The organism is Paenibacillus sp. MMS20-IR301, from assembly GCF_032302195.1.
Classification (GTDB): Bacteria; Bacillota; Bacilli; order Paenibacillales; family Paenibacillaceae; genus Paenibacillus_AQ.
On sequence record NZ_CP135275.1, the window covers coordinates 57,672 to 115,342 of the forward strand.

General features: G+C 54.9%; 40 protein-coding genes (1 of these 40 only partly in view). 37 read left to right on the forward strand and 3 right to left on the reverse strand.

Translation table 11 applies throughout. The annotated features are described in order from the left end of the window. Nucleotides 1–201 precede the first annotated feature (201 nt). The 3 genes from lepA to LOS79_RS00235 all read left to right on the forward strand — a co-directional run bounded on the left by lepA (nt 202) and on the right by LOS79_RS00235 (nt 3,931). The gene (gene lepA, locus LOS79_RS00225; protein WP_315415427.1) at nt 202–2,016 is read left to right on the forward strand and encodes a translation elongation factor 4; all 1,815 of its coding nucleotides are present in this window, start codon (nt 202–204) and stop codon (nt 2,014–2,016) included. 158 nt (nt 2,017–2,174) lie between these two features. After that, the gene (gene hemW / locus LOS79_RS00230; RefSeq protein ID WP_315415428.1) at nt 2,175–3,347 is read left to right on the forward strand and encodes a radical SAM family heme chaperone HemW; all 1,173 of its coding nucleotides are present in this window, start codon (nt 2,175–2,177) and stop codon (nt 3,345–3,347) included. A gap of 92 nt (nt 3,348–3,439) precedes the next feature. Next, nucleotides 3,440–3,931, forward strand: coding sequence for an N-acetyltransferase (locus LOS79_RS00235; RefSeq protein ID WP_315422581.1), 492 nt, complete (start codon nt 3,440–3,442; stop codon nt 3,929–3,931). A gap of 298 nt (nt 3,932–4,229) precedes the next feature. Here LOS79_RS00235 and LOS79_RS00240 read toward each other — a convergent pair whose 3' ends face one another. Beyond that, entirely contained in the window at nt 4,230–4,940 is a 711-nt protein-coding gene (locus LOS79_RS00240; RefSeq protein WP_315415429.1) for a hypothetical protein, read from the reverse strand. A gap of 216 nt (nt 4,941–5,156) precedes the next feature. Between LOS79_RS00240 and hrcA the strand changes: the two genes are divergently transcribed. The 4 genes from hrcA (at nt 5,157) to dnaJ (ending at nt 10,015) form a co-directional block, all read left to right on the forward strand. Next, on the forward strand, nt 5,157–6,188 hold the full coding sequence (hrcA, locus tag LOS79_RS00245) for a heat-inducible transcriptional repressor HrcA (RefSeq protein WP_315415430.1): 1,032 nt from the start codon (nt 5,157–5,159) through the stop codon (nt 6,186–6,188). Nucleotides 6,189–6,237: 49 nt separating this feature from the next. Beyond that, a complete protein-coding gene (gene grpE / locus LOS79_RS00250) occupies nt 6,238–6,822 on the forward strand; it encodes a nucleotide exchange factor GrpE (protein ID WP_315415431.1) in 585 nt (194 codons plus the stop codon). Between the two features lie 106 nt (nt 6,823–6,928). Continuing rightward, complete coding sequence (gene dnaK / locus LOS79_RS00255) at nt 6,929–8,776, forward strand: molecular chaperone DnaK (protein WP_315415432.1); 1,848 nt, start codon at nt 6,929–6,931, stop codon at nt 8,774–8,776. 114 nt (nt 8,777–8,890) lie between these two features. After that, nucleotides 8,891–10,015, forward strand: coding sequence for a molecular chaperone DnaJ (dnaJ, locus tag LOS79_RS00260; protein ID WP_315415433.1), 1,125 nt, complete (start codon nt 8,891–8,893; stop codon nt 10,013–10,015). 218 nt (nt 10,016–10,233) lie between these two features. Here dnaJ and LOS79_RS00265 read toward each other — a convergent pair whose 3' ends face one another. Beyond that, nucleotides 10,234–14,757: a S8 family serine peptidase gene (locus LOS79_RS00265; RefSeq protein WP_315415434.1), complete on the reverse strand. Its 4,524-nt coding sequence runs from the start codon at nt 14,755–14,757 to the stop codon at nt 10,234–10,236. A 298-nt stretch (nt 14,758–15,055) separates the two neighbouring features. Between LOS79_RS00265 and LOS79_RS00270 the strand changes: the two genes are divergently transcribed. The 15 genes from LOS79_RS00270 to LOS79_RS00340 all read left to right on the forward strand — a co-directional run bounded on the left by LOS79_RS00270 (nt 15,056) and on the right by LOS79_RS00340 (nt 30,475). Next, on the forward strand, nt 15,056–15,415 hold the full coding sequence (locus LOS79_RS00270) for a hypothetical protein (RefSeq protein WP_315422583.1): 360 nt from the start codon (nt 15,056–15,058) through the stop codon (nt 15,413–15,415). A gap of 50 nt (nt 15,416–15,465) precedes the next feature. Further along, a complete protein-coding gene (locus LOS79_RS00275) occupies nt 15,466–15,645 on the forward strand; it encodes a YfhD family protein (protein WP_315415435.1) in 180 nt (59 codons plus the stop codon). A 121-nt stretch (nt 15,646–15,766) separates the two neighbouring features. Further along, nucleotides 15,767–16,141, forward strand: a complete 375-nt coding sequence (locus LOS79_RS00280; protein WP_315415436.1) for a hypothetical protein — start codon at nt 15,767–15,769, stop codon at nt 16,139–16,141. Nucleotides 16,142–16,170: 29 nt separating this feature from the next. Further along, on the forward strand, nt 16,171–17,082 hold the full coding sequence (locus tag LOS79_RS00285) for a methyl-accepting chemotaxis protein (protein WP_315415437.1): 912 nt from the start codon (nt 16,171–16,173) through the stop codon (nt 17,080–17,082). A 103-nt stretch (nt 17,083–17,185) separates the two neighbouring features. Beyond that, nucleotides 17,186–17,809, forward strand: a complete 624-nt coding sequence (locus LOS79_RS00290; protein WP_397386718.1) for an RNA polymerase sigma factor — start codon at nt 17,186–17,188, stop codon at nt 17,807–17,809. Next, the gene (locus LOS79_RS00295; protein ID WP_315415438.1) at nt 17,769–19,439 is read left to right on the forward strand and encodes a DUF4179 domain-containing protein; all 1,671 of its coding nucleotides are present in this window, start codon (nt 17,769–17,771) and stop codon (nt 19,437–19,439) included. The genes LOS79_RS00290 and LOS79_RS00295 overlap by 41 nt, the downstream gene beginning before the upstream one ends. Nucleotides 19,440–19,602: 163 nt before the next feature. Next, entirely contained in the window at nt 19,603–20,175 is a 573-nt protein-coding gene (locus tag LOS79_RS00300) for a DNA-3-methyladenine glycosylase I (RefSeq protein WP_315422586.1), read from the forward strand. 104 nt (nt 20,176–20,279) lie between these two features. Next, a complete protein-coding gene (gene prmA, locus LOS79_RS00305) occupies nt 20,280–21,338 on the forward strand; it encodes a 50S ribosomal protein L11 methyltransferase (protein WP_315415440.1) in 1,059 nt (352 codons plus the stop codon). Between the two features lie 2 nt (nt 21,339–21,340). After that, the gene (locus LOS79_RS00310) at nt 21,341–22,024 is read left to right on the forward strand and encodes a site-2 protease family protein (protein WP_315415442.1); all 684 of its coding nucleotides are present in this window, start codon (nt 21,341–21,343) and stop codon (nt 22,022–22,024) included. A 164-nt stretch (nt 22,025–22,188) separates the two neighbouring features. Next, complete coding sequence (locus LOS79_RS00315; protein ID WP_315415444.1) at nt 22,189–22,953, forward strand: RsmE family RNA methyltransferase; 765 nt, start codon at nt 22,189–22,191, stop codon at nt 22,951–22,953. A 3-nt stretch (nt 22,954–22,956) separates the two neighbouring features. Continuing rightward, nucleotides 22,957–24,309 carry a tRNA (N(6)-L-threonylcarbamoyladenosine(37)-C(2))-methylthiotransferase MtaB gene (mtaB, locus tag LOS79_RS00320; protein WP_315415445.1) on the forward strand — a complete coding sequence of 451 codons (1,353 nt, stop codon included), beginning with the start codon at nt 22,957–22,959 and terminating at the stop codon, nt 24,307–24,309. Nucleotides 24,310–24,793: 484 nt separating this feature from the next. Continuing rightward, nucleotides 24,794–26,995 (forward strand): Ig-like domain-containing protein, encoded by a 2,202-nt coding sequence (locus LOS79_RS00325; RefSeq protein ID WP_315415446.1) that lies wholly within the window; start codon nt 24,794–24,796, stop codon nt 26,993–26,995. Nucleotides 26,996–27,275: 280 nt separating this feature from the next. Beyond that, nucleotides 27,276–27,845, forward strand: a complete 570-nt coding sequence (locus LOS79_RS00330) for an ECF-type riboflavin transporter substrate-binding protein (protein WP_315415447.1) — start codon at nt 27,276–27,278, stop codon at nt 27,843–27,845. 99 nt (nt 27,846–27,944) lie between these two features. Then, the gene (locus tag LOS79_RS00335) at nt 27,945–29,645 is read left to right on the forward strand and encodes an ABC transporter ATP-binding protein (protein ID WP_315415448.1); all 1,701 of its coding nucleotides are present in this window, start codon (nt 27,945–27,947) and stop codon (nt 29,643–29,645) included. A gap of 2 nt (nt 29,646–29,647) precedes the next feature. Then, nucleotides 29,648–30,475, forward strand: a complete 828-nt coding sequence (locus LOS79_RS00340) for an energy-coupling factor transporter transmembrane component T family protein (protein ID WP_315415449.1) — start codon at nt 29,648–29,650, stop codon at nt 30,473–30,475. A gap of 90 nt (nt 30,476–30,565) precedes the next feature. On the opposite strand, the gene LOS79_RS00345 is transcribed toward LOS79_RS00340, so the two are convergent. Continuing rightward, nucleotides 30,566–31,555, reverse strand: coding sequence for a Na/Pi cotransporter family protein (locus LOS79_RS00345; RefSeq protein ID WP_315422588.1), 990 nt, complete (start codon nt 31,553–31,555; stop codon nt 30,566–30,568). 100 nt (nt 31,556–31,655) lie between these two features. Here LOS79_RS00345 and LOS79_RS00350 point away from each other — a divergent pair, with 100 nt between their 5' ends. From LOS79_RS00350 to LOS79_RS00420, 15 genes are all read left to right on the forward strand, one after another. Beyond that, a complete protein-coding gene (locus LOS79_RS00350; RefSeq protein ID WP_315415450.1) occupies nt 31,656–33,059 on the forward strand; it encodes a class I SAM-dependent rRNA methyltransferase in 1,404 nt (467 codons plus the stop codon). Between the two features lie 899 nt (nt 33,060–33,958). Continuing rightward, nucleotides 33,959–34,849, forward strand: coding sequence for a carbohydrate ABC transporter permease (locus LOS79_RS00355; protein WP_315415452.1), 891 nt, complete (start codon nt 33,959–33,961; stop codon nt 34,847–34,849). A 21-nt stretch (nt 34,850–34,870) separates the two neighbouring features. Continuing rightward, entirely contained in the window at nt 34,871–35,740 is an 870-nt protein-coding gene (locus tag LOS79_RS00360) for a carbohydrate ABC transporter permease (protein ID WP_397386719.1), read from the forward strand. 49 nt (nt 35,741–35,789) lie between these two features. After that, complete coding sequence (locus tag LOS79_RS00365; RefSeq protein ID WP_315415453.1) at nt 35,790–37,544, forward strand: sensor histidine kinase; 1,755 nt, start codon at nt 35,790–35,792, stop codon at nt 37,542–37,544. Between the two features lie 9 nt (nt 37,545–37,553). Then, a complete protein-coding gene (locus tag LOS79_RS00370; protein WP_315415454.1) occupies nt 37,554–39,161 on the forward strand; it encodes a helix-turn-helix domain-containing protein in 1,608 nt (535 codons plus the stop codon). A gap of 156 nt (nt 39,162–39,317) precedes the next feature. Beyond that, nucleotides 39,318–40,742: an ABC transporter substrate-binding protein gene (locus LOS79_RS00375; RefSeq protein ID WP_315415455.1), complete on the forward strand. Its 1,425-nt coding sequence runs from the start codon at nt 39,318–39,320 to the stop codon at nt 40,740–40,742. A 75-nt stretch (nt 40,743–40,817) separates the two neighbouring features. Beyond that, nucleotides 40,818–41,153, forward strand: a complete 336-nt coding sequence (locus LOS79_RS00380) for a cupin domain-containing protein (RefSeq protein ID WP_315415457.1) — start codon at nt 40,818–40,820, stop codon at nt 41,151–41,153. Continuing rightward, complete coding sequence (locus tag LOS79_RS00385) at nt 41,150–43,066, forward strand: alginate lyase family protein (RefSeq protein ID WP_315415458.1); 1,917 nt, start codon at nt 41,150–41,152, stop codon at nt 43,064–43,066. The genes LOS79_RS00380 and LOS79_RS00385 overlap by 4 nt, the downstream gene beginning before the upstream one ends. 5 nt (nt 43,067–43,071) lie before the next feature. Next, nucleotides 43,072–44,073 carry an ROK family protein gene (locus tag LOS79_RS00390; RefSeq protein ID WP_315415459.1) on the forward strand — a complete coding sequence of 334 codons (1,002 nt, stop codon included), beginning with the start codon at nt 43,072–43,074 and terminating at the stop codon, nt 44,071–44,073. Nucleotides 44,074–44,126: 53 nt separating this feature from the next. Beyond that, complete coding sequence (locus tag LOS79_RS00395; RefSeq protein WP_315415460.1) at nt 44,127–45,158, forward strand: helix-turn-helix transcriptional regulator; 1,032 nt, start codon at nt 44,127–44,129, stop codon at nt 45,156–45,158. A 677-nt stretch (nt 45,159–45,835) separates the two neighbouring features. Continuing rightward, nucleotides 45,836–46,237, forward strand: a complete 402-nt coding sequence (locus tag LOS79_RS00400; RefSeq protein ID WP_315415461.1) for a hypothetical protein — start codon at nt 45,836–45,838, stop codon at nt 46,235–46,237. 442 nt (nt 46,238–46,679) lie between these two features. Then, nucleotides 46,680–50,393, forward strand: coding sequence for a PD-(D/E)XK nuclease family protein (locus LOS79_RS00405; protein WP_315415462.1), 3,714 nt, complete (start codon nt 46,680–46,682; stop codon nt 50,391–50,393). Beyond that, the gene (locus tag LOS79_RS00410; protein WP_315415464.1) at nt 50,390–54,517 is read left to right on the forward strand and encodes a UvrD-helicase domain-containing protein; all 4,128 of its coding nucleotides are present in this window, start codon (nt 50,390–50,392) and stop codon (nt 54,515–54,517) included. The genes LOS79_RS00405 and LOS79_RS00410 overlap by 4 nt, the downstream gene beginning before the upstream one ends. A gap of 651 nt (nt 54,518–55,168) precedes the next feature. Beyond that, complete coding sequence (locus LOS79_RS00415) at nt 55,169–56,356, forward strand: exonuclease SbcCD subunit D (RefSeq protein WP_315415466.1); 1,188 nt, start codon at nt 55,169–55,171, stop codon at nt 56,354–56,356. Further along, nucleotides 56,353–57,671, forward strand: the 5' end (the start) of a protein-coding gene (locus LOS79_RS00420; RefSeq protein WP_315415467.1) for an AAA family ATPase. The gene runs 2,281 nt beyond the window's last position; only the first 1,319 of its 3,600 coding nucleotides appear in the window; it begins with the start codon at nt 56,353–56,355; its stop codon lies beyond the right edge, outside the window. Before LOS79_RS00415 ends, LOS79_RS00420 begins: the two co-directional genes overlap by 4 nt.

Here is a 57,671-nt window from a genome sequence, read left to right on the forward strand (position 1 = left end):
GTTTCGGGATCCACGCAAAGTACCTGGGTAAGCTTCAAAGCCAAAGCGCCACTTTGTGGGGGGGGGATTTTACTGCTTATGCGGGCATTTTACGGCGCCTCCGGCGATTTCTTTGTTTTCCGGCAGCCGGCGGGATTGATGGCCGGAGCCCGTACTGTTATAATAAGTGGATTAACATTAGGCTGTCTGTGGGGGTAAGGAATGACTGACGTTCAGAAAAGACAACAACAAATCCGCAATTTCTCGATTATTGCACATATAGACCATGGTAAATCGACACTGGCCGACCGTATTCTTGAATATACGGGGGCACTCAGCTCACGTGAAATGCAGGAGCAGGTGCTTGACCAGATGGATCTTGAGCGTGAACGCGGGATCACCATTAAGCTGCAGGCTGTACGCCTCACTTATAAGGCTGACGACGGGCAGGAATACATCCTGAACCTGATTGACACACCGGGACATGTCGATTTCACCTATGAGGTCTCCCGCAGCCTTGCCGCCTGTGAGGGTGCGCTGCTGGTAGTGGATGCGGCGCAGGGTATTGAAGCCCAGACGCTTGCTAACGTATACCTGGCACTGGATAACAATCTCGAGATTCTGCCGGTCATCAACAAAATCGATCTGCCGAGTGCAGACCCCGAGCGGGTCAAGCAGGAGATCGAGGATGTCATCGGTCTCGATGCCAGCGAAGCGGTGCTTGCCTCCGCCAAAGCCGGTATCGGCATTAAGGAGATTCTGGAGCAGGTGGTTAAGCAGGTGCCTGCACCGACCGGTAATTCGGCAGAGCCGCTGAAGGCGCTGATATTTGACTCCCACTATGACCCGTACAAAGGCGTTATCGTCTATGTCCGTGTAATGGACGGAAGCATCCGCGCCGGTTCGAAGATCAAGATGATGGCAACCGACAAAGTGTTCGATGTTATCGAAGTCGGCGCCTTCATGCCGCGCATGAGTATCGTGAACGAGCTGAATATCGGGGATGTCGGCTTCATCGTAGCCGGAATCAAGCATGTCGGGGATACCCGTGTCGGGGATACGGTAACGGATGCGAAGAATCCGACACCGGCGCCGCTGCCGGGCTACCGCAAGATTAACCCGATGGTATACTGCGGTCTGTATCCGATCGAAACCTCGGACTACAATGACCTGCGTGAAGCACTGGAGAAGCTGCAGCTGAATGATGCCTCGCTAAGCTTCGAGCCGGAAAGCTCAAGCGCCCTGGGCTTCGGCTTCCGCTGCGGATTCCTCGGCCTGCTGCACATGGAGATTATACAGGAGCGGATTGAGCGCGAGTTCAACCTGCCGCTGATTACAACAGCGCCAAGCGTAATCTACCGGATTATGCTGACGAACGGCGAAATGCTGCAGATTGACAACCCGTCGCACTATCCGGAGATTGGTACGATTGATTATGTAGAGGAGCCTTATGTGAAGGCCGGTGTTATTGTTCCGAATGATTATGTCGGTACGGTAATGGAGCTGTGCCAGAACAAACGCGGTGAATTCGTTAATATGGAGTATCTGGACAGCAACCGGGTAACCATTACTTACGAAATTCCGCTCTCGGAAATCGTCTATGACTTCTTCGACCAGCTGAAATCCGGAACGAAGGGTTATGCTTCCTTCGATTATGAGATTTCCGGCTACCGCCAGTCCAACCTGGTGAAGATGGATATTCTCCTGAACGGCGAGCAGGTCGATGCGCTGTCGTTCATCGTGCATCGTGACCGTGCCTACAACCGCGGCCGGATCATCTGTGAGAAGCTGCGCGGCATTATTCCGCGCCAGATGTTCGAGGTGCCGATCCAGGCATCCGTCGGCACGAAGGTGGTTGCGCGTGAGACCGTTAAGGCGATGCGCAAGAACGTCCTTGCCAAATGCTACGGCGGTGATATTTCGCGTAAGCGGAAGCTGCTGGAGAAGCAGAAGGAAGGGAAGAAGCGCATGAAGCAGGTCGGCAGCGTAGAGGTACCGCAGGAAGCGTTCATGGCGGTTCTGAAGATTGACGAGTAATTTTTGTTTTAACATTTAACAACACTCAATATATTCCACTATTTCTCGCAGAAACGGGTGCCGTCCTAAGCAGGATGGCGCATCCGTTTCTTCTTGCTTTTAAAGCCAAAGCCGTTTCAGCGGGAAATAGTAGGATAAGTTGAACAAAGGAGACAGCTATGAACAAAGTGAACAATGGCCGTCCCCCTGAGGCCGTATATATTCATATCCCGTTTTGCACTAACAAGTGCTTCTATTGTGATTTCAATTCATATGTTCTGAAGGATCAGCCGGTGATGGAGTATCTCTATGCGCTGGACCGCGAGATGGAGCTGACGGTAAAGAACACGCCTCCTGGCGTGATTAAGACTATTTTTGTCGGCGGGGGAACGCCTACCGTGCTGAAGCCGGATGAGATGGCGTATTTCCTGCAATCGGTGCGCAGGCATTTCCCGCAGTGGGATGAGAACATTGAGTTCTCGATGGAAGCGAACCCCGGCACTACGGATATAGACAAGCTTCGGGTAATGAAGGAAGGCGGCGTTAACCGGGTCAGCTTCGGGGTGCAGGCGTTCCAGAATGAGCTGCTGAGCGGAATCGGCCGGATTCATAATGTGGATGATGTGTACCGCAGCCTGGAGAATGCCCGCGCTGTCGGCCTTACCAATCTGTCGGTCGATCTGATGTTCGGCCTGCCGAACCAGACGGTGGATATGCTGAGAGAGAGCATCGCCAAGGCGCTTGAGCTGGATCTGCCCCACTATTCCATCTACAGCCTGAAGGTAGAGGAGAATACGCTGTTCCATACCCTGTTTAATAAAAACAAGCTGCCGCTCCCGAGCGAAGAGGATGAGCTGGCAATGTATCTGCTGCTGATGGAGACTATGGAGGCTGCGGGTTATACACAGTATGAGATCAGCAACTTCGCCAAGCCGGGACTGGAGAGCCGCCACAATATTACGTACTGGCGCAACGAGGACTATTACGGGCTGGGTGCCGGGGCACACGGATATGTAGGCCGGCAGCGGCATATGAATATCAAGGGGGTTAACCCCTATAATGAGGCTTCGCGCAGCGGGCTGCCGCGTCTGGACAGCTTTGAGATCTCTGAGCAGGAAGCGATGGAGGACTTCATGATGGTCGGCCTGCGGATGCGTGAAGGGGTCTCGGATACAGCCTTCCGTGCGCAGTTCGGAAAACCGATTACGGATATTTTTGGCGCCTCGCTGCATAAATTACTTACGGCCGGCCTGCTGGAGCAGGAGGGCGGCAACTACCGTCTGAGCAAGCAGGGAATCCTGTTTGGCAACGATGTTTTTGCTGAATTTGTCGGCGCTTTGACAGAGGTTTAATTTTTAAATACCCCTTGAATTGTAATTCACCTTGATGTATATTTATTCATATTAATAACAAGGGGTGAGTCAAGGTGCTTGTCAAAACGGAAATGTTCCGCCAGGCATCTCCTGAGGGAGATCAGCAAGTAATATGCAGAAATGCAACGGTAGAGGATGTTGAGCCGCTGTATCTGATGATAGAGGAGTATGCCCAGCGCGGTATTATGCTGCCCCGTTCCAGGCAGGCACTGACCCGCCAGATCGACCAGTTCGTCATTGCCGAAATCGGCGGCCGGTTTGTCGGCTGCGGCTCCCTGTTCAGACTGGGAAATGACCTCGTTGAGGTGCGCTCTATCGGCCTGCGTGATGAAGGCAAGGGCAAAGGTGTAGGTTCGATGATTCTGGAGAAGCTGACCGAAGAAGCGAGACGGCAGAAGATTCCGAAGATTATGGCTTTGACCTATGCGGTGGATTTCTTCCTCCGGAACGGCTTTGACGTGGTGGAGAAGGAGATTTTTCCGGAGAAGGTCTGGACCGATTGTGTGCACTGCAAGAAGCAGCATGCCTGCGATGAAATCGCCGTGCTGAAGAGACTGGATTAATCCGGAAGCCACAGGTTCTGCGGCAACCTATATAAATAAGAAACCACTGCCCTGCGGATCGGAAGCTCCGGGGTCAGTGGTTTTTTGCGCGCGAATACGAGGATGCTACACTTCACTCTATGTATGAATAGTTGGATGTTGGGCTGCAGTTGCCGCAAGAATATCCCGATGAGAAATCCTGCACATAATACAACACTTATCTCATTATCCTGGTCATAATCCAAAATTGTTGTACAAAAAGCATCCAAGTTGTATAGCGTACAACAATTCCGCTTCGCACACACATGCGGTTGACCGTTTACCTGGCATAAATCAGCTTACGCTGCTGCTCAACCAGCTCGGCCAGCCCGGGTGTGGCATAGGCAGACGGCTGGAACGAAGGGAACATTGTATTATAGGTAACTCTTCTCGTGGACCCGTCTTTCATTTCGATCTCCAGCCAGTATTTGTCGCCCACCCAGCTTTTTGTCTGCCTGGACAGCTCATCGAACGGGATGTATGCAAGCTCCGGGAACTCCCGGATGAATATGGCATTAGCTTCAGGTGTGAAGTCCATCAGGTCCGAGCCGTCATTGCCGCTGATGAATCGGACGGTTTCGATTTTGCCGGCTACATCCAGCAGATCGTTAAGGGTCTTGGCTGCAGGATTGCTGCTCGCCTCGTATAGCCTGTCCCCGGCCCAGATTCTTGCTGAAGTTTTATATCCCTTTACTTCGTATAGCTGTGTACCTGTCTTCAGATTCGTGGCATCCCCATCCCGGAGCTCGTGGCGGGGGCAGGTGTGCTCGGATTTGCTGTAGGTAATTTCGCCGATCGCCGCTCCTTTACCCAGCCCGCTGAGATTACTGTCCGAATCGCCATAATACAGGACGCCGTCCCATTGCAGGATTGGGGCGTAATCCACATCGTCAAAATAACAGGTGTCCAGTGCTAATTTGCCCGCACAGCCTGTAAGCAGCAGCGCACCTAGTACCACTGATAATATGGCGCCAATCCAGGATTTTATCATGTGCATTTCATCACCCCATGTCTTATTGACGACAGAGCGGATGAATGGTTGCGGTTAAAATGTTAAAAGATGGGTTTATCTTGAAATAGGCCGGATCAAGATGCCGATCTGACTTGACAATGCGGAGGTCTGTTTGGTATTTTTGTATTAGTGGTTAGCACTCATCTGACTAGAGTGCTAACGAATCGGAGCCACAGCCGGATAGGAGGGAATAACATGTTAACTGAACGCCAGAGAATGATCCTGAATGCCATCGTAGACGATTATATTTCTTCCGCTGAGCCGGTAGGCTCGCGCAGTATTTCTAAGCGGGGGGATGTGGGCTACAGTCCCGCAACGATCCGCAACGAAATGGCCGATCTGGAGGACCTCGGGTACCTGGAGCAGCCGCATACTTCGGCAGGGAGAATACCTTCCCATAAGGGCTACCGCTATTATGTGGATCATCTGGTACCGTGGAATTCCGCCGAAACAGCCGAACTGGGCACGATCCGCGCTTTTTTTGCCGAGAAGCTTAATGCGACAGAGCAGGTCATCCAGCATGCGGCAATGATACTTTCCAATATGACGAATTATACTTCCATCCTACTGGGTCCGGAGGTTTTTCATACATCATTGCGCCATTTCCAGCTGCTGCCGCTCGATGACAACACCGCTGTGGCGATTATCGTCACCAGCACCGGGCAGGTGGAGAACAAGACTGTAACCCTTCCCCCGGATATTTCCGTCTCCGAGATGGAGAAGGTTGTCAATCTGCTGAACAGCAAACTGAAGAACGTACCGCTCTATAAGCTGAAGAGCCAGCTCTATTCGGAGCTGGGTGAAGAAATGCAGCGTCACATCTCCCACTATGAAGAATTAATGCAGGTGCTGGATACGGCGCTTGAAAGCGACCAGGAACAGCGCATCTATCTCAGCGGTGCAACGAATATGCTGACCCAGCCGGAGTTCAAGGACGTCGACAAGGTGAAGAATATTCTCGATCTGCTGGAAGAGACGCCGACCCTGCTCAAGATGCTGACCCCGGCCAGCGGGGGAACAGGGATGCAGGTGCGTATCGGTACAGAGAATAAGCATGAGGCCTTTGCGAACTGCAGTCTGATTACCGCCACGTATTCGCTCGACGGGAAGGCGCTTGGAAGCATCGGCATCCTCGGTCCGACCCGGATGGAGTACGCGCGGGTAATGGGTATTCTGGGCATTTTGTCCCGGGATTTGACAGCCATGCTGGCACACTGGTATAAGTGAACAGAGCGTAATTGATTATCGTGAATGAGGAAAGGGAGGTGAAGACAACTTGAAAGAGGAAGAGGTTCAGGATCTGAATGAAATGAATGACCCCTCGTTGAATGAAACCCAGGCGGCAGATGAAGCTGCAGAAGCCGGCGGCTCATTCACGGCTGAAGAGGCCGGCGGGTCGGCTTCAGTTGGCGGAGAGGATTACAAGAAGCTTCAGGAGCTTGCGGATGAGCATCAGGCGCGCGCGCTGCGTGTACAGGCAGATTACGATAACTTCCGCCGCCGCACCCAGAAGGAAAAGGAAGAGCTGGCCCAATATGCGACATCTAAGCTCGTAACCGAATTGCTTCCGGTTCTGGATAATTTCGAGCGTGCCCTGGCTACATCTCCGGGAGGCCCGGAATCCGAGGCATTCAGCAAAGGCGTTAACATGATTTTCCGGCAGCTGGACGGGGTATTGAAAGCTCAAGGACTTGCAGCCATGGAAACGGTAGGACAGCCTTTTAACCCTGAATATCATCAGGCGATCATGCAGGTGGAGAGCGAGGAGCACGAGGAAGGCATCGTGACGGAAGAGGTCCAGAAGGGCTATCTCCTGAAGGATAAGGTTCTTCGTCCGGCCATGGTCAAAGTCAGCATGTAGTTCTGTCTATATAAGCACAGACAATGGATTGAAGTAAGTTTGCAGCATAATAATATCAATGGCTGGAGCCCCGGGCTTCACCTTATTTCTGAGGAGGCAAATTACAGTGAGTAAAGTTATCGGTATTGACCTTGGAACCACCAACTCTTGCGTTGCCGTTATGGAAGGCGGCGAAGCCGTCGTTATCCCGAATCCGGAAGGCGCGCGTACAACCCCTTCGGTTGTAGGCTTCAAGAAAGACGGCGAGCGTATCGTCGGCGAAACAGCTAAACGCCAGGCTATTACGAACCCTGACCGTACCATCGCTTCCATCAAGCGCCACATGGGTACAAGCCACAAAGAAAGCATTGACGGCAAAGACTACTCCGCACAGGAAATTTCGGCAATGATTCTTCAGAAGCTGAAATCCGATGCTGAAGCATACCTGGGCCAGACAGTAACCCAGGCCGTTATTACGGTTCCTGCATATTTTAATGACAGTCAGCGTCAGGCTACCAAGGATGCAGGCAAGATTGCCGGCCTTGAAGTTCTGCGTATTGTCAACGAGCCTACAGCAGCAGCACTTGCTTACGGCCTGGAGAAATCCGAAGATCAGACTATCCTGGTCTATGACCTTGGCGGCGGTACATTCGACGTATCGATCCTTGAACTGGGCGACGGCTTCTTCGAAGTTAAGGCTACCAGCGGTGACAACCGTCTGGGCGGTGATGATTTTGACCAATTGGTTATGGATTATCTTGTAGCTGAATTCAAGAAAGAGCAGGGCATTGACCTGAGCAAGGACAAAGCGGCTGTACAACGTCTGAAGGATGCAGCGGAAAAAGCGAAAAAAGAATTGTCCGGTGTATTGACAACTACTGTATCGCTGCCGTTCATCACCGTTGTTGACGGAGTTCCACAGCACTTGGAGGTTAACCTGACCCGTGCCAAGTTCGACGAGCTGACTGCATCCCTGGTAGAGCGTACACTGGGACCTACACGTCAAGCGCTGAGCGATGCCGGCATGACGCCTGCTGATCTGAACAGAATCGTGCTGGTTGGCGGTTCCACCCGTATTCCTGCCGTACAGGATGCCATCAAGAAGCTTACAGGCAAAGAGCCGCACAAAGGCGTTAACCCGGATGAAGTAGTAGCCCTTGGTGCTGCTGTTCAAGCGGGCGTACTGACTGGTGATGTTAAAGACGTGGTATTGCTCGACGTAACTCCGCTGTCCCTCGGTATTGAAACTGCAGGCGGCGTATTCACGAAGATGATCGAGCGCAACACTACGATTCCTACAAGCAAATCACAGGTATTCTCAACCTTCGCTGACAGCCAGCCAAGCGTGGAAATTCACGTACTGCAGGGTGAGCGTCAGATGGCGAACGGCAACAAGACACTTGGACGCTTCATGCTGAACGAGATTCCGCCGGCACCGCGCGGTGTTCCGCAGATCGAAGTTACCTTCGACATCGATGCCAACGGTATCGTTAACGTATCTGCTACAGATAAAGGCACGAACAAGAGCCAGAAGATCACCATCACTTCTTCCAGCGGCCTGAGCGATGCTGAAGTAGAACAAATGATGAAGGATGCCGAGCTGCACGCTGAGGAAGACCGCAAGCGTAAAGAACTGGTTGAAGCGAAGAACGGTGCTGACCAGCTCGTCTACTCCACTGACAAAGTAATCAAAGATCTTGGCGACAAGGTTGATGCTTCCGAGATCGACAAAGCAAATGAAGCCAAAGAGAAAGTCAAGGCTGCGCTGGAAACTGACAACCTGGAAGAAATCACAGCGGCTACAGAAGCGCTGAACGAGATCGTACAGCAGTTGTCCGTGAAGCTGTATGAGCAGGCTGCACAGGCTGAGCAAGGCGCTGAAGCCGGCCAGGGAGCCCCTGAAGGCAATGCGAAGAAAGACAACGTAGTCGACGCTGACTATGAAGTTGTTGACGACGAGAAGAATCAAGGGTAACCTTAAACGATAAGTTTAAATTTTGGTGAGAGGGGAAGGTCAAAACCGGGGCATCCCGTGTTTTGGCTTTCCTTTTAAAATGTAAAGAATTATGGGTTGACGGAGGTGAAAGCAGTGGCAGATAAACGTGATTATTATGAGGTTCTGGGTCTCGGAAGAGATGCATCAGACGATGAAGTGAAGAAAGCGTACCGCAAGCTGGCGCGCCAGTACCATCCGGACGTAAATAAGGCGAGCGATGCGGAAGCAAAGTTCAAAGAGGTCAAGGAAGCTTATGATGTCCTCAGTGACGGGCAGCAGCGGGCTCGGTATGACCAATACGGTCATATTGACCCTAACCAGGGTATGGGCGGCGGCTTTGGCGGCGGCGGGGGAGATTTCGGCGGACTTGGCGATATCTTCGATATGTTCTTCGGCGGCGGCGGACGGCGTGATCCGAATGCACCGCAGCGCGGCGGCGATTTGCAGTACACAATGACCATTGAGTTCAAGGAAGCGGTGTTCGGCAAGGAAACTGATATTACCATTCCGCGCACAGAAACCTGTGATACCTGCTTCGGCTCCGGTGCTAAGGCAGGAACGAAGCCGGAGACCTGTTCCGTCTGCCACGGCAGCGGCCAGCAGGAGTTCGTGCAGAATACACCGCTTGGACAGATGCGTAACCGCCGTCCCTGCTCGCATTGCAGCGGCACAGGCAAAATCATCAAGGAAAAATGTACCACGTGCGCCGGCCAGGGTAAGGTTAAACGGCAGCGCAAAATCCATGTACGCATTCCCGCAGGTGTGGATGACGGCGCGCAGCTGCGCATGACCGGCGAAGGGGAAGGCGGTACACGCGGCGGCCCGGCAGGAGATCTGTACATTGTAATCCGTGTGAAGGACCATGATTTCTTCGAGCGTGAGAACAATGATATTATGTGCGAGGTTCCGCTGACATTTGCCCAGGCGGCCCTTGGCGATGAGATTGAAATCCCGACCCTGACGGAGAAAGTAAAACTCAAAATTCCGGCAGGCACCCAGACCGGCACCTTCTTCCGCCTCAAAGGCAAAGGGGTTCCGCATTTGCGCGGAAATGGCGTCGGCGACCAGCATGTACGGGTTATCGTCGTTACCCCGAGCAAGCTTAGCGAAGAGCAGAAGGATCTGCTGCGCCAGTTCGCTTCGCACAACGGTGAGAACACCCACGAACAGGAGCAGTCCTTCTTCGACCGCGTGAAACGCGCGTTCCGCGGGGACTGAACTTATTAAGCTCATTCAGTAACGGCTGATGTAAGCCGCATAGCAGCGCCCGCCCCCGGTAATCTGGAGGCGGGCGTTTGTGTTTTGTGGATTAGCTTGATCAGATGACTTAACGCCCACTCTTTCATTTATACACACAAACGGCGGCAGCATCCTGAGTTCAGGATACTGCCGCCGCTTTTTGTGTAGCGTATTAATTAAGCAAAACCATATTCCGCTTACAGATTGCGCAGATCCTCAAGCACACGCTCCAGAATGACAGCAGCCTGGGCGCGGGTCAGCGTACCCTTAGGGTTGAAGGTATTGTTGCCTACCCCCTGGAGGTAACCTTTGCTTACGGCAAAGGCGATTGCGTTCTTGGCATCCGCCGAGATGGAGCCTGCATCTTTAAAGGTCAGGGCAGCGGCAGTGCCGTCGGCACCCAGTGCCTGCGCAAGAATCAAGGCTGCCTCTTCGCGGGTCAGAACATCGCGGGAGCCGCTTTCCTTGATGTGCGCTGCCCAGGTGTCGCCCTTGCCGAGCAAGCGGTCGAACAAGGTCAGCAGTTCAGCCTGATTCAGGCTGTCAGCAGGCTTGAAGCTCGCTGTAGTTCCTTTACCGGCTACGATTCCGTGAGCGGCAAGGACTTCAACCGCATCCTTGGCCCAGTGTACGCCGACATCGGAGAAGGTTGTGTTGCGGGAAGCGGCAGTGTAAGTGCCGTCACCGGTAATGCTGAACTGCAGCTGGCCGTCAGCAGGAACTGTACCGGCTTGCAGGTAAGTCCAGCTGTTGTTAAGGGCTTCCTGATACACACCGGTCTTGCGGACATCCTTCAGACCGTCTGGGTTCAGGGTAAGCTGCACCAGTACCGGCTTACCGGTCTTCCAGCCGTTCTTGACAGTCAGCGAGGAGGCACCGATATCAATGCTCTGGGTGCTTCCGCTTAATAAAGCTGTATCTGCTTCAGTATTCAAGCTGAGCGTTACAGCAAGACCGCTGGCAGTAATGAAGTCCGGAAGCGTACCGGCCGGAATAGTCAGGGCGAATGCCTTGCCGTTCAGAATAAGGGCATTTCCGGAAGCCTTCAGCTTCTCCGCCTGGGTAGGTGTCAGCACAATGCTAACCTGTCCGTATTTGGAGAAGTCTACGTCGCTTACGCTCAGGACAACGCTCTTGTTCGCAGCATTCTGAAGTGCTGTGGTCAGGACGGTGTCTGAAACAGCCAGGCTTGCGGACGGTTTGCCGCCCGCAGGGTCAGCAGTTTCAGTCAGTTGTCCGGAGGCGACAGCTGTTCCGGCAGTTGGAGTCTGGGTAGCCGCAGGTTGCGGATTAGACGGGCTGCTGGACAGCGGCTCCGTTACAACAACAGTTACGGTTGAAGTTCCTCCCGGAATCGTTGCCGAGTAGCTGTTGCTCCATAGCTGGATGTCAGACAGCTCGAAGGTATAGGTTCCGGACTTGGTCGGGGTAAATGTAAATTGTCCCAGAGAGCCGGCGCCGGTACCATCATAAGCCCCGTCTGTCAGATGTACGCCGTACTGCAGCACATCGCGGCCATCCTCTGAATGGATAAGATTAGTATATTCAGACAAAGGTACGCCGGAGAAATGAGTTTCCTGATAGGTCGCCAGCTGTACGCTTGGCTTGATAGCCGGCTGGCTCAGGCTGTTGCTGTACAACAGATTGAAGGTGGCTCCATAGATCCCGTATACATTCTCCGTAACAGAGAAGCCGGCATCAATAGTAATGGAAGAACCGAGTTCAACTTTGGCACTGGAAGCTGCAGGTGAGACCGTAGCGGCTCCCCGGTCCGTATTGTAGCGCAGGAGCTGGGCATAATCGAGATAACCGTTATAAGCATAATCGTATGCGTACAGATAGAATTGGTTCAAGCCTTCGGCCAGAGGGACCTCAATTTCGAAATAACCGTTCGGGCCGATATAACCGTTTGCTTCTCCGACGGTACCGTCTGCTTTCTCATATGCAGCCGCAACGGCAAGCAGTTCATTCGGATTCGTAGCCTCATCAATCAGCTCGTACATCAAATCGTAGGCAATGACGCCGCTGATCGTTGCGCTGCGCGGTTCCTGCTCATTCTGCCGCGGATTCTCCGTTATGGTTGCTCCGGCAACTTCCGGCGCCTCCCGGTCGATGATCACAATGGCGGACAAATCATCCATCCGGGTGGTTCCGTCCAGAACAGGCGTTATGGAATAGATACCATCCGGCAATACATAAGACTCGCCGGTATCTTGAACGACAACAGTCCCTTTCCATTCAGGTTCCTCATAGAGGCCCGGGTAGAATTTTTGCCCTGTGGCATATACATCCCCAACAACGGTAGTTGAATTATCGAGAGAGACAACCTCAAGCTCCAGGTTCTCTACTGTCTCGTTCACAGAGAAGGTCAGATACGTACTCTCAAGGAATCCGTCTCCATTAGGTGAAATGTATTCGAAATTATTAGCACCCACTTCGAAATTGGTAATGGTGTCCGGTTTGTACTGCTCACCTATTACCACGCTGAACGGTAAAGTCAGAACTTCTGAAGTTGGTTTGCTGGATAAGGTCAGCACACCTTCATACTGTCCTTCTTTTGCTTCTCCGGTGATCTTGAGCGGTACATTGAAATAATTGCCGGCTGTGACGGAAGAAGGCAGGCTGGCAAATTCAACGCCTTCAGGGGCTGCTGAACGCCAGCTCACAGCCACATTAAAAGTCGTTACAGTAGAATCTAAGTTGTCTACATAAACAGTCTTGGTCACCGTAGTCGGCTTAGTGACCAGTCCGAAGGACAAGGAACCTGTGTCGTAGCTTACTTTAGGGAATTCCGCTTCTGGACGGCCGGTGTCAAGCACTTCAGCAACCCGGGCGATAGCGGTGGCACTCAGAGCCTTCGGCAGGTTAATTAATCCGGCACCCTGCTCGTATACGCTGTAATATTTATTATTCCGGTCTGTCAGCGATGTAGCATTATTGGCCAATAGAATTTTTACCTGATCCGGGGTTAAAGCTTGACCCTTAACCGTTTTATCTGAGCTCAGCAGCAGCGCAGCTGCACCGGCCACATGCGGGCTGGCCATACTGGTTCCGTTAAGCTTGGTGTAGCCGGTCGGGCTCTCCCATTCCGGTACGGATGAATTCACCCCTACACCCGGAGCTGCTACATCCGGTTTAATGTTGAAATCCGGAAGGGCCGGTCCGCGTGAGCTGAAGCCGGCAATGAGGTTATCTTTGTCCGGGCCAACCTTGAAGGTGATCGTATTCCGTCCGTCCGCCAGCTCAGCCTTAATCGCTGTGCCTTCATCCTTGGTAATGCCGTAAGTAGGCACTCCGGTTGCATCAGTAGCGGCATTCAGCTCGCCTGCCCGGTTATTGGCGATTAAGAGTCCGGCAGCGCCTGCTGCACGGGCATTGGCTGACTTGTTCACGAAGGTGTTGCTTCCGCGGTCTACAAGGGCAATCTTGCCTGCTACATCTGCATTCTTATAGTCATTTACGGTAAGCCCAAGTCCGGCATATACGACCTCAAGTCCTTGGGCTTCTTCAGGAAGCCCTTGTTCAGAGGCCTGAATCCCATAGACATTGTCTGTGGCACCGATCCGGATATAAGTGATATCCGCAGGTGTAGAGGACGCTGCAACCGATATCGTACGGTGCGCTCCGCCAGGAGTACCGACAGTCTCAGCTTCAGGGCCGGCGTTGCCGGCTGCCAGCACCACAGTAACTCCGGCATTCGCCGCGTTGTCAACTGCAATCGCATCCGGGGAATACTGCTGATTCACATCTGAACCGAGCGACAGGTTGATGACATCGACTTCATCCTCTACTGCCCGCTCAATACCTTCGATCACGTCAGCTGTGCTGCCGCTTCCATACGGGCCGAGAACACGGTACACATAAAGATCCACATCCGGTGCAACACTTTTGATAATGCCGGATACATGTGAGCCGTGAGCGGTCTCATAAGGATTACCGTTAATCGGTTCGAAATTGGCATCAGGTTCTGTTTCGTATGGCTCCGCATCGTCATCAACGACATCATAGCCTTGGCCTTCAACATAGAAATCCTTCAGATAAGGATGATCCGGATCAATACCGGTATCAATTACAGCAACCTTAATGCCTTCACCGGTAATACCGGCATCGGTCAGTACTTCCGCGCCGAAGATATCACCATTTCCGACCTTCTCAAGCGTCTCGGGAAGCTCAGCAGTGGCGGTTTCCAGCGTGTGTACCGTACGGTTGGCAAACACGGCCTTCACACCCGGCAGAGTCAGCAGCTTGTCTACCTGGTTGCCGGGCAGTGTCACGGAGTAGCCGTTGAAGACCTCCGTATATTCATGTCCGGTAACGGCACCAATGGCGGCTGCGGCAGAAGCAAAGCTGTTGTGCTCAGTGCGGAGAATATTGCGCTGAAGTGCAGGCGCTTTACCTTTGGCACCTTGAGTCGCAGCAACTTTGACCGGATCGTTCTGCAATTGGACGATGAAGGTTACGGGTGCTGAAGTTGTAACATTGCCGGCATAATTCTGCGGCTTGGAGTGTAATGCTGAAGTTAAGCTCTGGATGGAGGTGCTTAAAGAGCCCGGGGCATTGCCCAGCTTCGATTCAAGCAGGGAAGCATGATTCTTAAGGTCCGGTGAAGCCGGCAGGAAGCTGCCGCTGCCTGCAAAAACTGCGGAAGGAAATAGGACGGAAACCGCGAGACTAAAACTTGCTGTGCCTATGCCAATTTTACGAATGGAGCGTTTGAACATTAAGGATCCTCCCGGTAGTATATATTTTTTTTCTTTCGGCAAGCTTATGAATCCGCTCTCTCCCTTCCTGTGTCAGATTTCCTTACTGAATTAAGAAATGTGAAAATTACATTTATTTTACAGGTAATTTACAGATTGTAATATACTACTTTAGCACCATATTACGGTAAAGTGCTGAATAAAATGTCGAATGCCGATTATTTAGCTCGGATATGGTGAAAAAGCATAAAAAAACCGTTTCCAAGACAAGATATACCCGTGCAGTATCCAGCTTCAGTTTTAAGAGAGCGGGGAAATGATCTTGGAAAGGTATATATTGGCTTATTTTAGATCACCTGAAGAAGCGGAAGCGGTCTCCCGCAAGCTCCAGGCATTGCGTGTTCACGAAATTTCGATTGACAGATTCAGCAGATTCGGGGGAAACGGGCTGCAGTCCGGTGTAAATCCGGTCACAGGCAATCTGGCCAGTATGGATTCCATGACTGCGGTGAGTGCACATTCGGGTATACTCTCTGCAGCGCATACCAGCAGCAGCGGGATGAGTCATGGCGGGGATGGCGGACCGACCGGACGGAATATTCTCCTGACGGTAATTGTGGATTCGTCTGTTTACGATCAGGCGTTGTCCATCATTGAAGCGGCAGGCGGAATGGTTTAATCACAATTTTTTATAACTGCACAATAATGAGCGGAGGCTGAATACACACTATGGACAGAGAAAATTCACGGATCTTTTCCAAAACAGAGAAAATGAAGCTGCTTTATGAAGCAAAGGCAGAGGATGTTGAATTCTCGGCCGCTGAAGCGGACCAGGATGATATCGAAGCGATGGACCGCTCCCAGGAGGCTGACAAAAGGCAGCTGCAGGAGATTCTGAAGAAGGAATAATACAGGCTTGCAGCAGCAGGCTGTAAAGTGAAAAATTGACGAAGATGCCCCGCGGATGTGGGGCGTTTTTGCGTGCAGGCGTGTATAATGGAGGGACATGCTCAAGCGGGAGGGTACTTACGTGAACACAGTTATTTTATGGGCCGGACTAGCGCTGCTTATTGCACTGCTGACTTTCCTGAACCAGAAGCAAGTCTATTCATCCGGGGTGAAAAAGGCTTACCGCACGCTGCGGGAGCTGGCGGCCAAAGTCCGCGCTGAGCAATCGGAGGCGGCTGACCTTGCGGGCTGGGAGACTTCACTCGCCGAGATGGAGAAGCATCCGAATGAATTTAATAAGCTGGACAATGAGATTGGCCTTCGCCGGGCCTTTGTCAAGTATCTGGAGCAGCATTACCCGCAGGATGCCAGACTCCCTGGTCTGCAGGAGGCAGCTGCGTATCAGAAGGACAGCGTATGGGGAATCAAGATGGGTGATTACGGCCCGAAAAAATAAAAAAATTCAGATTCATGGGGGCATTCACTATGGAAAATATTTCAGGGCTGGAAGTAACCGACGAGCTGGTTGTCAGAGCTTTAGAGAAGAATCTTGCATTGATCCGCTTTGACCTTGACCGCCGGGTGGCCTATGTTAACGATGTTTTCGCCAGTTCAATGAAATACAGGGTAGAGGAAATGTATGGCATGCAGCACCGGGAGCTTTGTTTCCCTTCTTTTGTAAACAGCCCGGATTATGAAATATTCTGGAACAACCTGCTGGCCGGCCGGAGCTTTCAGGATAAAATCGAGCGGATGGATGCCGAGGGGAATTCGGTCTGGCTGGAAGCCACATACATGCCCGTGTACGATGCAACAGATACACAGGTGATCGGTGTATCCAAGGTAGCAACGAATATAACAGGCAGACAGAACAACATGAACAGGGTAGTCGAGCAAATGCAGGAGATGGCCGACAGTCTGAACCAGCGGGCGGAAAAAGGAATCGAACGGAGCCGGGAGCTCCTCGTGAGCATCGATAATATCGCCGGGGTATCCGGTGAGAATACCGAAACCTTACATAATCTTCAGGAGCAGGCCGGGGCGATTCATGGCGTAGTTCAGACCATCCGCAATATTGCCTCGCAGACTCATCTCCTGGCCCTTAATGCCGCCATTGAAGCAGCTCACGCCGGAGAGTTCGGACGGGGCTTTGATGTTGTTGCCAAAGAGGTCAGAAAGCTGGCCGCCATGGTGCAGGACCAGATTACGGAAGTGCGGGACAGTGTTCAGGCGATAAACGTGGAAGTAAGCAGAATATCGACCGGACTGAACCTGGTTCAGGATAATGTGGAAGTAAGCCAGCAGCAGATTCAGGTGGCCCTGAATGAATTCACGCTGATTGCCTCCTCCGCGCAGGAGCTTGATAATCAGGCACGCGAAGTGATGAATATTGTCTGAGTACCGCCGGGTTCAGCCCAGCATAGAATTTACATAGCAGCATGGCCTCTGTTTCATTCCGGGGGACATGCTGTTTTTGTGCAGCCGCTAATTATCCGCAATAATGAACCATTTGCTGTACTTGATTGTTATAAAGGTAATGCAAATTAAGAAAGGAGGGCTTACCCAGGTGGGCAATAAGGAATTATTTCAAACCTACAGTAAAGAAGTATACAGGACCTGCTACTATATGGTGCATGATGCTGCCGATGCCGAGGATTTATGCCAGGAGGTATTCATTACTATTTTCCGCAGCCAGTGGCAGGAGATCGATTATCTGAAGGCCTGGATTATGAAAATCACAGTCAATACATGCCTCAACCACCTGAAACGCCAGCAAAGTCTGCAGCAGAAGCTGCTGGCCAATCTCTACATGTTCAAAGCCAGCCCGCAGGCTTCTGTTGAGAAGCTGGTGGAGCAGCAGGAAACGAAGCTGGAATGGGCGGGGTATATGTCCCGGCTTCCGGTGAAGATCAGAGCAGTGCTGACCTTGCGGTATATGCATGATTTCAGCCTGGCGGAAGTGGCGGACGCGCTGTCTATTCCAATCGGAACCGTCAAGTCAAGATTACATAAAGGGCTGCGGTCGATGAAGGAGATGCTGCGGGAGCCGGGATTGCCGGAGGAGCTAAGGAAGGGAGAAATTTATGAACAATCTGGAAGATGTGCTGAAACGGCAGTTAAATGATGATAAGACTTTGACTTACCCTGACTTTGAGCAGATGTGGAAAAGATTAGGAGTGAACGATGCTGCTGGCCCGGTGCAAGTTGACGCTGAAGGACCTGCCGCCACCGGATACCGCCGGAAGAGAAGCTGGCAGCGTGTTGCTGTGCTGGCAAGCTTAAGTGTCCTGCTGGCGGCTGCTCCGGTCTATGCAGCAATCCATTACAACTGGGATGGGCTGCTGAGCGGCCGGAGCGGTGTTCAGGCGGCGCTTGCACAGAATCTGGGACAGCCGCTTGAGCAATCCCTGACTTATGACGGGCTGACATTGAAGCTGCATACAGCAATTGTGGATGAGAACCGCACAGTAATTCTGTATACACTTGATGTGGGTGCAAAGGATGAAGCTGCGTTGTGGAATGTGACGGATATGCAGCTTCAGGACCAGCAGGGAAAGGTCTACGATGAAGGCTTCAGCTATCTGCAATGGGATGAGGGGAATGGCTGGTATAACGGCTACTTCGAGAGTGAGTGGACACCGCAGCAGGACAATGTGCAGATTACGTTAAAAGCTGCTGCGGTGGAGGCTTTCAGCTCGCATCAGCAAGCACTGCCGCTGGACAGCGGATCAGCGGCTGCTCAGGTCTTCCGGATCGGCGATGAGGGGATGCAGTCGATAGAAGTGAAGCCGTTTGCCCAAAACCAGAATAAGCTGCTGCTCTCCTCGGCAGTTACGTTTGATCAGCCGGAAGCCAAGGCTTGGACCCATCCCGAGATAGTCGCTTATAACGGCGCAACTAAGGTCAGCGGGCTCGCGGGCGGAACCTTCGGAACACCGGGGGACAACGGAGAATATACGATGCAGCAGTATTTCCGGGATTCAGACATTGTCAGCGGGCAAACGACCTATGCCCTGCAGTATACCAAGCTGGAGCAGCATGTTACCGGGCCGTGGGCGTTCGATCTGCAGCTGAGCAAACAGCAGATGGAGGGCGGAACAGTCAAACGGGTGCTGAATATACCGCTGGAGACCGGTGATACGCTGAACACGATTGAGGAAATGATCATTACCCCTTCGCAAATCCGCTTGAATGTACGGGTTGGCGGCAAATCGTTCAAGCATGATCTTCCCTACAAGCAATATTCGCTGCTGGTGAACGGCCAGAGTCTTGAAGGCCATTTCTGGGGCAGCTCTGCTGATGACCGTGATGTGATGAAGCTGAAATTTGAGCGTCCGGAAGGGCTGGTAATCGATGAGGATACGCCAGTCACCTTCTTAGGGAAGTATAAAGTCACTATCCATGATGAGGACAAAGAGCCGCTGCTGCTAAGAGATATATCCTCTGAAAAGCAGACGGTAATGCGCGAAACCGGCGGTTATCCGGTGAAATGGACCTACTACATGCAGGGCAAGGATTTGTACGTGGAGACTGAAAGCGAGGATATTCATTTCGGCGGAGTGAATCAAACCTATATCGGCACCGGTAAAGACCGGCTGATCGGCAAAAAGGTAACGGTTAATTTCAGCGGTGACGGAAATAATCATTCGATTGATGTCTATAAGGATTTCCAGGGGACGGAAGCCTCGGCTTATATGTTCTACTACTCAACAAATGCCCCCGGACAAGAGACCCGGGTTGTACTGCAGCCGTAGCTGCTGCGGTGCAAATATTATACTGAAAGGCGGACCGTACCTGAACAGGGGCGGACGCCTTTTTTTTGATGTGTGAGGTTAATTTGGCATATCCGCCAAATGAGTTATGATTAGAATACAGAGCAGACTGAAATAAATGAAAAGGGGAGAACGAAACTTGACGATAACACGCTGCACCTGGGTGAATGAGGACCCGCTATATATTGCCTATCATGATGAGGAATGGGGCAAGCCGCTGCATGATGACCTGAAGCTGTTCGAGCTGCTGATGCTGGAGGGAATGCAGGCCGGGCTGAGCTGGTACACCGTACTTAAAAAGCGCGAGCATTTCCGTGAAGCCTTCGACGGGTTCGACCCGCACAAAATCGTGCACTACGGCGAGGACAAGGTTGCTGAGCTGCTGCAGGATAAAGGGATCATCCGGAACCGGCTGAAAATTAACGGGGTTATCCGCAATGCGGAGATTTATTTGCAGATTTGTGAAGAGGAAGGCAGCTTTGCCGGTTATCTCTGGAGCTTCATCGGCGGCTCGCCGGTGGTGAACAGCTGGCAGAGCAGGGCGGATGTCCCCGCAACCACTCCGCAGTCGGATGCCATGAGCAAAGCGCTGAAGCAGAGGGGCATGAAGTTTGTCGGCTCTACGATCTGTTATGCTTTTATGCAGGCTTCCGGCATGGTGGACGATCACGCTTCTGATTGCTTTTGCCGCAGTACCGGGGCTGTTCACGGGAGCTGAGCCGGGGTTTGGCGCTGCAAGGGTAAGTAATGCTATACTATCCTAGATATGATTAATTAGACTATGCTTACGACGCTCACAAACTTTTAGGAGGATTTATTAACATGCTATGGCACGAACTGACGGTACATACAACAGAGGAAGCGCAGGAGATGATTTCGAATCTGCTGTATGAGGCTGGTGCGGGCGGAGTTTCCATTGAAGAATCCGGAACGCTGAATAAAATACGGGACACCCGTTACGGTGAATTATACGATGAGCCGCTGAATGATATCCCCGAAGGGGAAGCTGTAATTAAAGGTTATTATGCTGAAGCCGTGCTGATGGATGAGATTGTGGCTGAGCTGACGCCAAGAGTGGAGGAGCTGAGGGAGTTCGGGATTGATCCCGGTAAAGCGCTGATCTCCTGGAAGACCGTGGATGAGGATGAATGGGCTCACGCCTGGAAGCAGTATTTCAAACCGCTGCGCGTCTCGGAGCGGCTGACCATTAAGCCTACATGGGAGGACTATACCCCAGAATCTGCTGAGGAAAAGATTATTGAAATTGACCCCGGCATGGCTTTCGGAACGGGAACCCACCCGACAACGGCGCTCTGCCTGCGTGCCCTTGAGCAGCATGTGCGGAGCGGTGATGAAGTTATTGATGTCGGCACCGGCTCCGGAATCCTGGCTGTAGGTGCAGTGCTGCTGGGGGCAAAGTCCGTTCTGGCCCTGGACCTCGACCCGGTAGCTGTAGAGAGCGCGCGTGAGAATGTGGCGCTGAACCGGCTGGAGCAGGCTATTACTGTCAAGGAAAGTGACCTTCTCTCACTGCTCGGCGGCGAAAGTGCAGCTGATACGGCAGCCGGAGAGATGTGGCCGGCAGCCCGGCCCGGACATACATTGCAGCAGCAGGCAGAGCGTGATGCAGCTCCCGCTGACAGCAGCCTGGGAGTTACTCTGCCGGTGCGGATTGTAGTGGCCAATATACTGGCTGAGATTATTGTACTGTTCACGGACGATGTATACCGTGCGCTGCAGCCGGAAGGGCTGTACATCACTTCCGGTATATATAAGGATAAGGAAGGACTTGTAGCCGAGGCGCTGAAGGCTTCCGGTTTCGAAATTATAGAAATAACCCGTGAAGAAGACTGGGTGGCGTTTACAGCCGGAAAGAGGTAAAGATGGATTTTCTGCAGAGCATTATACGATTTCCGCTGGAACAGCTTCCGTTCCTGCTGATTACCCTGCTGATTGCTTTTACAGTGCATGAGTTCGCCCATGCCTATTTCGCGAATAAATTCGGTGACCCGACTGCACGCCTGCTGGGACGTATGACCCTGAATCCGGCGGTGCATTTTGATTTCTTCGGTATTATCATGATGGTCATTGCCGGGTTCGGCTGGGCGCGTCCGGTTCCGGTGAACCGTGACAATTTCAGCCGCCCGCGGCTGATGGGCGTAATCGTGTCCGCTGTCGGTCCAATCAGCAACCTGTTGCTCGGCTTTATCGGAGCGATGATCTATTCGGCATTAGCTGCAACGGGCGTGCTGGAATCGATCAGCAATGACCGTGTGCTTCAAGCGGTGTACTGGTTCTTCGGCATTTTCATTCAACTTAACTTCTTCCTGTTCCTGTTCAATTTAATTCCGCTGCCGCCGCTGGACGGCTACCGGATTGTCGAGGATGTCGCGCCGCGCCCTATCCGCGGAAGACTGCAGCAGTATGAGCAGTGGGCAGTGTTTCTCTTCCTGCTGATTATCTTTATCCCGGGTCTGCGAGCATATACGATTGGACCGCTGGATAACTGGGCTTCGCAAATGGCCGGCGGATCGGTCCAATTCTTCTTCAAACTGTTCGGCAGCTAGACTCGAAGCTGAATTGAGGGATGTTCAGGCGGGCTTAAACGTTGTACAATATAACGTGATATTTTTTAGAGATGGATTAAGTAGGTGAAGCGGCGGCCGGGACCTGATTTTAGCGGGGACACCGCCGCTTTTACGCTGAATAACGGACAGGATGATGATAAAAAATGCAGCGTTATTTCGTATCTCCGGCACAGTTCGGACAAGAGCAGGTAAGGATTGACGGCGAAGACGCCCGCCATATTGCCAAGGTCATGCGCGGCAAGGCCGGGGACAAGCTGATTGTCAGCGACGGCGTTTCCCGTGAAGCGCTGGCGGAGATTGTAGCCATTGAGATTGGTGAGGTTACCGCAGGCATATTGGAGAACTTACCCATGACCCATGAGCCGCGGATTAAGATCACTGTAGCCCAGAGCCTGCCCAAAGGCGATAAGCTGGAGACGGTAATCCAGAAATGCACGGAGATTGGTGCAGTAGCCTTCACCCCGTTCCTCTCCGAACGGACCATTGTGCAGTATGATGAGCGCAAGGAGAGCAAACGGGTGGAACGCTGGCGCAAAATCTGCAAGGAAGCAGCAGAGCAGGCCCACCGGAATATTGTTCCGGAGGTGCATTCGCCGCTTGGCTGGAAGCTGCTGCTGAAGAGCTTCAGCCAGTATGATGCAGTCTATTTCTGTTATGAAAAAGAAGAAGGGCTGCAGCTGCGCAGCGCTGCCGCACCGTGGCTGGCCGCACTTCCGCAGGACTCCGGCGCCAAAGTGATGATTGTCGTCGGTCCGGAGGGCGGGTTCAGCCCTGAGGAATGCAGCGCGGCTGAAGAAGCCGGGGCAGTATCCGTAGGACTTGGCCGGCGTATTCTGCGCTGTGAAACTGCAGGCATGGTTGCCGCCGCCTGCATTCTATATGAATCCGGAGAAATGGGGGGAGCTTAAGCAATGCCATCAGTAGCTTTTTATACGTTGGGATGCAAAGTTAATTTCTATGATACAGAAGCCATCTGGCAGCTGTTCAAAAATGATGGATATGAACAGGTTGATTTCGAGGGTTCCGCTGATGTCTACCTGATTAATACCTGTACGGTAACCAATACGGGCGACAAGAAGAGCCGGCAGATGATCCGCCGGGCGGTCCGCCGCAATCCTGAAGCCATTGTGGCGGTAACCGGCTGCTATGCGCAGACCTCACCGGGGGAGATTCTGGATATTCCCGGCGTGGATCTTGTAATCGGCAACCAGGACCGTGAGCATATCATGACCCATGTGAAGAATATTCAGGAGTCGCGCCAGCCGGTGAATGCCGTGCGCAATATTATGAAGACGCGTGAATTCGAGGAGCTGGATGTGCCGGGCTTTGCCGACCGGACACGGGCGTTCATGAAGATTCAGGACGGCTGCAACAACTTCTGTACCTTCTGCATCATTCCGTGGTCGCGCGGGCTGTCGCGCAGCCGTGATCCGAAATCGATTGTCGCCCAGGCACATCAGCTAGTTGAGGCCGGATACAAGGAGTTTGTCCTGACCGGGATTCATACCGGAGGCTATGGGGATGATCTTGATAACTACCGCCTTGCGGATCTGCTCTGGGAGCTGGACAAGGTGGACGGGCTGGAACGGGTACGCATCAGCTCTATTGAAGCGAGCCAGATTGACGAGAAGCTGCTGGAGGTGCTGAACCGCAGCAAGAAGATGTGCCGCCATCTGCATATTCCGCTGCAGGCCGGCCATAACGAGGTGCTGAAGGCGATGCGCCGCAAGTACACGACTGAGGAATATTATGCCAAAATGCAGCTGATCCGCCAGGCGATGCCGGATGTAGGTATTACAACCGATGTGATTGTCGGTTTCCCCGGGGAGACCGAGGAGATGTTCCAGGCCGGCTATGACTTCATGAAGGCAGTCAATTACTCGGAAATGCATGTGTTCCCTTATTCCAAACGGACCGGAACACCGGCAGCGCGGATGCTGAACCAGGTGGATGAAGAGATCAAGAATGCCCGCGTGCAGCAGCTGATTGATCTCTCGGAGGAGATGCAGCTTGCCTACGCCCAGAAGTTCGTCGGCAGGACCGTATCCGTCATTGCCGAGCGCTCGGCCAAGGATGCGCCGGGCCGCACGACCCAGCACGGCTTCAGCGACAATTATCTGCAGGTTCTGTTCAGCGGTGGAGATTCACTGCAGGGCGAGCTATGCCAGGTGAAGATTACCGAAGCGGGCGTTAATGAATGCCGCGGCGAGCTGGTAAGTGTAAGCAGCTCCGCAGCTGCTGAGCTGCGTGCGAGTGTACGCTAGGTGTTCGACAGCGTGATAGGTCAACTATAATATCTGTTTAAGGGGATGTTCCCGTGCCGCTGAGGCCCCGGGGCATCCTTTTTTGCGGATAATATATTTATATAAGAAGCGCTTGAGAAATAAATGAATAGTAAAAAGGATCGAAGGGGAAATTTGGAACTGTAGGAGCGACAGCGTTCGCCTTTGTCGCCGGATTTCTACCGCAAACAGCGGTATTAATCAGGAAATCTGGAGACAACAGCGGCCGGAAGTCCAAATGTTCACCGCAGAGACGACTAGGCTATCAGCCTACTCTTTATTTCAAACTGTGTAGTCACAAAGACCTGAATTTGGCCAAACCTGAAAATAAACTGAAGATAGGGTAAAGACTTGGGGCAGATTTGTCGATATAGTGGAAGAGTGTGGAAAACTGCACTATTAATTTTACCGTCTAAGGAGAGAACAGATGACCGTGTACAGGAAAATGACAAAAACGCTCCTCATAATGATCCTGCTAGTTGTTGCAGCTTTTCCGGTAAACGTCTTTGCCGCTGCTGGAGACATCAACTCTATTGAAATCGACAGCTCAGACAAAGTAGAGCTAACCGTGGGTCAAACACCGAAGCAGCTTAAGGCATATGCCAATGTAGAAGGTTCTTCTTCCAAGAGAGATGTGACGGCGTCTGCCACATGGACCTCTTCGAAGAATGATGTTGTCAGTGTAATTAACGGTCAAATCAAGCCGCTCGCTTACGGAACGGCAATGATTACAGCTACCTATGGTAATAATGCAGTAGACTCTGTTGAAGTGTCGGTTACTTATCCGTATAAGGACCTGAAATTAACCCCCAGCAATGCAGACAGCTATAAGCTGGGCGACAAAGCGGAATCACTGCTCGTTACAGCTAAGGTTAAAGGTGGAGAATCGGCCACTGAAGAGAAGGATGTAACCAAGGACGCCGAATGGAGCAGCTCGAATTCGGGCGTGTTAACCATTGCCGCCGGCAAGATTACGCTGGTTGGAGAAGGAAAAGCAACCGTTACAGCCAAGTACAAAGGGTTAACCGAGACATTCAAAGCCGTAGTAGAGCTTCCTTATTCGGCTATTGTACTTAAAGACAATGCAAACAAAGTTGTTGATAAAGAACTGGAAATGCTGGTTGGAGATAATCCGGTTCAAATAAATGCCTGGACCAAAGTTACTGCGGCAAGTGCTGAGGACACCATTGATGCTGAAGAGGTCGACTGGAGCAGCTCAAGCGAAGGCGTGGCAACTGTAGAAAACGGCAAAATTTCAATCGTTGGCGTTGGTAAGGCAGTCATTACAGCCAGCTACCTGGGGGTTACCCAGTCGGTTGATGTGTATGTACGTGCGCCTTATGAAGCTATAATCCTGAAGCCGGCAGGCGACCAGTCACTGTTCCTGGGCGAAAGCCTCAATGTGACTGTGGAGACGCGTAATGCTGTGAATTCGACGGCCAATTCAACCGCGTCAACAACCTGGACTTCAGACAATCTGATGACAGCGACAGTGGCTGCGAGCAGCGCATTTGCAACTGTTACCGGTAAGGCTGTCGGGACCTCTGTAATCAAAGCAGACCACCTGGGTATCAGCAAGACCTTCAAGGTAACTGTATATCCTACCCTGACAGAACTCACCCTTGAGAAGAGTGAGCAGGAGATATACACGGCAGACTCTGTGAACCTGCCAAAGGTAAGCGGAACGAAGTATGACGATACGAAGCTTGACATCAGCAGTGAAATTGAATGGACTTCGAACAACGAAGAGATCGTGTCGGTTAAGGACGGAAAGTTCACCGGCGGCAAGGCTGGTACGGCTACCCTGACCGGCAAGTTCAAAGAAAGTGCAGTAGCTTCGGGTACGGCATCTTCAATCCGTTCGAAGACCGTAGAATTGAAAGTCACCGTTCAGAATAAAGTGCTTGTACTGATTGGGCCTGAAGGTTCAATGGGTCTTGTAATTGGCGAAGAAACTCCGCTGCCTGCAGTTCAGGCGGTGCTTGAGAACGGGGAAGAGCTGGATGTGTCGGATACGATTGTCTGGGAGCTGAGCGGCAGTAATGCCGTGCTGAAGCAATCGGCAGCGGGCAAGACGATCAAGGGTCTGGTCAAAGGCTCGGCAACACTTAAGGGAACCTATTCCAATAAGACGATCAGCGTTCCGGTATCCATCGAGCAGAAGGTTGTGAAGCTGGTGGTAGAGCCCGCTGCGGTAGAGCTCAATATCAAAGGCTCCAAGACAATCAAGGTCACCGGGTATTTCTTGAGCGGCAAAACAGCGAATTTCTCCAGCGGCATGAACTGGGTATCTTCGAATCCGGACGTAGCCTCAGTGAAAGGGACTTCCGTAAAAGCTATAGCTGAGGGCTCAGCTACGCTGAGCGGTTCCTATCAGGGAATTGCGGCTACGGTCAAAATTACAGTCGTTCCTAAGCTGATGAAGCTTACCGTTAGTGAGAACAAGCTGACTCTTGCACCGGGCGCAGGAAAGACGGTATCCGTTATAGCGCTGTATGACACCGGCAAGACTGCAGTTGTCACAGGAAGCGTACAGTGGACCAGCTCCAAGCCGTCGGTAGCCAAGGTAAGTGCTAACGGGCTGATTACGGCTGTAAGCAAAGGCACAACATCGGTTAAAGGCAAGCTGGGTGCCAAGACTGTGACGGTATCGGTTACTGTGAAATAATATTTACCCTCTGGCCTTCGGGAAGAGACAAGCGGATTAAAGACCTGTGCATGGCCGTTTTGGCTATGTGCAGGTCTTTTTTTGAAAATATAAGAATTTATATGTTTCACACGATAACTTATCTTTCTATTTCTCGCTGAAACGGATACCGTCCACTTTAAGGACGGCGTAGCCGTTTCTACTTGGCGGGCGGAAAGATATATTTTCAGATCCCTATAGTAATCCCGAGTAAACCGATGTATAATTCAAAAAAAGTATGGATTTCATTCCATTAAGGGAGATGAGACAGTTGGCTAAACGCAAAGCTTTATCGATTCAAACGATTGTTGCTATCGGCATAGGTGCACCGCTCTTTGTAATACTGGGCAGGTTTGGTTCCATACCTTCGGGGATCCCGAATACTAACATTGAGACTACATACGCTCTGCTGGCGCTGTTTGCGCTTTTGTACGGACCGGTTGCCGGATTATTCATCGGACTGATCGGGCATACGCTGAAGGATGCGATTTTTTACGGCTCCCCCTGGTTCAGCTGGGTCATCTCCTCGGGGCTGGTCGGACTGATCATCGGGCTGCTGGCAGCCAGAATCGCGATTAAGGACGGTGAGTTTGGCCGCAAAGAAATCATTACTTTCAATCTGGCTCAGATTGTTGCCAACGCCATTGCCTGGTTCGTAGTTGCGCCGGTGCTGGATATTCTGATCTATGCGGAGCCGGCCAATAAGGTGTTCACGCAGGGACTGATCGCCGGAGCGTCCAACATTGTAACGGTAGCGGTCATTGGTACACTGCTCGCTATTGCTTATGCCAAGACTAGAACGAAACAGGGTAGCCTCAGAAGGCTGCAATAATATATAATTCAAACAGAAAGGCCGGTGCCCGTCACCGGCCTTTCTGTTTGAACCCGGGTTATTCGGAATTAGGAAATCAGCACATGAGGAAGGTTGAAGATGAGCAAAACGGTTGTAGAATTCACGGATTACACCTTTAAATACCGGGCACAGCAGGAGCCTACACTGCACAACATCAGCCTCAGGATCCATGAAGGCGAGAGGATTCTGATTGTCGGTCCCTCCGGCTCCGGCAAAAGTACGTTGGCCCATTGTATTAATGGCCTGATTCCGTTTGCCTATCCCGGCGAAAGGAGCGGAAGTCTGACCGTCAGGGGGAGGGAGACGGCGGAACAGGGCATTGCCGGACTATCCGGTACAGTAGGAACAGTGCTTCAGGACCCGGACGGGCAATTCGTCGGCCTTACCGTAGGCGAGGATATAGCTTTCAGTCTGGAGAATGCGGCGGTTCCGGTAAAAGAGATGCATGAGCGGACAGCGGCAGCAGCAAGGGCTGTTGATATTCTGGAGCTGCTGGATGCTTCCCCGCAGGAGCTGTCCGGCGGAGAGAAGCAGAAGACGATGCTGGCCGGGGTGCTGGCCGGAAGCGTGGATATTCTGCTGTTCGACGAGCCGCTGGCCAGTCTGGACCCGTCTACCGGAACAGCGGCAATGGAGCTGATTGACCGGGTGCAGCGCGAAACCGGCAAGACGGTGATCATCATTGAGCACCGCCTGGAAGAGGTGCTGCACTGTCCCGTAGACCGGATCATCGTCATGAACGAAGGCTGCATTACCGCAGATCTGCCGCCTGCCGAGCTGCTCAGCCTGGGGCTGCTTGCAGAGGCCGGCATCCGCGAGCCGCTCTATCTTACTGCGCTGAAGTATGCCGGCTGCCGGATTACACCGGAGATGCAGCCGCAGCGGCTCGAAGGCCTACGGCTTGCGGAAGCGGCCGGTAAGCTCCGCAGCTGGCATGAGGGCCATACGGTGCAGGAGGAAGAGAAGGCTGCTCCGGCTCTGCTTGAGGTTAGGAATCTCTCATTTCGGTATGACCGGAAGCATCCGGTGCTGCAGGGATTATCCTTCAGCGCCCGGCGCGGGGAAATGCTCTGCATCGCCGGCAAGAACGGCGCAGGGAAATCAACGGTGTCCAAGCTGATTTGCGGCTTTTACCGGCCTTCGGAAGGCAGCATCCTGCTGAACGGGCGGGATCTGGCCGGGGATTCCATTAAGGAGCGGGCCGGGCGTATCGGCTTTGTCATGCAGAATCCGAATCATATGATTTCCATGACGCTGCTGTATGATGAGGTTGCTCTTGGCCTCAAGCTGCGCGGGCTGTCAGAAGAGCTGATCCGTGAGCGTGTCTATAAGGTTCTGCAGATATGCGGGCTGTATGAATTCCGGGAATGGCCGGTCTCGGCGCTCAGCTACGGGCAGAAGAAGCGGGTAACCATCGCCTCGATCCTGGTGCTTGAGCCGGAGGTGATTATATTGGATGAGCCGACAGCCGGGCAGGATTACCGGCATTACAATGAGATCATGGAGTTTCTGCGCGGGCTCGGCAGCTCCGGAATTACCGTCATTATGATTACACATGATATGCATCTGATGCTGGAGTATGCGGAGCGGACGATTGTACTGGCGGAGGGGAAAAGGCTGGCGGATGCGCGGCCGGAGATTATTTTGACTGACAGGGATATTGTAAGCCGGGCCAATCTGAAGGAAACCTCACTGTTTACCCTTGCCGTCAAGGCCGGTATTGACCAGCCGGTGGACTTCGTCCGCCGTTTTATCGCTTATGACAGGGGGAACCGCTGAAGATGAAAGCCAGGATGCTTTCCTATACGGGGCAGGACTCGCCGGTGCACCGGCTGACCGGGGCGGCGAAGCTGATTATTTTTGCCGCCTGGTCCGTATCGGCAATGATAACTTATGATACCCGGTGCCTGCTGCTCATGCTGCTGCTTAGCCTGATCATATTCCGCATATCCAGAGTCAGATTCCAGGATTATGCCTTCGTGCTCTATTTCATTCTGTTCTTCTTCCTATTGAACCAGCTGGCGATCTTCGCCTTCTCCCCGCTGGAAGGGACGCGGATCTACGGTACCCGGCATGATCTGCTGCACCTGGCAGGACGTTATACGGTAACGGCAGAGCAGCTTTTCTACCAGCTGAATATTGCCCTGAAATACGCGGTGGTCATCCCGGTAGCACTCTTGTTCCTGCTGACGACAGATCCGAGTGAATTTGCCGCTTCGCTGAACCGGATCGGGGTTCATTACAAAATTGCTTATTCCGTCTCACTGGCGCTGCGCTATATTCCTGATATCCAGCAGGATTATGAGAATATCTCCTTCTCGGCCCAGGCGCGGGGCATCGACATTTCCCGCAAGGAGAAGCTGCCGAGACGGCTGAAGAATATGGTATCCATTCTGCTGCCGCTGGTTCTGTCCAGCATTGAGCGGATTGAGAAAATCAGTACGGCAATGGAGCTGCGCAGCTTCGGAACCGGCCGCAGGCGGACCTGGTACCGCACCCGGCCGTTTACCCGCAGTGATTACTTTGCGCTTTGTATAATGGTTGGAATTGCCGCTGCGGTAATGATTGTTACCTTCTATGACGGATCACGGTTTTATAGTATTTTTTGAGGGTGAAACTGTAACAGGGGATTCCATAGAACTGCAGTGCGGATTGAAGTATAATGAGGGGCGGCGGTAATCCTCCATTTAGCGGCCGGATTACCGCTGCAGCCGCTGCTCCAGCCGGGACCATACCGGCAGATAGCATAGCGGCAGTACTCCAAGCGAGCATACGACATTGAAGATCGTCTGGGCGTGGGCAAGCTGTGCTGCCGGCCCGCCGCCAATCCAGGCGGATAAGGCTTGCAGCGGCTGGATGAAGGGCAGGAACAGCAAGGCGCCGCCGACATTGAGCGCGACATGCGACCAGGCGACGAAGACGCCGGACGGCGTGCTGCCGATGGCGGCTATGACGGCGGTGACGCAGGTGCCGATGTTCGCACCGAGCACGATCGCGATGCCGAGCTCGGGCGGCATGACGCCGCTTGCGGCCAGGCCCATCGCCATGCCGATGACTGCTGCGCTGCTATGCACCATCGCGGTCAGCACGGCTCCGACGGCCAGCCCCCACAGCGCGCTTTCGGCGGCATGGCCGAGGAACCAGCGGAACAGTCCGCTGCCTTCAAGGGCCGGGCCGATCGACTGCATGACGGCGATGCCCCACAGGACCAGCGCGAAGCCGGTTACGGCCAGGCAGCTGAACTGCAGCGGCCCGGCGATCCGGCGGCAGGCTTCAAGCAGCCGCCAGCCTTGCGGCCTCAGCTCGCCGGCCATAACGGCGGCGGCCCAGAGACAGAGCGAGCCGGCGAGCAGCGGCGCGGCCAGTATGCTGATCTGCAGGCTGATCAGCTCCGTGGTCAGGCAGGTGCCGATGTTGCTGCCGAGGATGATGCCGAGCGTCCGGGCATAGGTCAGCAGCCCGGCATTGACCATGCCGATGGTCAGCACGGTGACGGCGGTGCTGCTCTGCAGCAGCGCGGACAGCAGGGCGCTGGCAACCAGCCCTTTGGCCGGTGTGGAGGTAGCCTTATGCAGACTCCGGGTCAGCAGCGGGCCGGCCAGCCTCGAGAGCGAGGCTTCCATCACCTTCATGCCGGCAAGAAAGATCACAAGACCATACAGTACAGGGAACAGCAGTTCACGGATCATAAGGACAGGCTCCTTTGAACGGGGGTTGTACACCAATATATGAGTGCATTGCATGGGACATGTATACAATTCGAACAACAAGAACAGGGAGTTGAAGTCATTGGCATCGGTAATTCTGGAACGAAACCGCAAAAAAAGACTGGAGCAGGGACATCCGTGGGTCTACGCCAGCGAAGTCGCCTCGGTAGACGGCGAGCCGCAGGCAGGCGGAATTGTGGATGTGCTTAACCATCAGGGACGTTATTTAGCTACAGGCTATTACAATCCGGCATCGCAGATCCGTGTAAGAATTCTGTCGCAGAGCAGGCTAGCGGCAATGGATACGGCCTTTTTCGCCGGCCGGTTTGCCAGCTGCCTGCAGCACCGGGAGCGGTTCCTGCCTGGCGCAGATGCTTACCGCCTGGTATACGGGGAGGCAGATTTCCTGCCCGGGCTGATCATCGACCGTTTCGGAGAGGTCCTGGTCGTACAGCTGCTGACGCTGGCGATGGATCAGCACCGTGCCGAGATCGTGGAGGCCCTCGTGCAGGTGATGGCGCCGCGCGGCATCTACGAGCGCAGTGATGTCAGCGTGCGGGAGCTGGAAGGGCTGGAACAGACTACAGGCGTACTCTACGGCGAATGCCCGCGCCATATTACCGTGAGCGAGAACGGGCTGAAGGTGATCGTCGATATTGAAGAGGGCCAGAAAACCGGCTATTTCTTCGATCAGCGGGAGAACCGGGCTTCCATCGCTCCGCTGATGAAGGGCTGGGGCGGACGCAGCGGAATTACACTGCAGGAGGTAACGGCGGAGGACGGCACGCGGGAGACGCTGCCGGTCAATAAGAGCGGGAAGCCGGTTACCTTCTCTTACTGGGACGGGGCTACCGTGCTGGAATGCTTCGCGCATACCGGCAGCTTCACGCTGCATGCCTGCAAATACGGCGCGAAGAAGGTGACCTGCCTTGATGTCTCCGCGCATGCGATTGAGAGTGCAAAGGCCAACGTGGAGATTAACGGGTTCACGGACCGGGTCGAGTTTGTAGTGGACGATGCGTTTGCCTTCCTGCGCAACCAGGTCAGAGGGCTGGAAGAGCGCACGGAGCGGGCGACAGGCCATGCGGCGGCGGAGGTCAAATCCGGCGCTAAACCGGCAGCCAAAGTGGATACGGCTAAGCCGATGACCGCTGCAGGCGGACGCACCTGGGATGTCGTTATTCTGGACCCGCCTGCTTTTGCCAAGACCAAAAGTGCTGTAGCCGGCGCAGTCCGCGGTTACAAGGATATCAACCTGCACGGGATGAAGCTGGTTAATGAAGGCGGGTATCTGGTTACAGCCAGCTGCTCGTACCATATGCAGCCCCAGCTGTTCCTGGACACGATTCAGGAAGCGGCGAAGGATGCCGGCAAGGTGCTGCGGCTGATTGAGTGGCGTGCTGCCGGTAAGGATCATCCGCAGATTCTCGGTGTGGATGAAGGGCATTATCTGAAGTTCGCCGTCTTTGAGGTGCGCAGCAAGTAGAACAATAGTCTGCCAAGGAGAGTCTCTGCTTATAGAGGCTCTTTTTTTATGCAAAGCGGGCTGAGTGAAAAGATTAAAGGTAGAAATGCGACCGCACTCGCTTAATTCCGCCAGAGGTTAGCCGGATGAGCAATTCAAGGGTAAAAGTGGCTCTCAGTCATCGATAAAGTAGCCAGTCACGCGCCGGTTTGCAAGTACATAGTGTGCCGTTACGGACAGGAGAGACGTTAAGCTGTGGAAAAGTGCCGGAATGCTGGCCTTGCGGACACCAGCGCCGTTATTTCGCTTGAAAAGTGGAGGTATCACGAGAAAAGTGGTGAATAAGGTCTCTGGTGTCCGTAAACGAGCGAAATAGAGCTAAAATGGGCGAATAAGGGCCGTCATGTCCGTAGCAACCAAAGTAACCGAAGTACCCGAAGTATCCGAAGTGTCTGAAGTGTCCAAAGTACCCGAAGTACCTAAGGTGTCAAAAGTACCCGAAGTACGCGCCAGACAGTGTTTGTATTTGACTCGGGCAGTTAGTATTTTGTCCTCTATCTCCCACTGCGAGGCCCCAAGTCCGGCGTACTTAGATGGAGTTTTTGAGTTACTGTAACCTGGCAGGAGTGGATAGCTGAAATAGGAGCAGAAGTGCCCCTATTATCGCCAAAAGTGGGCGATGAGAGAAAAATAGGGGCAGAAGTGCCCCTAATCCCAGCAAAAGCGGGCTGAACGGGCAGGTAAAGTAATCGTTTAGGCAGATGGCAGGGTGACAGCCTGGGCAGCAGCGTTATTACAGGACAGAATACAGAACCTCCCCGGTAACAGTAACATTCTCCCCTTTGAAAAGTTGATTTCCCTATCCCGGCCTGTTTTTGGTTCCCTCTATAATCAAGATAAGATTCTAAGGGGGGCCGTTTATGAAGCTAAAAAAAGTACATGCCTATGTGTTCGTTTTCCCCAGCCTGATCCTGACCCTGGTGTTCGGCATCTATCCGCTGCTGTGGGCTTTGCGTTATATGTTCTATGACTATCAGGGGTTTGGTACCCCTATCTTTATCGGCCTCGATAACTTCGGGCGGGTGCTGCGCGACCATGAATTCTGGTCTTCGGTCGGCAATACCGGAGTTTACGCGCTCGGCAAGCTGGTGGTGACGATACCGATGTCCCTGCTGCTGGCGATCATTTTGAACCGTAAAATGAAAGGGCGTACATTCCTGCGGGCAGTCTATTATCTGCCGACTATTTTCAGCGCCTCGGTTATGGCGATTGTCTTTTTCATCATCTTCAATTCCTATAACGGGATTTTGAATCAGCTGCTGATCAGATACCATATTATTTCCGAACCGATCAGCTGGCTGGGCGCCGACCATGCCATGATGACGACGATTATTATTGCAATATGGGGCGCAGTCGGCAACTATATGCTCCTGTTCCTCGCCGGTCTGCAAGGGATTCCGAATGATCTGTATGAAGCCGCCTCGCTGGACGGGGCCAATGAATTCCAGAAGCTGAAGAATGTAACCATCCCGCTGCTGGGACCGGTCATGCAGATGATCATCATGCTGGCCATTACGATATCACTCAAGGGCTACGAGAGTATTATGGTCTTGACCGAAGGCGGACCGTACGGCACAACCGAGGTTATGTACCTGTACCTGTTCAAGCTGTTGTTCCCGATCTCAGCGGAAGCCCAGTCGATCCAGCAGCTCGGCTATGGCAGTGCAGTCGGCTTCACCACGGCGCTGATTGTAGGCGGGATTACGCTGATCTACTTCCGCATCTCCAAAAAAATGAACGATATTTACTAGAACAGGCAGGAGGAGAACCGAATGAATCATACCCGTACCAATTCCGTCATGTCCCCGAGGCTGTCCCGCTGGACCGGCAAAGCCGTGCTGTGGATCTTTCTGCTGGCGGCAGCGCTGCTGGCCTTGTTCCCGATCATTATGGTCGTGCTGGGCTCGTTCAAGACGAATCAGGAGCTGACCGGCAGTGCAACCATCTGGCCGAAAACCTGGCAATTCTCCAACTACGCGGAAGCCTGGAAGAACGCCAACTTCTCAAGGTTTACACTGAACAGCATCTTTGTAAGCGTGGCCACAACAGTAGGTACACTGCTGGTCGCCTCCATGTCTGCTTATGCGGTGGACCGGGTTCAGTTTATCGGCAAAAAAGCGTATTCCCTGCTCATGGCTTCCACCCTGTTCATCTCCATCGGGGCAGTGGTGCTGCGTCCGCAGTTTGATCTGATGGTCATGCTCGGGCTGAACCGGACGCTCTGGGGCGTAATTATCATCCTAATCAGCGCCCATGCGACCTGCTATTTCATCCTGATCGGCTTCTTCAAGAGCATCCCGCAGGATCTGGATGAGGCGGCAATGATCGACGGCTGCAACTTTTACTCTGTTTACTGGCGGATTGTCCTTCCGCTGCTGCGGCCTGCGCTGGCGGTTGCCGGACTGGGGGCCTTCCAGGGCTCATGGAATGAATATATTTTGCCGCTGGTGTTCACAATGAGTAACCCCGAGCTGCAGACGCTCCCCGTGGGGCTTGCCAATCTGCGCTACGGCATCGGTGCGGCGGCTGAGGTGCAGCTGATGATGGCCGGCGCCTGCCTGTCCATTTTGCCGCTGCTGGTAGTCTATATCTTTGCCAATAAATCATTTATGCAGGTAACGCTCGGCGCAGTCAAAGGGTAGTGTTCGGCCATCACTGTTGTTACAATGGGTTTCAAGGAGTGATCATCTAATGAAACTCGGCTTCTATAAGCAGTCTCTGAAGAAAAGAATACAGCTGTTCTACATTTTCCTCGCCATCCTCTGCATCAGTGTAACGGGCGTATGCTCTTACCTGTTTGCGGCCCGGAGCATTGAGCGCAGTGCACTGGAGCTGAAGCAGGGTATTCTGAACAAATCGGTTCAGGTGATGGATGAGCATCTCAGGCATATCGTAGTCTCTTCATTTTCCTTCATGCTGAACGACAGCTTCGGCCAGGTAATGAAGGATGTGCGCAACAATAATTCATCACATTATTATCAGAACCTGTCCCTGCTGCAGACCTCGTTCGACCAGCTGAAGCTGGTGGAGCCACTGATTGATGCAGCATATATCAACACGCCGACCGGTGATTTTTTCTCCACCAGGGATTTTCCGGACCGGAAAACCGGCTTTACGGAGAAATACGGAGACTATCTGCAGCAGCCGGGCTGGAATACCCTGTGGGTAGGCGCCCATGAAAGCGAGCTGTTTCCGGGGAAGGGCCGTGTGATGTCGCTGCTGCTGAAGCCGACAGTGATCGATAATTATTATTTTTCGAATGTGTATATGGTTGTGAACATGAAGGAGGAGGCCATGCGGTCTATCCTGGAGCAGGACCTGATGAATAATCAGGTTCAGCTCTTTTTGCTGCAGAAGGACGGAAAGATGGTGCTCCAGCCGGAAACGCAGCAGTATGAATTCAATACGGAGCAGGCGTTCGTCAGCCGGTTCAGCGGCGATCAGGCAGGGGATTTCAACTACACCAATGCGCAGGGCGAGGAGCTGCTCGTCAATTACAGCACGCTGTCGATGAATGAAGACTGGGTGCTGGTCAGCATTCAGTCCAAGGCCGACCTGCTGCATCCGCTGAAGCAGATCCGCTGGCTAATTATCTGGATTATGCTGATCTGTACCCTGGTGGCGCTGTCGCTGTCCAACCTGCTGGCATCCGCGCTGCTGAAGCCGCTCAATAAGCTGCAGCGTCTGATGGTAGAGGTGGAGTATAACGATCTGAATGTGCGGTTCCAGAGCAAATATGAGGATGAGGTCAGCGCTGTCGGCCACAAGTTCAACCGGATGCTGGACCAGATCCAGGTGCTGATTCAGGAGGTGCGGGTCTCCGAGCAGGAGAAGCGCAAATCCGAGGTCAAGGCGCTGCAGGCCCAGGTCGATCCTCATTTTTTGTATAATACGCTGAATACGATATTCTGGAAAAGTGAGAACGGCGAGAAAAAGGATGTCAGCGAAATGATCGTCGCCCTCTCCCTCCTGTTCCGCCTGGGGCTGAACAATGGGCATGATATTACTACGCTGGAGCAGGAGATCAAGCATGTCCGCCAGTATCTGCAGCTGCAGCAGAAATGTTATGAGAACCTGTTCACCTATTCAATTGAGGTGGAGGATGAAGCTTATTTAACCATTCCCATATTAAAAATATTGCTTCAGCCGCTGGTCGAAAACTCGATTCTGCACGGATTCCGCGACAAGGCAGATCCGGGCAGCATTGCCATTCAGATCAGCCGCAGCGCCGGATTCCTGATTCTGAAGGTCACTGATAACGGCTGCGGAATGGATGCAGCAGAGCTGGAAGCGGCGGTGAACGGCACGGAAGCAGAACGCAAGGGATATGCGCTGTCCAACCTGCGCAGCAGGCTCAGCCTCTATTACGGGGAATCAGCAGCCATTGCCTTCAGCAGCATTCCGGACATTGCTACAAGCGTAACCGTCACAATACCGATCATCTAGGAGGCTGCCATGAACCCGTTGACGATGTGCGTTATGGACGACATTCAAACTGTTGTAAAAGGAATCGCCTCCACCATTCCGTGGCCTGAGCACCGGATTGAGGTGGTGGGCACCGCCGGCAATGGCGAGCAGGGCTGGGAGCTGCTGCTGGAGAAGGACCCGGACATTGTGATCAGCGATATCCGCATGCCGAAGCTCAGCGGTCTTGCGCTGATGAAGCGGGCTGCGGACAGGGGACTGCGGGCCAAGTTTATTTTCATCAGCGGATACTCCGACTTCAGCTATGCGCAGGAGGCCGTTAAGCTGGGGGCTTCTGATTATTTGCTTAAGCCGTTTACCCCGCCGGAAATTCTGAATGCGGTGCTGAAGGTGAAGAGCAGCATCGAAGCGGACCGGGCGAAGTCTGAGCAGCTTGTGCGGCTGGAGCAGAATATGGTTGCCAGCCGTTCGCAGCTCCGCCAGGACTATCTGACCGGTCTGCTGCGCCAGGAGACGGATGCCCGCCTGAAGGACAGCCGCTGGCAGGAGCTCGGCATCGAACTGGATTCAGGCAGCCTGCTCGTAATGGCCATTGAGATGGACTGTTATACCGAATACGGGTATACGCTCCGGCTGGATGAGAATGAAATCATCCCCTTTGCCGTTAAAAATATTGTGGATGAGACGCTGAAAATGCATACCCGCGGCGTTGTGCTGCGCGAGAGCAAGCAGCGGCTGGCTGCCATATTCAATCCGCCGGAGGGTATGGATACGGCGGAGCTGCTGGAGCTGTGCCGCGAGAATGTCGAGAAATTCAGCAAAAATACCGTTTCGATCGGCCTCGGCACCATGGCGCGGGGACCGCGTGAGATCCGGACAGCCTTCGTGCATGCAGCCAAAGCGCTGGCCTACCGCTTTTACAGTGAGGGCAACTGCATCTTCCGCTTCACGGAGCTTGCGGGAGATAACCGCGCAGCCCCGGGGTACCCCGAGGAGAAAGAGAAGGAGCTGCTGTATGCGCTCAAAAGCGGCAATGAAGCGGGCTGTCACGAGATCATCAGTGATATTTTCCGGCAATGGACGCTTACAGGGGAATACCCCGATCCGCTGTCTATGGTCCGGCTGCTGACCGGTCTGGCGTTCGCCATGTACCGTGCGTTCTGTGATGAAATCACCGAGGAGGAGCGTATCCAGCTGGAGGCCGATCTCATGGCGCTGGAGGAGAACCGTTCGCTGACCTTTGGCGGCTGGAAAAGCTATATCGACCATTTCAGCAGCATGGGCTGCGAATTCGTCGAGAAGAACCGGCTCCGCGATGTGACGCAGTCCGTCAACCGGGCCAGAGAATACATCCGTCTGCATCTGGAAGAGAATCTGACCCTGAACAGCTGCGCCCAGGCCGTCCACCTCAGCCCGAGCTATTTCGCCAACGCCTTCAAGAAGGAAACAGGCATGACCCTGATCCAGTATATTACGAAAATGCGGATGGAACGGGCGAAGGAGCTGCTGATTGCCGGTGCGCAGGTGCAGGAGATTTCCCTGATGCTCGGCTATGAGGACCGCCCGTATTTCAGCGGCCTCTTCAAGAAGTATTGCGGAATGACGCCAACAGCGTTCCGGCAGAAGTATTTGAAATGACCTGGGGGGAGGGGGAGAAGTGAGAGCGGCAGGGACAATCATTTTTTCCCCCATACAAAGTTAAAATGTCCCTCACCCCCGTGAAAGCGGAACCATTATGATTACGTTAACAGACAGCCGCACAGGTTGTCGGGACAAGCACAAGGGGGCATAACGATGGATAAAAAATGGGTTGTTGCAACATTGAGTACAGTGCTGGCAGTAAGCTTGGCCGGCTGCGCCGCCGATAGCGGCAGCAAAAACGGTTCAGCGGCAAACAGCGGGAATCCGGCTGATACCAAAGAGAACAGCGGAACGAAAAGCGGTGAAAAGACCAAAATCGTCTACTGGACACCCGACCGTCACGACGCCGATTTCATGAAATCAAAGATCGAACAGTTTAACGAGACCAATACAGATAATATCGAAGTGGAAATGACCGTGATGGGTGATAATTACCCGCAGGCGGTAGATATCGCATTTGCCAGTAAGCAGGCACCGGATGTGCTGCAGATCAATGATTTTCAGACCTATTACAAAAAAGGCTATATGGCCCCGATCAATGACTACATGAGCAGTGAAATGAAGGATACCTTCAAAGACAGCCTGCTGGAGAACAAAAATACCGTTGACGGCCAAATCTACACACTGCCCAACACCGGACAAGTCTGGAGACTGATTTATAATAAAGATGTCTTTGAGCAGGCAGGAATCGCTACTCCGCCTAAAACGCTGGATGAGATGGTCGCTGCCGCCAAAAAAATTACGGAGACCGGCAAAAAAGACGGCATTTACGGTTTTGCCAGCCCGTTCAAAAGCTCCAGCGGCTTCTGGCGTGCATCCAATACAGTTGCCGGCGCCAGCACCAATGTCGGCATTGACGGCTACAACTACCAGACCGGTAAGTTTGACTTCAGCATGTACAAGGATATCGCTTCGGCCCTGCGCCAGATGAATGAAGACGGCAGCATGCTGCCGGGCGTGGAAAGCCTGGATATCGATCCGCTGCGTGCCCAGTTCGCACAAGGCAAGATCGGGATGTACATCAACCACTCGGCAGAGCCGGGCGTCTACAAGGACCAGTTCCCGACGACAATTAACTGGGCAGCGGTGACTGTGCCGACTACGGATGGAACGATTAAGGGCGCCTCGCAGATCATCGGCGGCTCATACATCGGCATCAGCGCAGACTCCGCCAACAAGGAAGCTGCCTGGAAGTTCATGGAGTATGTATACAGCGACAGCCTGCAAAGCGAATATTATGAGAACGGCTACGGCCTCTCCCTGATCCCTACTGTCATCAGCTCCGGTAAGAAGCCAAGCATTCCGGGTATTGAAGGCTTCCTGCCGAAACGCTACGACGCCATCTATCCTGCTAACCCGCTGGCGATTACGGAAGGCTCCCTGGAAGGCAGCAAATGGAGCGACGCCTTCTCGGTGTATGTCTTCACCGGCGGTGACCTGGACGGCATCATCAAGGATCTGGACACACGTTATAATGCTTCTCTGGAAAAAGCGCGGGCAGCCGGCACCACTAACATCGTGGCCGATCCTGACTTTGATGCTTCCAAGCTGCAGGGCAAATTGTCGACAGAAGAATAACCTGTAAGGTTCACCTGCGGCCGATTCGCAATGGATTCGGCCGTTTTTTTTCATAATCGGGAGGAGTGGACAGCAATGATTATCGGTAATGATGAAGCAGTAACGAAGGTGCTTAACGAGAGTACTTCCCGGAAAATTCTCGGGATGGGCGGAACGCTGATGATGGTGGAGGTCACCTTCGCTAAAGGCGGGATCGGAGAGGTTCATTCCCACGACCGGCATGAGCAGATCAGCTACATTGTCAAAGGCAGCTTTGAGGTCTTAGTCGGGGAGGAGACGCGCATTCTGCGGGCGGGAGACAGCTTCTACGCCGGTTATAACGTCCCGCACGGCGTGAAGGCGCTTGAGGATTCCGTCATTCTGGATGTGTTCAATCCGTTCCGCGAGGATTTCCTGGAGGATAAGGAATGAAGGATTATTATCTGACCCAGCCCGAGCTGCGCAGCGCCGCCGCTTATTATGCCCTGCACTTTCCTCAAGAGGCGCACGACTCGGTCCTGATAGCCGATCATGCCGTGAACAATGAATTCATCGTTCCTTATACGGGAGATCTGACCCGTTGGATTCCGCTGGGTAATCCGGTAGATTGGCTGCATAACCCGGGCAATGATCCTGAATTCACCTGGGGGATGAACCGCCACTGGCATATGCTCGATCTGGGCAAAGCCTATCTGATGAACGGCAGGCCGCAATATGTCACGGCATTTACCGCACACTTCCGCAGCTGGCGGGCGCAGAATCCGGTTCCGGTGATTGAATCCTATGAGGAAGCGGTATTCTTCCAGAAGCTTGGACCTTGGCGGCTGCTGGAAACCGGCCTGCGTGTGCAGTCCTGGATCTCGGCCTACAAGTATATGGAGGACAGCCCGCTGCTGGATGAAGAGTTCCGCAGCGAGTTTCTGGCCGGGCTGGAGGAGCATGCCGGGTTCCTGACCTGTTACCTTGGCAGCACCGAAATCAATCATGCCATTATGCACATGCAGGGCCTGTATATGATCGCTGCCTTCTATCACTGGCATCCGCGCGCCCCTTACTGGCGGCAGCTGGCGGAAGAACGGCTGGAGCTGTGCCTGCTCCATCAGGTCGGGCCGGAGGGCGTGCAGATTGAGCTGACCACCCATTACCATGATGCGGCGATTGAGATGTTCGGCACGCCGTATCTGCTGGGCGCCTTGTCCGGCCATCCGTTCTCCGCCTGGTACGGCGGCCAGCTCCGCAAAATGGCGGCCTTCACGGAAGCGCTGGTCCGGCCGGACCAGCAGTCCACCGGCATCGGTGATTCCGACTGGACCGGTGACGGGCGGCGGCGTCTGACGCTGCTGGGCGCTATCCTGGCGGATGATGCGCTGACCGGACGCGGTACGGGCAATCCGGAATGCCTCTGGCTGCTCGGTGCGGAGGAGTATGAGCGGTGCATCCGGCTGCAGGCCGCGCATACCCCATCTGTGTCGAGCGTGGCTTTTCCGCAGACCGGATATTATATAATGCGGGATCGGCAGCAGTATCTGTTCTTTGACGCCGCCCCCATGGGCGGGGCGCACGGACATGCGGATGCGCTGAATCTGGAGTGGATGTGGAAGCAGCAGCTGCTATTCACCGATACCGGAAGGTACACCTATGAAGAAGGGGAATGGCGCCGTTATTTCAAAAGCACGCTGGCGCATAACACCATCACGGTAGACGGGGAGGATCAGACGCCGTATGTGTCTTCGCAGCAATGGGGCGAGCCGCTTGCCGGGGCCAGAACCCTCCGCTATGAGAGCGGGAGCCGCTATCATTTCATTGATGCGGCGCATGACGGTTATACCCGTCTGCCGGGGCCGGTAGTGCACCGCCGCTGGGTACTGTCAGGCAAGGATATTCCGCTCATGCTGATTGCCGACTGGCTGGAGGGCGATGCCGCGCACAGTCTGGAGCAGCGGTTCCATCTGCATCCGGAGGCGGTGCCCCGGCTGTCCGCTGAAGACGGCCGTACAACCGCATCGGTTACTTATCCCGGCTCCGGTGTGAAGCTGAATATGATCTGGACGACCAGCGGACTGACGGATGAACGCTTCAGCGTAACGAAACAGGAGGGCTGGGTATCGGAAATCTACGGCTCAAAGTCGGAAATTCCGGTGCTTGCGGGCAAGGCGGATTTTGCGGGCAGGGCAGGGATTCTGACGGTATGCCTGCCTGGAGATACAGCAGAGGACAGCGGGCCGCTGCGTGTAATCGGCTGCATAATAGATGCAGGGCGGCAGACGGCCGAGCTGACTTATATGTACGGCGCTGCCGCCGGAACCATCATGATTGGCAATGACACTTTGGAATGGACGGAGTGAACCTGATGATTAAACAGCAGCACTCTGCTGGGGGGCGGGGCTGGACAGCGGGGATTGATGTCGGCGGCACCAAAACCTTGCTGTGCCTGACGGGGCCGGATGGAGGCATCATCAGTAAACGCAAGCTGGATACGCTGCTGGGCGGGGAACCGGGCGGATTCATGAGCTGGCTGTTCGCGCAGCTTGCGCAGCTGTGCCGGGATCACGGCACGGAGCTTGCCGGCCTGGCCGGGGTCGGGATCGGCCTGCCGGGAGTGGTGGACGAGTCGAGCGGCATTCTCTCCTGTGCCCCGGCCCTCGGCTGGCCTGAGGAGGACATCCGCCCGTGGATCAGGCGGGAATATGAGGGCATCGTTGTGCTGGATAACGATGTGAACATGGCGGCGCTGGGCGAGCAGGCCGCCGGTGCTGCAGCCGGCCGGGAGCATTTCGCCATGCTTACGGTCGGCACAGGTATCGGCGGTGCGCTCTATCTGAACGGGCAGCTGTACAGAGGAGCGGCCTTCGCTGCCGGTGAGTTCGGCTACCTGCTGCTGGAGCCGGATGATTTGCCGTCCGGGGAGCCGGGTGCTGCAGCGCAGCAGTTCGGTGCCCTGGAGAGCAAAGCCTCCGGCACCGGCATTGCTCTTGAGGCGGCGCGCTGTCAGGCTGACGGCCCGCTGTGCGCGGTGCTGTCTGGGCTTGCCGCCGGCGGGCCGGTCACGGCGCAGCATGTCTTCGCCGCTGCCGCGCAGGGCAGCGGGCTTTGCGCCCGGGTGCTGGACCGGGCCTTCGTGCTGATGGCCATGGCGGTTGCCAACCTGGCCGTTACGCTGAACCCGCAGCTTGTCGTGCTTGGCGGCGGTGTTGTGGACAAGAATGCGGAGTATGCGGCTGAGCTGGCCCGCCGCGTCCGCGCCTTAAGTCCCGTTGCCGTCGACATCCGCAGGGCGGAGCTCGGCAACGAAGCAGGTGCCGTCGGCGCTGCTGCGGCTGCCAGACGGGCGTTATTCATTTCATTCTTTTAATTGATAATCATTCTCAGTATAGATATAATGAACCCATGGTATAGGGGGCGAGAATGACTATGGAAGAAATGAGCGGCCTGAATGTCGGGGCAGAACGGATTGATGCGCAGAAGACGCTGGTTTGTGACGGTTTTCAGCAGACTTATTATATGAATGGCAGTCATTTTGAGATTATACCGCCCCCAGAGCTTGGGGAAGGCAGCTGCCGCAGCCTCCTGAGCCGGGGCTCGGTCCAGCTTACAGATTTCAATCTGATGTTCACACGCGATATGGACGCCTCCGGTGAGATCAGAACGCCGCGTACAGAGCTGGTATTCTGCCTTGGGGAAGGCATTGAATGGGGAACTTCGCTTGAGGGCAGTACCTTCCGGATCGATACCGGTGAGATGGCGCTGCTGCATGGCGGCGAGCGGGGGGAGAACTGCAGGTATCACCGGAATGCCGGGTACCGGTTCCTCAGTATGGATATGAGCCCGGAGCATTATGACCGGCTGACTGCCGCTTTAAGCGGGGACGAGCGGCTGCGCTCCCGGGAAGGCAAGGACACTCTTTTTGCCAAAAGCAGAATTACACCGGCGATCCGCCCCATTCTGGCACAAATTGCGGAATGCTCTTACGGGCCGGGCATCCGCGAGCTGTATCTGGAGGGCAAAATGCTGGAGCTGTTCGCTGTGTATCTCAATGAATCGCTCTATCAGGAGGAGAAGGTGCCGGGGGCAGTCAGGCTGTCCAAGGAGGATATGCAGTGCCTGCACCTGGCCCGGACGATTCTGCAGCGTGATTATGTGAATCCCCCTACCCTGGCCGGCTTGGCCCGCCTGATCTGCCTGAATGAATTCAAGCTTAAGAAAGGCTTCAAGGAAATGTTCGGCTCGACTGTGCATGCCTATGTAATCGAGCTGCGCCTGCAGCAGGCTTACCGGCTGCTCTGCGAAGGCGGACTTAGTGTCAGCGAGACGGCGTACAGGGTGGGTTACGGGAATGTCAGCCATTTCGCTGCAGCCTTCCGCAAGCGGTTCGGAACCAGCCCGGGCGAATACGCCATGGCGAGCCGCAGACAGGACTCAGCGGCTGCACGGCAGTAGCTGCGGCTCGGCGGCTGCTTGAACGGGAGTGAGTAGCGGACTTGGCGCGAAGCGGGAAGATGTGGCGGTCCCAGCCTGAAGCGGAATACGAGGGGATTATGCTGGAAGGCGGGCTATCAGGTGGTCACATCTGAAAGCAGGATGCGTCCGGACTTGCCGTGGTGCCCGCGGAATACTCCGCTTTTGAGTATGAATAATCCCGGAACCGGTAGACCTGTTCCGTATGGATACCCTACACTTGTGCACAGAGAATCATTCTCAGTGCACTTTTTTTAACGCCGCAGCCTAAAGAATGAAGGAGGCAATATCGATCAGCCATCGGGCAAACTCCGACTATTTAGGCTGAATGTTGCGCTGGAGCAAGGTATTAATGAAGAAATACCATCTCTCCGGGGCGAACAGGTAACAAGTCTGACCCTTGCGGATACCACAGCCTTTAATAGCTGATTATCGGCCCAATTGGCAGCTTTGAGGACACCACAGCCCTTATTCAGCGCTTCTCAGGTGCCAACTCTACTTTTGCAGCGAAATAACGGCGCTGGTGTCCTTAAGGACCGGCACATAGGTTCTTTTCCGCAATTTAACGCCCACTCCTGTCCGTAGCACGATGTGGTTAACCTGAAAAAGTGCAGTGTGTATATTTGCAAAAAATGCAATCATATGAAGGAGGAAGGCAATTGGCAATTACAGCAGATGAGTCAAACTGGCCGCTGGTCCGCATCAGCCTGGGCGAGACATTTGACCAGGAGACGGTCGAGGAATATATAGCTTATTGGGAGGCAGTGTTGTCGCGCAGAACCCCCTTCGGGCTGCTGATGATTCAAACCGGGGAACGCGGCGACCGCCCGGCGAAGGAAGTCACGAAGCATTATATGGACTGGTGCAAAGCGCATAAAGAGGAGATTGCCAGCGTCTGCGCCGGTATCGCCGTGGTTATGCCGACCGCGAAGCTGCTGGCCCTATACAAGCCGGTAACTGCCTTGTCGACCAAAAAAATGTACGGCTGCCCGGGCGGCGCCTTCGGCAGTGAGGAAGAGGCGGCCGGCTGGCTGCAGGGGCTGCTGAATAAAGCGGATTGAGGCGGCTGCTTAGAGAAGCGTCAGGTTAGGCGAAGCGGGGCTGCTCGGGTGGATTGCTTGCCGGCGAGTGAAGGCGCTCCGGTCCGTTTACCCTTGCGGTGGCACAATGTGTACGGTTTTCCGCATACATTTACTATTACTCAACTTTTCCTGGAACGAACTCCGTTATTGAGAGCCGGACTTCAACTGTAAAACTGCAGCTATCATTCAAATAAGGCTTTCCTGGTCAGCTGTTAGCTGGCCCCGGGAGGGCCTTATTTTGTGCTGCGTTCACAGTGGACTGCCTCCTTGATATGCAAACTATGGCAAACGTACGTTCTGTTGCAGGAGATGGAGGTGTGCTATACTAATGGGACGAGATGTTTAATAGGTTCTTATGATAGATAGCGCGAGTGCAGACGGCTGCATCCATAATTCCCCTGCACGGAAGGAGTCTGCAGAAATGACGGTTAACTTTTTGATCGGCCGCTCGGGCAGCGGCAAGACTACTACTATATGGGAGAGGGTATCCTCCCGGCTGAAGTCAGAGCCGCTCGGTGCGCCGATAATCCTGCTTGTTCCGGAGCAGGGTTCTTTCGGTGCGGAGCGCGGGCTGCTGGCTGCAGGAGGCGTGAAGGGCAGCATCCGGGCCCAGACGCTCAGCTTCTCGCGGCTGGCTTACCGGGTGAAGCAGGAGACCGGCGGCAGCGCCAGCCTGCCGATCAGCGAAGAAGGCAAGAAGATGCTGATCTATAAAATTATCAGCCGGCGCAAGGAAGAGCTGAAGCTGTTCGGCGCTTCCTCGGACAGGCCCGGATTTGTCGAGCGGCTCAGCAGTCTGCATACAGAGCTGAAGCGCTGCTGCCAGGGAGCAGGAGATCTGGAGGAACAAATCGTTAAGATGCAGGAAGCTACCAATGGCAGCCCGATTCTGGCCGGCAAGCTGGATGATCTGCATCTGGTATTCAGCGAGCTGGAGCAGGAGATGTCCGGGCTGTATATGGATGAAGAGGACAGGCTGGCTGAGCTGGCCGAGCATGTCAAGGATTCCTCGTATATCCGCGGGGCAGAGATTTGGGTGGACGGCTTCCACGGGTTCACCAATCAGGAATTCATTGTACTGCGTGAGCTGATGCAATATGCCTCGAGTATGACCTTTGCACTCACACTGGACCGGATTTACCCGCCGGGCCAGGCTCCGCATGAGCTGGAGCTGTTCCACCCGGCAGCGGTTACTTATATTAAGCTGCGCGGAATAGCGGAAGAAATGGGGCTTACAGTATGGGATGAGCTGCTGGCTCCATCGGTGCCTCCGAGATTCGCCGGCAGTCCGGCGCTCGCACATCTGGAGCACGGCTTCAGGCGCCGTATCCAGTGGAATGGCACAGATGAACAGATGAACGAAGCTGTCTCGATCCGGGCAGCGGCTTCACGCCGGACCGAGGTGGAAGGCGTGCTGCGGGAGATGCTGGATCTGGCGAGAGATTCAGGAGCGAAGTACGGCGAGATGGCTGTATTCATGCGTAATATGGCCGATTATGAGCCGCTGATTGCACCGCTGTTTCAGGACTTCGGAATTCCGTTCTTCCTCGACCAGAAGCTGAACGAGCTGCATCATCCGCTGGTGGAATTCATCCGCTCCGCGCTGGATGTAGTGCGCCGCCGCTGGCGCTATGAGGATGTATTTCGCTGCGTGAAGTCAGAACTGCTGCTTCCGCTGGACGGTAGTATTACCCGCAGCAACATGGATGAGTTGGAGAATTATGTGCTGGCCTGCGGTATTCACGGCTACCGCTGGACAGACGGACGTTCCTGGAAGGGCATCCCCCGCCTGTCACTGGAGGGCAGCGAAGCTGTAGATGAAGCTATGCTGGCCCGGATGGAAGCCTGCCGGAGAGCGATAACAGGTCCGCTGAAGGCATTCGAGCAGCGGGTGAAGGCCAGCCGCAGCGGCCTTGAGCTGTGCCGGGCAGTATATCAGCTGCTTGAGGATACGGATGCTGCGCGCAAGCTGGAGCGGATGGGCGCAGCGTCACTGGAGCAGGGGCGGGCGGAAGCTGCGCGTGAGCATAGCCAGCTCTGGGGAGCGGTGCTGGATCTGCTGGATCAGATCGCTGAGATGATGGGCAGGGAACGGATGGAATTTGAACTGTTCGCTGGGGTGCTGGAGACCGGGCTGGCGGAGCTGAAGATGGGCCTGGTTCCGCCTGCGCTCGACCAGGTGCTGGTCGGTACGATGGACCGCACGCGGGTCTCAGGAGTGAAATATGCTTTTCTGCTGGGCTTCAATGAAGGTGTCGTGCCCGCGCAGTTCAAGGAAGACGGCATTTTGTCTGAGGGAGAACGCCTGCTGCTGGAGCATTCCGGCATGGAGCTGGCCTCCGGAGCCTCACGCAAGCTGCTGGATGAACGTTTCCTTATTTACAATGCGCTTACGACAGCCAGCAGGAAATTATGGATCAGCTATGCCGCTGCAGACGATGAAGGCAAGGCGCTGCTGCCCTCGGAGGTGATCCATCAGCTGCAGCAGCTGTTCGCGGGCAGGCTCGGCCAGCAGTTTCTGTCAGGCTTTCCGCAGTCATTACCGTCAGCTGCAGCCGGGATGGAGGCTGAATCCGGATTTGAAGTGCAAGCCGGGGCAGCTGCTGCAAGAGCAGCTATGGAGGCTGCCCATCTGGGCTTTGTCGGCCATCCCGGGCAGACACTGCGCATGCTGATGCTTCAGCTCCGGCAATGGCGCCAGGGAATGGACATTCCCGGACTGTGGTGGGATGTCTATAACTGGTTTGCCGCAGAGGAACGTCCGGCACGGATGGAAGAGAAGACTGCAGGTTCTCTGGAAGCCAGAGGGAATGACGGACCTGGAGAGATGCGAGCCGTCACCGGAGCCGAAGCAGATCTGCAGCGGGATAAAGGTGCCGTCCTGCAGTCCGGCCAGCCGGTAAAGGAGCAGCTTGACCGGCTGCTGGGTTCGCTTTTCTACCGTAATGAGGGATTGAAGCTGAAGCGGGAGACCAGCCTGCGGCTGTACGGCGGCTCTACGCTGCGCGGCAGCGTATCACGCATGGAGAAGTTCGTTGCCTGCTCCTTCTCGCACTTTGCTTCGTACGGGCTGCGGCTGAAGGAGCGTCAGCTTTATAAGCTGCAGGCACCGGATATTGGGCAGCTGTTCCATGCAGCCTTAAGCCAAATGGCGAAGCAGCTTCAGGAGCAGGGCCGCAGCTGGGGCAGCATGAGCGCTGAGGAATGCCGTAAGGAGGCGGGAGCAACGGTGGACAAGCTGTCGCCGCTGCTGCAGGGTGAGATTCTGATGAGCAGCAAGCGCTACAGCTATATTTCGCGCAAGCTGAAGAATATTGTCGGCCGGGCCTCGGTTATTCTGGGTGAGCATTCCCGCAGGGGAAGCTTCGAGCCGGTCGGGCTGGAGCTGGATTTCGGCCCGGGCAAGGATCTGCCGCCGCTGCGGATTACACTGCCGAACGGCTGTGTGATGGAGGTGGTCGGCCGGATTGACCGTGTCGATAAGGCGGAGGGCGAGCAGGGGATTCTGCTGCGGGTCATTGACTACAAGTCAAGCCAGAAGGATCTTAAGCTGCATGAGGTCTACTACGGTTTGTCGCTGCAGATGCTGACCTACCTGGATGTACTGCTGACTTATTCAGAGCAGTGGCTGGGCAGGACCGCGCTTCCGGCGGGGACACTCTACTTCCATGTTCATGATCCGCTGCTCTCTTCAGCCAACGGCATGAACCGGGAGCAGGCGGAGCAGGAGCTGATGAAGCGCTTCAAGATGAAGGGCCTGCTGACGGCTGACCGTGAAGTAGTCTCTCTGATGGATACGACTCTGGACAAGGGCTATTCATCCATAGTTCCGGTTGCGCTCAAAAGCGACGGCAGCTTCTACAGCAGCGCCTCCGTAGCTACACCTGACCAGTGGGGGCAGCTGCTGTCCTCGGTACGGAGCACGATTTCGGATATCGGGACACGGATTACAGAAGGGGATGTGGCGATTCAACCCTACCGTATCCAGCAGGAGACGGCTTGCACCTTCTGTTCCTTCCGTCCGGTCTGCCAGTTTGATGAGACGGTGGAAGGCAACGGCTACAACAATTTGAGCAAGCCGGGCAAGGATGCAGTTTGGGAACTGCTGTCCCGCAGAGGAGGAGAGAAACTGTGAGCACTAGACCTGTATTTGAAAAGAAGCCGGAAGGCAGCCTGTGGAGCGATGACCAGTGGCGCGCTATTGCCGAGAGCGGCAGTGACATCCTCGTAGCGGCGGCAGCGGGTTCCGGCAAAACGGCCGTGCTCGTCGAACGGATTATCCGCAAAATCAGTGATCAGGAAGCGGGCTTCAGCGTTGACCGGCTGCTGGTAGCAACTTTTACGAAGGCGGCTGCCTCCGAGATGCGCCAGCGTATCCGTGAGGCGCTGGAGCGCAAGCTGGAGGAAAACGCAGATGAGGAGAATGAGCATCTAAGACGGCAGCTCGCCCTGCTGGGCAGGGCTTCGATTACAACGCTGCATTCCTTCTGTCTTGAAGTGATCCGCCGGTATTACCAGCTGATTCCGATTGATCCCGGCTTCCGCATCCTGAATGAGCATGAAGCGGAGATGATGCGCCAGGAGCTGCTCGAAGAGCTGATGGAGGAGAAATACGGCGAGGTTACCGGGGACGGTGAAGACAGTGTGTTCGTGCAGCTGGCCGACTGGTTCAGCGGTGAACGCAGTGATGATGCGGTGCATGCGCTGATTCAGCGCCTGCATGATTTCGCGCGCAGCCATCCCTGGCCGGCACAGTGGCTGCGGGATACCGCGGCCGATTTCTCGCTGCCGGATACGGAGGCGCTGAGCCGCACACCCTGGGTGCATAGCATTCTCGCCGAGGCGAAGCTGACCTTAAGCGGGGCAATCAGCCAGCTGCTGCAGGGCCGGGAAATTGCCCTTCAGCCCGGAGGTCCGGCACCTTATGCGGACAATCTGGCAGCTGACCTCGAGATGGCGCAGGGGCTGCTGGATGCCGTGGAGCATCAGCCCTGGGCGGAGCTGTATGATATTTTCATGGAAATATCCTTCGGCAAGCTGAAGCCGTGCAAGAAGGATTCAACCGATCCGGGGCTGCAGGAGAGTGTTAAGGCCATCCGGGACAATGTGAAAAAAAGCCTGCTGGAGCTGCAAAAATCACTATTCGGCCGTCCGGCGGAAGTATTCCTGGGCGAGCTGCATGAAGCAGCCCCGCTGATGCATGAGCTGGCGGAGACGGTTATCGAATTCGGTGAACGCTACCGGCAGGAGAAGGCCGGGCGGGGGCTGGTCGATTTCAGTGACCTGGAGCATTATTGCCTGCAGATTCTGCGCCATCCGGATTCGCAGCCGGGGCACTCGCTGCCCTCGGATGCTGCGGTGGAGTACCGCAGCCAGTTCGATGAGGTGCTGCTGGATGAATATCAGGATACCAATAGCGTACAGGAGGAGATCGTCCGGCTGATCTCCCGTGAGTCACCCGGCAACCGCTTTATGGTCGGGGATATGAAGCAGAGTATTTACCGTTTCCGTCTGGCAGAGCCGGGACTGTTCCTGGACAAGTACCGCAGCTTCAGCGCCGGGCATTCCTGGCAGGATGGCGGCGGTATCTTCGCTGCTGAGGAACAGGCTGCCGCGCTGGAAGAGGGCTCTATCCAGGAGCATCCAGCGGGCGGCTCTCCGGGAAGCATTGCCGGAGGCGGCTCGGTAATTGACCTGGCCCGTAATTTCCGCAGCCGGATGGAGGTTGTGAATGCGGTGAATATGATTTTCCGGCAGATTATGGACAGCAATGTTGCGGAGATCAGCTATGATGAACGCGCAGAGCTGGTCTACGGGGCGAACTTCCCGGGAGCGGAAGAGAGAGGGCCGGATACGTATTTTGCGCCGGAGCTGCTGCTGATCGATAAAGGCGGGGCTTCATCAGCCCAGCCGCAGCAGGCGGATGAGGAGGACGAGCTGCCTCCGCAGGAGGCCGAAGCGGCAGAGAGTGAGACCGCTCAGCTGGAGGCCCGGGCCATTGCCAGGCGGATTCTGCAGATGACCGGCATGAGCGGCAGCAGCCCGCTGCAGATCTATGATAAGGCGCTGAAGCTGATGCGTCCGGTTGTCTACGGCGACATTGTCATTCTGCTGCGCTCCGCACGGGTATGGACGCCGCTGATGATTGAGGAGCTGCGGAATGAAGGGATTCCGGCGTACGGGGACCAGAACAAAGGATATTTCCAGGCAACGGAAGTGGAGATCGCCCTGTCGCTGCTGCAGATCGTGGACAATCCCCGTCAGGATATCCCGCTCGCCGGAGTTCTGCGCTCCCCGGTAGTCAATCTCAGCGAGGAGGAGCTGGCCAAGGTGCGGCTGTGCAGCGGCGGATCATTCTATGATGCGCTCACGGCAGCGGTCGGGGCCAAGGCCGAAATGGCGCCGGCGTATGACCTCTTTTCCCGGGAACAGGAGATTGTACTCGAAGAAACGGCAGCAGCAGAGGGCAGGGCGGCACTCGCGGAGGTGGACATTGATTCCCGGCTCAGAGAGAAGCTTAAGGCGTTCCTCGATCTGCTTGAAGGCTGGAGAAATGCTGCCCGGCAGGGAAGCCTGAGCGTGTTAATCTGGCGGATTTACCGCGAAAGCGGATATCTGGAATGGGCCGGCGGACTTCCTGGCGGCTTTCAGCGCCAGAACAATCTTAGGGCGCTTTATGACCGGGCGGTTCAATTTGAGAATGAGACCTCAGCCAGAGGTTTGTTCCGCTTCCTGGTCTTTATCTCACGGCTGCGGGAGAATGGCGGCGATCTGGGCGTTGCCGGAGGGAGCAGTGAGGAGGCCGGAGGCGTGCGGATTATGACGATCCATAAATCCAAAGGGCTGGAGTTCCCGGTTGTGTTCCTGGCCGGTATGGCCAAAATGTTCAACCGGCAGGATCTGCATTCCCCATTCCTGATGCACAAGGAGCTGGGCTTCGGTCCCCGCTTCGTGGAGCGGGAATCGCGGGTCAGCTATCCGACGCTTCCCTACCTGGCGATTAACCGCCGTTCCCGGCTGGAGCTGCTGGCCGAGGAAATGCGCGTGCTTTATGTCGGACTGACCCGTCCGCGTGACAAAATGATTCTGGTCGGCACGGTAAGGGATCTGCCGCGTACGGTATCCTCCTGGACGGCCACGCAGGGCCGCGAGGAGCTGCTGCTGGCGGATCATCTGCTTGCCCGGGGGCGCAGCTATCTGGACTGGGTCGGGCCGGCGCTGATCCGCCATCCTGCTGCCGCCATCCTGCGCAAGCTTGCCGGTAGCGAGGGAACGGTATCTTCAGTGCTGCACAGGGACGAGTCCAACTGGAGCATTTCAGCGGTTAACATGCAGGAGCTTGGCTCCGGGGCATTTGCGGCTGCGGATGGCGACAGTGACAAGAACGAGCAGCGCCGGCTCGCGCTTGAAGCGCTCCGGCAGGGCAAAAGTGTCCCGTCACTGGGAACACCGTCTGCAGAGCAGATTGCCTCCCGGCTGGAGTGGGCCTATCCGTATGCAGTGGCATCAGGCATCCCGGCCAAAACATCGGTAACCGAGCTGAAATCATTGTTATCAATGCAGGAGCAGCCTTCTGTTGACCTGCTGGAGGAAGAGTATTTCGCTGGCGGCCGGAAGCCGCGGAGCGGCAGTCCGGGACATGTGGACAGCCTGCATCTGCGGCGGCCGAAATTCATGGAGCAGCGCGGACTTACTGCGGCTGAGCGCGGAACAGCCTATCATACGGTGATGCAGCATGTTCCGCTGGACGGGCAGGCGGACCGGCCGCTGCTGGAAGCGACAGTCGCGCGTCTGGAACGGCTGGCTATTCTGAGCAGGGAGCAGGCGGAGGCAGTGGATCTGGGAGAAGTAGAAGACTTCTATACAAGTGAGCTGGGAATCAGACTGCTGAATTCCGCCTGGAAGACAAGAGAGCAGCCGTTCAGTTATAACGTTCCTGCGCAAGAAGCTTACCGCGGGCTTGATTATCTGGATGCGGCGGCAGCGGGACTTCCGGGTGAAGGGGGCAGTGAAGGCTTCCATGAAGCAGTTCTGATTCAAGGGGTAATTGACTGTCTGTTCCGTGAGGAAGGCCGGCTGATTCTGCTGGATTACAAAACGGATTACGTCCCTGCGCAGGAGGGCGGACTCGATGCGCTTAGGGAGAAATACCGCTTCCAGCTGGAGCTGTACAGCAAGGCGCTGCTTGATATTCTGGGCGAGCCGGTCAGCGAGGTGTGGCTCTACTTTTTTGACGGCGGACATGCGGTGAGGCTGTAATCTGCATTAGGAAGCGTTAAATGCTGTAACGAAAAGCAAAAAAAGGTGAATCACGGACGTGCCGGACAGGTATTTTCAAAGAGTCACAAAGATTTGATAGCTATATAGCTTGAACCGGAAACGTTAAGAGTTATTTGCGATAACAGAATACTCTCAGTAATGGAGCAATTGCATTTTATACACTAAATTCCTTGCTAAACGGCCGGAAAATCCATTCTATTGTATTCCATACAATGCCTTTCTGGAAAATGAGCTGAATATGCCCAAATCCTAAGAAACGAGTGTACAAAATACAATAGAATCTATTTTCAGCCGGATTTAACTGTGATCTATTGTACAAGGTACAATAGAATGAATGCTCTGTTTCTTCACTGTTATGAACACCAAAATCATTGGTTCAATTATATATAGAAAGCACTACGACTATACCGATTGGGAGCGGCAGGAGCGATAGCGTCCGCCATCAGTTTCGGATTTGTGAATTATATATTTATAGGCGGGGCTTAGGAATGATAGTGTGCTGACGGATGATATGAAACCGTTATGGACTGCGGACCACAGCTGTCGCATGCACAGGAGCTTGAGTTTTTAAGTTCATGCTGCTTATTAATCTAAGAAGGCCGCAGGCAAGCGGGGAAAAGAGGGCGGAAAATGCGCATATTGCATACGGGGGACTGGCATCTGGGACGGACGCTGGAGGGCAGGAGCCGGCAGAAGGAGCAGGAGCAGTTCGTGGATGAACTGGTGGACATTGCCGATTCTTCCGGAGCGGATCTGATACTGATGGCGGGGGATGTCTACGACTCGGTGAACCCTCCCGCGGCGGCTGAGCAGCTGTTCTATGATGCTGCAGCCAGACTGACAGCGGGGGGCAGGCCGCTGGTGGTCATTTCGGGCAATCACGATCAGCCGGAGCGTGTAGCCTCTGTGTCTCCGCTTGTCCGCAGACAAGGGATTACGCTGGTGGGGCTGCCGACGGCTGATCCGGTCACGGTGCATGCGGCAAGAACAGGCGAGGTGGCCAAAATCGCTGCGCTGCCCTACCCCTCCGAAGCCCGGCTCGGTGAGCTGCTGGCCGGGGACGGCGGAGAGGCGGAGCTGCGCCTGGCCTACAGTGCGCGTGTCGGCAGGCTGATGAACCTGCTCGGGCGGGAATTTTCGCCGCAGACTGTTAATCTGGCGATGAGCCATATCTATGTTCTGGGGGGGCTGGAGAGCGATTCCGAGCGGCCGATTCAGGTAGGCGGAGCTTATACAGTGGACCCTTCAGCTTTGTCCTGCGGTGCGCAGTATACGGCACTCGGGCATCTGCACCGTGCGCAGCGCGTCAAGGGTGACGGGATGATCCGCTACAGCGGGTCACCGCTGGCCTACAGCTTCTCGGAAGCGGGACAGGCCAAGTCCGTATCCTTGCTTGATATTGCGCCCGGGGGGGAGCCGGTGTTCGAGGAAATCTATCTGCGCTGCGGCCGTCCGCTGGTGAACTGGAAATCCTCCGGCGGGCTGGAGGAAGTCTACCGCTGGCTGGAGGAAGGGCGCGATGCCGATGCTTTCATTGATCTGGAGCTGCGCCTGACCGAGGCGATGTCGATGAATGATATCCAGCGGCTGCGGAAGTCACGGGAAGGCATTGTCCATATCCGTCCGGTCTATCCGCAGATGGAGCAGGAGCTGGAGGAGCTGTCCCGCTCACGCATGCCGGTGCAGGAGCTGTTCCGCAGATTCTATCAGCGGCAGACCGGCGGGGCAGAGCCGGAGGACAGTTTGATTGAGCTGTTCCTGGAGCTGGCAGAGGAGGAGCGGAACGAAGCTGCGGAAGGGGAGGAAATTCACAAATGAAGCCGATATTACTGAAGGTTTCCGGGCTGCAGAGCTACAGGGAGCCGCAGGAGATAGATTTTGCGAGTCTGACCGAGACGGGGCTGTTCGGGATTTTTGGCCCGACCGGCAGCGGCAAATCCAGTCTGCTGGATGCAATTACGCTGGCGATGTACGGCAAGGTGGAACGGGCCGTAAACGGAACCCAGGGCATTATGAACCATTCCGAGGACCAGCTCAGCGTAGCTTTCACTTTCGAGCTAACGTCCGCTTCCGGGGCAAAGCGCTACCGGGTGGAACGGAAATTCAAGCGGACCGGTGAGCAGTCGGTCAGCAGTACGATCTGCCGCTTCATCGAGGTCAAGGCTGACGGCGAGGCCGTGCTGGCCGACAAGCTGGCGGATGTGACCCGCTGTGTGGAAGAGCATATCGGGCTGAAAATGGATGATTTCACCCGGGCGGTCGTACTGCCGCAGGGCAAATTCGCCGAGTTCCTGTCGCTGCGCGGCGTAGACCGCAGGCAGATGCTCCAGCGCCTATTCCATCTGGAACAGTACGGCGACGGGCTGGCGCTTAAGCTGAGCCGCCGTGTTAAGGAGAATGAAGCGGCGCTGCGGGCGCTTGAGGCTGAGCAGCAGGGCCTGGGCAGCGCGGCGAAGGCGGATGTCGAAGCGGCAGCGGTCCGGGTGCAGGATGCTGTGCGCCATGCGGCGGAATGCCGCAAGCGGCTCACGGAGGCGGCGGAGCGTGCTGAGCGCTTCGCCCGCATCCGCGAGCTGCAGGAGGAGCAGTCCCGCCGCGGGCGGCAGCGGCAGGCGCTCCAGGCCCAGGAGGAGCAGATTCTCCTCCTGGAGCAGAAGCTCGGCAAGGCTGACGAAGCCGAGAAGCGGCTCCCCGCGCTAAGCGCCTGGCGCAGTGCGGAAGAGGCCTGGAAGAGCCGTCATGCCCGCGCCGGGGGCCTGGAGGCTCAGGCCGCCGCCGCGGGCATGACGGCGGCGGCGGCAGCGGAGGCGGAAGCAGCGGCACAGGCCGCGCTTTCCGCCGGAGAGCCGGCCCTCCGCGAGGAGGAGGGCCGCTTCCGCCGCGCGCTCGAGCTGGAAGCCGAGCTCGGCGGCCTGCGCCGCGAGCGTGCGGCGCTGCTCGCGCGCCGGGATGAGGCTGCCCGTGGCCTAGCCGCCGGGCAGGAGAGCCTGGCCCGGGAGCGTGAGCTTTTGGCCCGCGGCCAAAAGAAGCAGCGCGAGCTGCAGCAGAGCCTGCAGCCGCTCGCGGTCCGCTCCCAGGAGCGGCAGTCTCTGCAGGAGGCCATGCAGAGACTGCAGGGCCTGCGTGCTGCCGG

Coding starts and splice junctions, on each gene's coding strand:
- LOS79_RS00265 (WP_315415434.1), bottom strand. CDS start 14,757: ATGTTCAAACGCTCCATTCGTAAAATTGGCATAGGCACAGCAAGTTTT.
- LOS79_RS00395 (WP_315415460.1), top strand. CDS start 44,127: ATGACTATGGAAGAAATGAGCGGCCTGAATGTCGGGGCAGAACGGATT.
- LOS79_RS00315 (WP_315415444.1), top strand. CDS start 22,189: ATGCAGCGTTATTTCGTATCTCCGGCACAGTTCGGACAAGAGCAGGTA.
- LOS79_RS00240 (WP_315415429.1), bottom strand. CDS start 4,940: ATGATAAAATCCTGGATTGGCGCCATATTATCAGTGGTACTAGGTGCG.
- LOS79_RS00330 (WP_315415447.1), top strand. CDS start 27,276: ATGAGACAGTTGGCTAAACGCAAAGCTTTATCGATTCAAACGATTGTT.
- LOS79_RS00235 (WP_315422581.1), top strand. CDS start 3,440: ATGTTCCGCCAGGCATCTCCTGAGGGAGATCAGCAAGTAATATGCAGA.
- LOS79_RS00295 (WP_315415438.1), top strand. CDS start 17,769: ATGAACAATCTGGAAGATGTGCTGAAACGGCAGTTAAATGATGATAAG.
- LOS79_RS00285 (WP_315415437.1), top strand. CDS start 16,171: ATGGAAAATATTTCAGGGCTGGAAGTAACCGACGAGCTGGTTGTCAGA.
- hrcA (WP_315415430.1), top strand. CDS start 5,157: ATGTTAACTGAACGCCAGAGAATGATCCTGAATGCCATCGTAGACGAT.
- LOS79_RS00405 (WP_315415462.1), top strand. CDS start 46,680: ATGACGGTTAACTTTTTGATCGGCCGCTCGGGCAGCGGCAAGACTACT.
- hemW (WP_315415428.1), top strand. CDS start 2,175: ATGAACAAAGTGAACAATGGCCGTCCCCCTGAGGCCGTATATATTCAT.
- LOS79_RS00390 (WP_315415459.1), top strand. CDS start 43,072: ATGATTAAACAGCAGCACTCTGCTGGGGGGCGGGGCTGGACAGCGGGG.
- LOS79_RS00365 (WP_315415453.1), top strand. CDS start 35,790: ATGAAACTCGGCTTCTATAAGCAGTCTCTGAAGAAAAGAATACAGCTG.
- LOS79_RS00340 (WP_315415449.1), top strand. CDS start 29,648: ATGAAAGCCAGGATGCTTTCCTATACGGGGCAGGACTCGCCGGTGCAC.
- LOS79_RS00385 (WP_315415458.1), top strand. CDS start 41,150: ATGAAGGATTATTATCTGACCCAGCCCGAGCTGCGCAGCGCCGCCGCT.
- lepA (WP_315415427.1), top strand. CDS start 202: ATGACTGACGTTCAGAAAAGACAACAACAAATCCGCAATTTCTCGATT.
- LOS79_RS00355 (WP_315415452.1), top strand. CDS start 33,959: ATGAAGCTAAAAAAAGTACATGCCTATGTGTTCGTTTTCCCCAGCCTG.
- LOS79_RS00290 (WP_397386718.1), top strand. CDS start 17,186: ATGAACCATTTGCTGTACTTGATTGTTATAAAGGTAATGCAAATTAAG.
- LOS79_RS00415 (WP_315415466.1), top strand. CDS start 55,169: ATGCGCATATTGCATACGGGGGACTGGCATCTGGGACGGACGCTGGAG.
- LOS79_RS00335 (WP_315415448.1), top strand. CDS start 27,945: ATGAGCAAAACGGTTGTAGAATTCACGGATTACACCTTTAAATACCGG.
- LOS79_RS00325 (WP_315415446.1), top strand. CDS start 24,794: ATGATCCTGCTAGTTGTTGCAGCTTTTCCGGTAAACGTCTTTGCCGCT.
- mtaB (WP_315415445.1), top strand. CDS start 22,957: ATGCCATCAGTAGCTTTTTATACGTTGGGATGCAAAGTTAATTTCTAT.
- LOS79_RS00370 (WP_315415454.1), top strand. CDS start 37,554: ATGAACCCGTTGACGATGTGCGTTATGGACGACATTCAAACTGTTGTA.
- LOS79_RS00310 (WP_315415442.1), top strand. CDS start 21,341: ATGGATTTTCTGCAGAGCATTATACGATTTCCGCTGGAACAGCTTCCG.
- LOS79_RS00380 (WP_315415457.1), top strand. CDS start 40,818: ATGATTATCGGTAATGATGAAGCAGTAACGAAGGTGCTTAACGAGAGT.
- prmA (WP_315415440.1), top strand. CDS start 20,280: ATGCTATGGCACGAACTGACGGTACATACAACAGAGGAAGCGCAGGAG.
- LOS79_RS00360 (WP_397386719.1), top strand. CDS start 34,871: ATGAATCATACCCGTACCAATTCCGTCATGTCCCCGAGGCTGTCCCGC.
- LOS79_RS00345 (WP_315422588.1), bottom strand. CDS start 31,555: ATGATCCGTGAACTGCTGTTCCCTGTACTGTATGGTCTTGTGATCTTT.
- LOS79_RS00275 (WP_315415435.1), top strand. CDS start 15,466: ATGGACAGAGAAAATTCACGGATCTTTTCCAAAACAGAGAAAATGAAG.
- LOS79_RS00375 (WP_315415455.1), top strand. CDS start 39,318: ATGGATAAAAAATGGGTTGTTGCAACATTGAGTACAGTGCTGGCAGTA.